A 57671-nucleotide genomic window follows, 5' to 3' on the forward strand; every position below is an offset into this window, starting at 1 on the left:
GCACACCGCGGAGCCAGAGCGCGACTGAGGGACTGTCCGGTCACGACAGTACGGGGTCGTGGCCGGTCAGGCGCTTGAAGTTGCCGGCGGCGAGCCCGATGCGCTCGTCATCGGTGAGCGGGAGCGTCTTGAGCACCTCGACCGACTTCCAGACCTGAGTGAAGCGAGGATCCACGTGGTCGGGCGCGGCCACGTGGCCGGGCCTTGGGTTGAGGACGTCGCTGAACACGTAGTTGCTGCCGAACATCGCCCGCTCGATGCCGAGTTGGCGCAGATGCTTGACCACGTCCTCCGGGCTGACGCTGCCGTCGTACACCTCGCTGAGCCGCAGCGAGGTGTCCGTGTGGACGTTGTCGTATTGCCGCGCCAGTTCCAGTACCTCCTGGTCCAGTGGCCCGCCGAGCACACGGTCGTGCCCGAAGTGAGCGAAGACGAGCGTGAGTTCGGGGAAGGCGGCCAGTGCTTTGTCGAAGCCGGCCGGACGGCAGGCCGGGTGGTGGCCGCCGGTCTCGGTGAGAACCGGGTAGTCATGGGCGACGCAGAACTCGTAGAGCGGGTAGTACGCCGGATCGGAGCCGGGGACGCCGATATCGCCCGGTGACAGCTTCACTCCGAGCGCCCCCTTGGCGTGCTGCCGCTCAGCCTCCGCGGCGGCTGCCTCGGCTCCCATCACGACCGGGTTGACGCCGGCGAAGTAGGTCACATCGGGGTGCTCGGCGCTCACCGCGGCCGCCCAGTCGTTGTTGTCCGTGATGCGCCGGGAGATCCGCTTCCGCAACTCCTGTTCACCGCGTGTCCGTTCGCTCTCGTCGTCCGGGAGCGTGTACTGGCCGTGGCGGTGGTAGCGACCGCTCCAGGTCAGCATCAGCGCGTTCATGGAGCTGATGCCGCAGGCGGCCATGAGTTCATGGAACTCCTCCAGCGTGCCCAGGTTCGTCGCGCCGGGCTTCACCAGGTGCGGTCCCAGGAAGTAGTCACGCATCTCCCGGCCGTGGGCCTCGTCGCGCTGCAGGTGGCAGTGCATGTCGATGATCTCGAGCTCAGTCATCGCCTTCCTCCGTGTGCGGGGTGCGTACGGTGCCGACGTAGTCCCTGATGGCCTCGGGTGCGGTGCCGCCGCCGAAGGCCGGCCGGGCGGTCGTGTGGAGGATGCCGCCGTCCGAGATCACGGAGTTCCCAGTCATGTAGGAGGACAGGTCCGAGGCGAGGAACAGGGCGACACCCGCGGTCTGCCCAGGCTCGCCGAGGTCGCCCAGCGGCGTGGCCGCCGCCGATTTCGTGAAGAACTCGCGGACGGAGGCGGGCGCCTCGGGGTTGTTCATGTGCGCCCGGGTGCCGACGGTCCAGTGAGTGCCGGGGATCAGGCAGTTGACGCGAATGCCGTACGGGGCGAGCTCCAGGGCTGCGGTCTTGGTGAAGTGGATGACACCGGCGTTCGCGGCGCCGTACGCCGCAAGATTCGGCGCTCCGGTGACGCCGCTGGTGGAACCGACGTTGACGATCGTGCCGCGCAGGCCCGCCCGCACCATCGCGATCGCCTCGGCCTGTACGGACAGGAACGTCGAGTCGAGATTCAGCGCCAGCGGCCGGTGGAAGTCGTCGAGTGTGAGGTCCAGGAAGGGCTTGTTCACCCCGGCCGTGCCGCCGACGACGTTGACCGCGACAGAGATCGGGCCGAGTGCCGCGGTCGCCTGCTCCACCATGGCCACAGGGGTCGTCGGCTCCGTGATGTCGGCGGGGATCGCAACGGCCTTGCGGCCCTTGGCGGTCACCTCCGTCACGGTGCGCGCGGCCGCGGCGGGGTCGCGATCGACCACCGCGACATCGCAGCCCGCGTCCGCGAGCAGGAGTGCGGTGGCGCGGGCGATGCCGTTGCCGGCGCCGGTGACCAGGGCGGTCCGGTCCGCGAGCCCCAGCAGGTCCGAGAGCGTGGCGGTCACGGAATCACCGTCCGTTCGTCGGGGCCCGGAGGGGGGCTCACCGTCCGCACCAGGGAGGCGGGTTGGGTCACGCGCGTGTCTCCTTCAGCGAATCCGGGACCGGCGGGGCCGGGTTGAACACCAGGTGGTCCGGCAGGATGCCTGCCGGGTCGATGTCGTCGGGCTGCCAGCCCGGTACGAGCGCGGATCCGTCGAGCGTGCGCACCGGCCGGCCGAACTCCTTGAGCAGGCCGAGGCTGAAGGCGACCCGCCCGGTGACCTTGGCAGGGTCGGCGGTGCACAGCAGCAACGCGGCCTCGGCCATGGCCTCTTCGGGCTCCGAGGGCCAGCCGGGCACGGCCTTGCCGGCGTGGCCGGTCGCCACCCCGCGGTTCGGCGCGAGCGTGTTGACGGCGATCCGGTCGTCGTGCAGCTCCATCGCCGCGCCGGTGGTGATCCGGTCGATCGCCGCCTTGGTCGCGCCGTACAGCACGGCTCCACCCAGCGGATGCCAGTCGTACGGTGGGCCGACGCGCGGGCCCGCGAGCCGCGAGGAGAGATTGACGATCCAGCCCGCGCCCGCCCCTCGCATCCCGGGGATCACGGCCTTCATCAGATCCCACGTGTTCCAGACGTTGGTCTCCACCGAGTCGTAGAAGAATGCGCGCGGCATCTCGGCGAACGGTGTCTCGTAGCGGCGGGCGGCGGCCGCGTTGTTGACGAGGACGTCGACTCGCGCACCGAACGCGTCTTCGATGTCGGCGACCAGCGCCGCGCGGTCGATGTCCGGTCGGCCGAGGTCGGCGACGAAGGCCTTCGCGGTGCCGCCCTGGTCGTTGATGAGTGCGACGGTCTCCTCGAGTGACCCGGCGAGCGTGCCGTCGCCGGGCCTGAGGGTGCGCGATACGGCGGCCACGGCCATGCCGTCGGAAGCCAGTCGGCGGGCGATGGCGCGGCCGATGCCGCGGCTGGCCCCGGTGACGAGGGCGAGATGACTCATGCGGGTGCTCCGATCGCGGGGGCGCGGTCCAGCAGGTCGCCCAGCTCGGCTTCGACCGCACCGGCGCTGCCGAGCGAGAAGGCGATCTGACGGCCCCACAGGAAATAGCGGTGAATGGGGTAGTCGACGTCCGCACCGATGCCGCCGTGCAGGTGCTGGGTGGCGTGGACCGCGCGCAGACCGCCCGTGGCAGCCCACCACTTGGCGACGAGCGAGGCCGCGCGGGCCGCGTCCTCCTCGTCGCGGTCGGCGTGCCAGGCGGCCCTGCAGGTGGTCAGCCGGATCCGCTCGGTGTCGAGGTGGGCGTCGGCCGCGCGCAGGGCGACGGCCTGGTTGGTCGACAGGGGACGGCCGAACTGGGTGCGCTGCGAGGTGTACGCGGCGGTGATCGTCACAGCTTCCTCGCACACTCCGGTCGCGAGTGCGGCGAGCGCGATCCGCGCACGGGTCCGGACCCGGTCGACGACTGTGCCGCCGTCGGCGGGCATCAAGTCGGCTGGGTCGAGACGGACGCCGTCGAATGCCACGCTCGCGTTGCTCTCCCAGTTGGTCGCGGCGTACGGGCGGACGGTGATTCCCGCCCGGTCTGCCGGCACCACGGCGACCCGTGTGCCGTCGGGTGTGGTGAGCGGCACGACATAGGCGACCGCGATCGGTGCGGCCGGGACCGAGGCGAGTACGCCCGACACGACCAGGCGGTCGCCGTCGCGCATCGCGCTGAGTGTGGGGCGGTGTTCCAGGTCGAGGTCGAACGAGCCGGTGACCACTGCAGCCCCGGCGAGCAGGTCCGGCAGCCACCGCGCCTTCTGCTCGGTGCTGCCCGACTCCGCGAGGGGGAGTGCGGCCTGTGTCACCGCGCTCCACAGAGGCACGGGCGCCACCCGTCGGCCCTGCTGTTCGAGCACTGCGACCAGGCCGAGCAGCCCGAGTCCGGCCCCGCCGGCGCTCTCCGGCAGCGTGAGCCCGATCAGGTCGGCCTCACCGAGGGTGCGCCACAAGGCGTCGTCGAACCCGCCCTGGCTTTCCACCTCGCGAAGCCGGTGCGGCTGCGCGAGGTCGGTGAAGATCCGGGCGGACAGCGCGGAGACTTCCTGGAGCTCGGGCCCGAGAGTGAAGTCCATGTCAGCCCTGACCCTTTCGTGGCTCCGCCTTGCGCCGGGAGGCGAGGGTCATGCCGAGGCTCTGCGTCGCGACGAGCTCGCGCATCACCTCGTTGGTGCCGCCGCCGAACGTGTTGTTCTGGGAACGACGCGCCAGTGCCTCCACACGGCCCGCGATCGCTGCGGCCGGGGAGCCGGGACGGACCAGGCCAGCGGCGCCGAGCACTTCCTGGAGCAGGCCGTACGCCGCCACCACCGACTCGGTGCCGACCACCTTCGCAGCGCTGGAGTCGCCCCCCGTCAGCGTGTTGGCGGCGATGTCGGCGACGAGCCGCAGATTGACCAGATCCGACGCGCTGAGGAGCGCGTACACCTGCGCGAGCCGCGACTTGACCCAGGGGACGTCGTACACCGTCCCACCCCCGAGCCGGGTGGACCTTGCCCAGGCGAGAGTCTCGTCGAAGAGCTCGTTGGCGATGCCCCCGCGTGCGGCCAGCGCCACGCGCTCGTGGTTGAGCTGATCGGTGATCAGGCGCCAGCCGCCGTTGAGTTCGCCCACCAGGTTGCTCGTCGGCACCCGTACGCCTTCGTAGTACGTCGCTGTCGTGCTGTGCCCGCCGACGGTGGTGATGGGCGTGACCGAGAAGCCGGGCGTCCGGGTGGGCATGGTGATGATCGAAATGCCACGATGACGCGGAGCGTCCGGGTCGGTGCGGCAGGCGAGCCAGATCCAGTCGGCGAACATCGCGCCACTGGTGAAGACTTTGCTCCCGTCGATCACGAACTCGTCCCCGTCCACACGGGCCTGGGTACGCAGTGACGCGAGGTCGGTGCCGGCGTCCGGTTCGGTGTAGCCGATCGCGAAGTTCAGCTCTCCGGCGAGGATCTTCGGCAGGAAGTACGCCTTCTGCTCCTCGGTGCCGTGCTTCATCAGCGTCGGCGCCACCGTGTTGAGCGTGACCAGCGACAGCGGAGCATCCGCGCGGACGGCCTCGTCGTAGAAGACGAACAGAGCCTCCGGGTCGGCGCCTCGCCCGCCGTACTCCTCGGGCCAGCCGAGCCCCAGCCAGCCGTCCTTGCCCATCCGGCGCAGGATGCGGTCGAAGACGGGGCCGCCCTCGTCCTGACGGTGCAGTTCCTCGCGGTCCTCGGGGCTGATGATCTCGGCGAAGTAGGCACGCAGCCGCGACCGCAGGGCTTTCGACTCGGGGGACAGGTCCGGGTACACATCAGTCCCTTCGTACGGCGCTGAGGCCCGCGAGCCGTCCGAAGAGCGAGCCGTCGCCGAGTGAGAGTCCGCTGCAGTAGCCGGAGGCGGCGACGCCCGAGGAGGTGCGTCCGGCCGCGTACAGGCCGGGCACAGGTTCGGCGGCGGCGTCGAGCACTTCGCCGGTGGGCAGGGTGTCCAGGCCGCCGAGCGTGAAGACGGCGTTGGGGAAGCGCCGAGGCCGCAGGTCGAACGCGGCGAGCGGGCCGGTGAGGGGGGTCAGCCACTGTGGGCGCTTGTGGAACAGCGGGTCGTCGCCGCGGGCGGCGTGCTCGTTGTAGTAGGCCAGCGTGGCGGACAGCGAACCGGGCGGCAGGCCGATCTCGGAGGCCAGCTCATCGGCGGTCTCGGCCACCGCGGTCGCCGGCACGCGGAAGGCGTCCGGGTCGTAGTGTTCCTCGTCGACCACGAGGAACACCGCCTCCTCGTTTCGAGCGGCCTGTCCGACCCGGCCCATGTACGTGTCCTCGTTGATGAAGCGGCGGCCGAGGGAGTTGACGAGGATGCCGGAGAGATTGCCCCGGGCCATGTTGAAGGGCAGCGCCCATTCCAGGCTGTCCATGCGCTTCACTCTCGCCCCGACGGCCTGTGCCATGCGGATGCCGTGCCCGTCGTCGCCGTCGGTGCCCAGCCGGGTCCGTGTCCGCAGGGCCGCGGGGGCGTGGGCGCGGAGCAGGTCGTCGTCGAAGGCGAAGCCGCCCGCGGTCAGTACCACGCCTCCGCGCGCACGGAACGCCAGCTGTTCGCCGTAGCGGCGGGCGACAACGCCGCACACCCGGCCGTCCTCGACGATCAGCCGTTCCGCGCGGACGTCGTACATCGGCTTCGCTCCGGCTTCGACGACTGCGTCGCTCAGGGCCGCCATCAGGGCGGAACCGCCGGGGCGTGCACCCTGGGTGACGTGGGCACGCTGGGCGGGCGCGGCGATGTCGTCGAACGGCCAGGCGTTCTCCCCGCCGGTGAACATCAGGCCCTCGCCGTCGGCCGCCGAAGGCCCGGCGCTGTTCGGGTTGACCTTGCCGAGGAACCGGACACCACGGGCGAGCAGCCAGTCGTGGTGCTCCACGCTGCGCTCGACGTACAGGTCGATCTTGGCCGCGTCGGGCGCCGGCCCACACGCAGCGAGGAGGAACGTCCGCATCGCCTCAGGTGTGTCGATGACTCCAGCTGCGAGCTGCGTCGATGTGCCGCCGCCGAGGTAGACCATCCCGTCCGACAGCGCGGACGCGCCCCCCGGACCTCCCGACCGTTCCAGCACCAGCACAGAAGCCCCGGCCGCTGCCGCCTCGTAGGCGGCGCAGGCACCCGCGACCCCGAAGCCGACCACCACGACGTCGGCCTCCGCAGCCCATTCGGTCACCGCCCGGGTTTCGACCGGGCGCACGCCGGCGCTCACCGGTCCACGCTCAGGACGAGGCCGCTGTGCGGCACGGGTGAGCCTCCGGTGACGAGCACGTTGTTGATCTCCTTCGACGGCTGGTTGACCGAGGTGCCGCGGATGAGGCGGACGCCTTCGGCGATGCCGTTGACGCCGTGGATGTAGGCCTCTCCGAGCTGGCCGCCGTGGGTGTTGACCGGCAGTTGGCCGTCGCGTTCGAGGCTGCCCGCCGCGATGAAGTCCTTCGCCTCGCCGCGCTTGCAGAATCCGTACTCTTCCAACTGCAGCAACAGCATCGGGGTGAACGCGTCGTAGAGGATCGCGGCATCGATCCCGTCCGGGCCGAGCCCGGCCTGCCGCCACAACTGCGCCGCCACCAGCTCCACTTCGGGCATCTCGTCGATGTCCTCGCGGTAGTAGCTGCTCATCGAGATCTGCTGCGGGCCCACGCCTTGCGCGGCGCCGGTGATGACGGCGGGCGGATTCGGCAGGTCGCGGGCGCGCTCGGCGCTGACGATCACCAGCGCCTGGCCGCCGTCGGACTCCTGGCAGCAGTCCAGCAGGCGGAGAGGATCGGCGATCATCCGGGACTCCTGGTGGTCATCGAGGGTGATCGGCCGGCCGTAGTACCAGGCGCGCGGGTTGGTCGCCGCGTACGCGCGCGACAGCACCGACACGGCGCCGAAGTCGGCACTCGTCGCGCCGTAGCGGTGCATGTAGCGGCGCGCCAGGAGCGCCTCCTGGGCGGCCGGGGTCAGCAGGCCGTACGGGGTGATCCAGTTGCGGTATTCCTGGTCGGTGTTGTGCGCGTACGCGAAGGGAGGCGGGCCCGAGCCGAAGCGGTGACCGGAGCGCTCGTTGAAGGCCCGGTAGACCACGACCACGTCCGCCACGCCGGAGGCGACGGCCAGCGCCGCCTGCTGCAGCGGTGCGCACGCGCCGCCCCCGCCGTGCGGGATGCGGCTGAAGAACCGCAGCTCGGGGATGCCGAGCGCACGGGCCACGGCGATCTCCGGGTTGGTCTCCATGGTGAACAGCGCGAAGCCGTCGACCTCCTCGACGTCGATCAGCGCATCGTCCAGCGCGGCGAGCACGCACTCGCACGCGAGCTGCCACTCGCTGCGGCCGGAGTCCTTGGAGAACTCCGTCGCGCCGATTCCGGCGATCGCCGCCCTGCCCGAGAGCCCGTTCATGCGCCCACCTCCGAGACCGTGACGCGGGCGGTGACATGCACGCCGCGGGCGTTGCTTCCGGTCACCGCGATGGTCGTCTCCCGCTCGGTGCGCTCGACGACCTCACCGGCCAACTGCATCGTGTCTCCGGGGAAGTTGGGGATGCCCAGGCGCAGCTTGACGGAGGTGATGCGCCCGGTCGGGCCGGTCCAGTCGGTGATGTAGCGGTCGATGTGGCCGTTGGTGGTGTTGATGCTCATGAAGATGTCCGGTGTGCCGCGCTCCTGGGCCTTGCCCGGGTCGTGGTGCACGTCCTCGAAGTCCTGGGATGCGAGTGCTCCGGCGACGATGGCGGTCCGGTCGAGGGCGATGGCCAGTTCAGGGAGGCGGGTGCCGACGGTGTGGAGGGGCAGGCTCATGCGGGCTCCTGTCGGGGGCGCAGCCGCGGCAGGACCGCCCCGTGCGCATGTTCGGCGAAGACGACCTCCATCGGCATGCCGATACGCAGGTTGGCCAGGTCCGTGTCGGAGATGTCGGCCACCAGCCGGGTGCCTTCCTCCAGGTCGGCCAGGCCGACAGCCAGGGGATAGGTGAAGGCGGCGTCCTGCGGACGGTGGACGACGGTGTAACTGTGCAGCGTCGCGCGGCGCGTGGATTCGACGGTGTCCCAGTCGAACGACCGGCAGGCCGGACAGGCGGGGCCCGGGGGGTGCCGGAGTGTGCCGCAGTCGGCGCAGCGCTGGATCAGCAGGCGGCCCTGCCGCGCTCCCTCGAACCAGAACGCGTTGTCCTGGGTGACGATCAGAGGCGGGACCGAAGTCCGGGGCGGTGGCTCGGACTTGGACGCGCTCATGAGGGAACCTCCGATGCGGCGGCCTGCTGGTCCACCTGCTTGTCCCGCTCCTCGGCGTCGGCGCCCCCTCGCCGATCCCGCGCCTTGGTCATCGGGCGGAAGCGCAGGAGCCGGAACTCCTCCTCCGCCACCGTCTCGTCGTGCTCATCGGTGTACCTCTTGTGGAGCGTCACGAAGTGACCCTCGCCGAGCGCGGTCCGCTTGAGCGGAGACACCGCCGCGATCGTGTAGTAACAGGTCACGCGATCGCCTGGGTGCAGCTCGCAGAGGTAGCGCTGGTCGATGTCGGTTGCGACGACGGACGTGAAGCCGGCCTGGTCGAGGAGGTTCATCAGCCGCGAGTACGCGAAGTCCTCCTCCTTGCCCGCCGCCCGCGTCGCCTGCACTTCCCGCCAGCGCCGGTAGCCGTTCATCACCCAGGTCGAGAGCATGGCGGGCGGGCAGATGATGTCGGGCCTCCCGGCGGCCCGCGCCGCCTCCCGGTCGACGTAGACGGGATTGGCGTCCTCGAGCGCCTCCACCCAGTTGCGGATCATCGCCTCGTTGACGGCATAGCGCGCCACACGTGGCGGTTCGGCCTCGACGCCGACGAACGCGTCGAGCGCGGGCTGCTGCGCCTGCACGGTGGTGGATCTCCTTCGTCTTCGAAGAGCCGGATGCAGTTCGGGCGACTGCAGTCTGATCCGGACGGAGCGACGGACAAGCCGCGTTCCCACTGAGTGGAAGAGCCGCCATGCCAGCCGTCAGGTAGGGCATCCGGCCGTCATCGTGAGCCTGACCGGATTCGCGGGCGCGGCCGCGAGTGCCTCCCTCAGGGGCACATGGAGCAGGCACAGGTCCGCACGCGTCCCCGGGCAGACCCGTCGAACGGCCCCGCCGGGGTCCTCGGCCGAGGAGAGATACCCGGCCAGCACCCTGGCGCGGCCGACCCGCTCGGCCGGGCCGAGTACGCTGCCACCGACCGTGATCCGGTCGGCGGCAGCGATGGTGCGCCAGGGGTCACAGGACGCGTGCGGGCCGTCGCTCGACGGAGCTACGCGCAGCCCGCTGTCGAGCAGCGAACGGTACGGGTAGAGGTACGGCAGCTCCCCGGGCTCCACCGTCGCCAGATAGTCGTCGCCACGCTCGTACACGAAACCCGGCTGGGTGACGACCGCGACGCCGAGCCGGGCCATGTCGGCCGCGACGCCCGGGAGTACGACGGACGCGTGCTCGATCCGGTCGCCCGGCAGCGGGCCGACGGCCCGCAGTGCGGCGACGGTGAGCAGCAGGGACTCGGCGGTGACGCAGTGGACTGCAACTGCACGGCCACCGCGGTGGTTCGCGGCTATCAGCTCGGTCAGTTCGCCGAGCGGAGGCAAGTCGTGGTCCCGCAGGTGCAGCTTGTATGGGCCGGAGCGCACACCGGGCGGCAGCGGCAGGCCATCTGGGACGCCGAGCAGCAGGAGGTGCTGCGGCAGCGGGGCGGCGGCGATGAGTGCGCCTGCCTCCGCATCGAGGTCCGGGGTGGCGTCGGTGATGCCCGTGATGCCGTACGAGAGCAGGGTGCGGCCGACGGGCGCGAGATCGGGTGTGCTGTGGGGCAGCGCGGGCCGCAGTCTGGTGTCGTAGCGCCACAGTCGGCCCGTGGGGCGGCCGCCGGCATCGCGCTCAACATCGGGGGAGTGGTCCAGGACGTGGTCGACGAGAGCCAGCGCAGGGGAGTTCAGCATCCACAGGGCCCCGCTGCGGTGCTGGACACGAACTGGCCTGTCGGGCACCCACGCGTCGAGTACCTCCCGGTCGAGGCGGCCCGTCGTGCGCTCGTGGTAGCCGACGGCGCGCACCCAGGTGCCGGGGGCCGAGCGCAGCGCGGCGGCCAGCCCGCCGGGGTCGCCCGCATGGACACCGCAGTCGACGGAGGACGCGGCGGCCGCCATCGCGAGGAGATGCAGATGGTGATCGTGCAGCCCGGGCAGCAGGGCGCCGCCGTGCCCCTCGACCACCTCTGCGCCGGGGGCGGGCGTGACATCACCGACCGCCACGACGGTCGCATCACGTACATGGACGTCGACCATCTGGCCGTCGACCTCCACGTCACGGAACACCGTGTCGGGCACGGGCGTTCCTCCATCCTCCACCTGAACGGTCCCCTTAGGGGTCCTTTCACTATGCCCGTCCGGGTTGCGTGGTCTGGCACCGCACCTCGCCGCGTTGCCGAAAAGCCCTAGTAGCTCCTCCCCCACTCTCGACTCCGCTCGAGCGGGGGCACCCCCATCGAGGGCTCTCCGGCGCCTTGCGATGCACGGCACCAGACCACGCGACCTGATCGGACGCTCATAGTGAAAGGACCCCTTACTCAGCACGCGCGTCCACCAGCCCCCAGTCCAGCGCCGTCGCCGCATCGATGGCGCGCCCGGTCAACGCGAGATACGCCGTCCGCCACCGCCCGATCCTGCGCGTGACGCCAACCGTGCCCCCGGCTCCCGGGATCAGGCCCATCTTCAATTCGGGCAGCCGGAAGTACGCATCGTCCGCCGCCGTCACGCGGGGTGCGAAGGACGGTACTTCGACGCCCGCCCCGATGCAGGCGCCGTGCACCTCGAAGCGGATTCGGTCGCCGAGAGCGGCGACATGACGTGCGGCGGACCGGTGCAGCCTGAGGTAGTGGGCGGTCGCGATGTCCGGCGCCGTGCCGAACTCGTCCAGGTCGCCACCGCTGCAGAACGACGGACCTGCGCCGCTCACCACAACGTGCTCCACAGTTGGGTCGAGGAGCGCCAACTCCAGCCCTTCGAGCAGCCCGTCGCGCACGGCGTGGCCGAACGCGTTGTGCCGCTCGGGCCTGTTGAGAGTAATCCGTAGCGTGCCGTCGCCCCGGTCGAGGAGCACCGGTTCCGTACAGGGCGCCACGAGGCGCGGCTTCGAGCGCGAGCGCCAGGCCGCGAACTCCGGGGCGCCGAGCAGCATCGAGTAGGAGAGGGACTCGATGAGCAGTCCTTCGGCGACCGATGACTTGGCCGTCGCTCGGAGTGTGCCATCCAGTGTGAGCGCGGCGTACGGAGCGCCGGCGACCGTGGCGCGGACGGCGTCGAGATCCGTAGCCGTCCCCGCGCAGTAGGGGGCGAGTCCTCCGCCGAGGGTGACCGTGAGCTGCTCGACGACCGGCACCGCGTCGGGTGGGAGCGGCGCAGTGGCAACGCCCACGAGCAGCGGAGCAGGAACCGCGCGAGGCGGGAGCAAGGGATCGTCCCAGTCCATGCCGTCGAGCGGAACGACATGAAGCGGCGCCACCGGGGCGCCGGCTTCGGTGATTTCCAGGCGGCCGCTCATCAGGAATTTGCTTGTCATCAAGCCATTAGTTCTCCCATATCTGCGCTGCCGATAGGTCTCCTGCGAGCTCGGAAGCGGCTCTCTGTCCCACACAGTAAGACCTGATCCCCTGAGGGGAAAGTGCTCCGCAATGCTTGAGTAATCGCACGTAATGCTGGTTGCCTGGAAGCGCGCCAACGGCGTCCGGGGAAGCTGCTCAGAGGAGAGCACATGCACTTGGCGGAGACAGCGGCGCAGTTGGAGATGAGGGCGCGGTTGCGCGCCTACTTCGCCGAGTTGATGACACCCGAGGTGCGCGAGGAACTGCGCGACGGTCACTATGCGCCGAGTGCCACGGCCGTGTACCGGCGGGTGATCCGCAGGCTGGGGGAGGACGGCTGGCTGGGTGTCGGCTGGCCGAAGGAGCTGGGCGGCCAGGGCTTCACCATGGTCGAGCAGGCGATCTTCAACGACGAGGCGGCCAGGGCGAACGTGCCGGTCCCGCTGCTCACCATCAACAGCATCGGTCCCGCCATCGCGGCCCATGGCACACCCGAGCAGCGCGAGACGCTGGTCCGGGGCATTCTGCGCGGCGAAGTCCACTTCGCCGTCGGCTACTCGGAACCGGAGGCCGGCACCGATCTGGCGTCGCTGCGCACGCGCGCCGTGCGAGACGGCGACGAGTACGTGATCAACGGCCAGAAGCTCTGGACCGGAGTGATGGAGGCCGCGGACTACCTGTGGCTCGCCGTGCGCACCGACCCCGAAGCGCCCAAGCACCGCGGCATCTCCATCCTGGTTGTGCCACGGCATGCCCCGGGTGTCTCCTCGACCCGGCTGCGGACCCTCGGCGACCACTCCGTCGCGGCGGTCGGTCTCGACAACGTCCGGGTGCCGGTGGAGAACTGCATCGGCGGGGAGAACAACGGCTGGGCAATGATCACCGGTCAGCTCAACACCGAACGCGTCGCCGTGGTGGCCACGGCGCCCTTCGAGCAGATTCTCGCGAGTGTGCGGGAGTGGGCCGCCGAGACCAAGGCGCCTGATGGCTCGTATGTCCTGGACGACCCTTCGGTGCGCCAGGCACTCGCCCGGCTCCACGCCCGCATCGAGTTCCAGCGGCTGCTCAACGCCAAGCTCGCCACCGCCGCGGACACCGGCCGACTGGATCCCGCCGAGGTGTCGGCCGCCAAGGTGTTCGGCTCCGAACTGGCGGGCCACGCGCGTCATCTGTTGCACGAGGTGGTCGGTCTCGATTCCGGACTAGACGCCGACTCTCCCGGTGCGGTCGGGGACGGCCGCTTCGCCAAGATCGCGGGGTCCTCCAACGTCATGACGTTCATCGGTGGTGCGAACGAGATCCAGCGCGACTTGATCGCCCAGCTCGGCCTCGGCCTGCCGCGCGCAAAGCGCTGATCCTCGCCCGGAATCGCCGAACCGCCACCCGGACACCCAGGAGTCGACACAGTGGATTACAGCTACGACGAGCAGGAACAGGACGTGGCCGGCCTCGCCGCGGCGATCATCGGCGGCCTCGCCACCCCGCAGCGGCTCACCGAGGTGGAGGCTCAGGACGAGCCGTTCGACCGACAGCTGTGGGCCGAGCTCGCGAAGGCGGGTCTGCTCGGCATCGCGATCCCCGAAGCACAGGGCGGCAGCGACGCCGGGTTCGTCGAGCAGTGCCTCGTGATCAAGGCCGCGGCACAGTCGGCGGCGCCCCTCTTCCTGGTTGAGTCCGCGGTCGCCGCAGCCCTTCCTGTCAGCCGGTTCGGCACCGACGAACAGCACAAGCGGCTCCTCGCGCCCTATGCGGCGGGGGACTCGGTGCTCACCTCGGCACCGCCCACGGCATCGTTCTCGTCGCCCGGCTTCCATGCCCGTCTCGACGGCCGCACCTGGCGGGTCGACGGCGCGATGTCGCACATCCCGCTCGCCTCGGCCGCCAACCGCATACTCGTCCAGGCCGCCGATGACCAGGGGCGCATCGGCCTTCTGCTGGTCGACCCGAACGGGCCGGGCGCCACGCTCACCTCCCACTCGTCCATCGATCGCCGACGGCGCAGCAGGCTGGACCTGGACGGCTACGGCGTCCCTCAGCGGGACGTCGTGGTGGCTCCTGGAGACCTGGCGACCGAGGACGCAGCCCTGATCGACGCCTCGGTGACCGTCGCCCGGTGCATGGCCCAATTAGGCGCGGCAGAGGAGGCGTTGCGGATGACCGCGTCTTACGTCTGCGAGCGCGAGCAGTTCGGCCGTGCCATCGGAACCTTCCAGGCGGTGTCGCACAAGGTCGCCGACGCCTACATCGACGTGGAAGGAGTCCGTCTCACGGCCTGGCGCGCGGCGTGGCTGCTCGCGCGGGGAACCCTCGACAGGGATGCGGTGGCGGTCGCCGCCTGGTGGGCGGCCACCGCCCCCGACCGCGTCACAGAGACCGCGATGCAGCTGCACGGGGGCCTCGGCATCGACCTGGACTACCCGCTGCACCGCTACTACCTGGCCGCGCGCCAGGGCGGACTCGCGCTCGGCGGTCCGGCCCGCACCTTGTCCGGCCTCGGTGACCTCGTGGCGGTGGTGTGACGTGAGTGAATCGCACACCGCGGCTCCGCTGAACGGGCTCCGGGCAGTCGAGTGGTCCACCTCGATCGCCGGCGGCTACGCCGGCCGGCTCCTGCATGACGCGGGCGCCCGTGTCACCAGGGTCGGCGGAGCCGACACCGTGGGGCGCGGCCCCGAATTCGACGCTTACCTGCACTACGGCAAAGAGGCGGCCGTCGGCTCGCTGCAGGACCTGCCCGCGGCCGGTGAGCCCGACATCGTGATCCTTGAACTTCCCGACGCACCCGCCGACGGCCTGCTCGACCGGTTCGGCGACGCGGCCGTCGTCGTCATCACTCCGTGGGGTCTCGACGGCCCGTGGGCCGGACGGGGGCGTCCGTGGAGCGAGTTCACCCTCCAGGTGGAAGCCGGCTCGCTCTGCCTGCGTGGTTCGATGGCCTCGTGCCCGATCATGACCGGCAGTTCGGAGAGTCTGTGGATCGCCGGCACCATGGCGGCCGGCGCCGCGATCACCGCCATCCAGGGAGGGGCGCAGGGGCAGGCGATCGACGTGTCGCTGCTCGAGGTGACGGCGTACGCCACCAACCTGTTCCAGAACATCGCCGCCGCCGTGACCGAACCGCCGACGCGCGACCCCATCCCCCGAGTCCGCCTGACACCGAGCGTCGAGCCGGCCGCCGACGGCTGGATCGGTCTCAACCTCGCCTCGGCGAGCAATCATGAGGACTTCCTGGTCCTCATCGAGCGCCCCGACTGGCTCGACGACGAGCAGATGCGGAGCTTCTACGGACGCTACGCGCGGATGGCCGAGTGGACCGAGGCGGTAAGAGCCTGGACCAGCCGGCACACGGTGCAGGAGTGCGTGGATGCCGCCGCCGCGTTCCGAATCCCTGCGGCGCCGGTCCACAACGGCCGGACGGTCCTCACCGACGAGCAGGTCAAGGCACGCGAGTTCTACGAGCAGCATCCCGAAGGCGACTTCATGGCTCCGAAGCCGCCGTTCCTCTTCAACGGAGTGCGTGCCCGGCGTGCCAAACGCGTCGACGAACCGGCCCGCTCCGCCGGCCGGGCAACGTCGGACGGCCTGCCGTTCGAGGGCCTGCGGGTCCTCGACCTCGGTACCTGGTGGGTCGGCGCCTACGTCGGCTCGGTGCTCGGCGCGTTCGGCGCGGACGTGGTCAAAGTGGAGAGCTGCCGCCGTATCGACGGTTCGCGGACCATGGGCGGCGTGCCCGTGAGCCGCGACCACTGGTGGGAATGCGGGAACTTCCATCTGGGCGCGAACTTCAACAAGCGCAACGTCACCCTGGACTTCACCCGCGCCGAAGGGCGCGAGCTGCTGATGCGGATGATCGAGAACTCCGACGTCCTGCTGGAGAACTTCGCTCCGCGAGTGCTCGAGACCGCCGGACTCGACTGGGACGGTGTACACCGCGTCAACCCCCGGCTGGCGATGCTGCGCATGCCTGCCTTCGGGCTGACCGGCCCGCGCCGCGAGATGGTCGGATACGCCCAGACCGTCGAGCAGTTCTCCGGGCTGTACTGGCGCACCGGTTACGCAGGCGGCGACCCCACCAATCCCCAGGGCCCGGCCGATCCGATGGGCGGCGCGAACGCCTTCTTCGCTCTGTCGGCCGCGCTGCTGCAGCGCCGCGTCACCGGCGAGGGAATGCTGGTCGAGGCCGCACTCGCCGAGGCGGCCCTGACCATCGCGTCCGAGCAGGTGATCCGCTGGACCGCCGACGGTGAGCTCCTCCACCGCACCGGCAATAGGGCAACAGAAGCGCACGTTCAAGGAATGTTCCGGGCGAAAGGCCCGGAGCGTTGGGTGGGCCTTTCCGTCCTGGACGACCGGCAGTGGCACGCACTGGCCGACGTCCTCGGCTGCGACGACTGGCGCACCGATCCGGCCCTTTCCGACCGTGCCGGTCGGCAGGCGGCGGCGGACGAGGTCGAGGCCCGGATCGGCGCCTGGGTCGCGGACCGCGAGGCGGAGGATGTCGTCGGCCTGCTCCTCGCGGCCGGTGTCCCCGCCGCCGTGTCCATCGACAGTCGGTGGGTGCACGAGCACCCCCACCTCGCGGGACGCGGCGCGTACGAGACGGCCGAACTGCCCTATGCCGGCACCGTCCCGTTGCCCACACTCCCGTTCCGCCGCCAGGACCGGCCCGCCTGGCTCACTCGACGCCCGCCGACCCTGGGCGAACACAACCGCGAGGTACTGATCGGTGAACTGGGACTGACCGAGGAGGCGTACGCCGGTCTGGTGGAGCAGGGCGTCGTCGGCACCGCTCCCGAGGGGTTCTGATGGCGGCCGGAAGCGGACCGCTGGCGGGTGTGCGCGTGGTGGAACTCGCCGCACAGGGCCCGGTTCCCTTCGCCTGCATGCTGCTTGGCGACCTCGGCGCAGAGGTTGTGAGCGTCGAGCGGCCCGATGCACCCCGCTATCCCGCAGACGCTCACGCGCGCGGTCGCCACTCAATCGCCGTCAACCTCAAGGAGCCCGACGGTCGCGCACTCGTCCTGGCCCTGACCGAACGGGCCGACGTGCTGATCGAGGGCTTCCGGCCGGGCGTCGCCGAACGCCTCGGTCTCGCCCCCGAGATCTGCCTCGCCCGCAACCCGCGACTCGTCTACGGCCGGATGACCGGCTGGGGGCAGGACGGCCCGCTGCACTCCAGCGCCGGGCACGACATCAACTACCTGGCGTTGTCCGGCGCGCTCGCCGCCATCGGTGAACAGGCGGGTCCTCCGGTCCCACCGCTCAACCTCGTCGCCGACTACGGCGCGGGCGGCATGCTGCTCGCGCTCGGTGTCGCCGCCGCACTGCTTGAGCGGAAGACGTCAGGCGAGGGCCAGGTGGTCGATGCGGCGATGATCGACGGGCTCGCCCTGATGCTGGCGCCGTTCCATGCCATGGCGGCACGCGGCCTCTGGCGGGAGCGAGGCACCAACCTCCTCGACGGAGGCGCCCCGTTCTACCGCACCTACCGCACCTCGGACGGGGGTTGGATCGCGGTCGGGGCGATCGAGCCTCAGTTCTACGCCGAGTTCCTGCGCGTGCTCGGCCTCGACCTGTCCGAGCTCGGAACGCAGCAGGACAAGGCGGCCTGGCCCGCCGCCGCACAGCGGATCGCCGAGATCGTCGCCACCCGGACCCGCGAGGAGTGGACCCGGCTCTTCGACGGCGTCGACGCCTGCGTCCAGCCGGTGCTCGAACTGACCGAAGCAGTGCACCATCCGCACCTGGTCGCACGAGGAATGTCCACCGACGCCACCGACACACCGCAGCCACCGCCGGCGCCCCGGTTCAGCCGCACACCCCTGCCGACGCCCGGCCCCGCACAGAAGCGAGGAGCCGCAACCGACGAACTCCTCCAGGAGCTCGGGCTGACGGACGAGGAGATCACCAAGCTGCGCGTGACGGGAGTGGTCGCATGAACCGGATCACCACCCTGGACGACTTCGAGAAGGCCTTCCGGGAAGGCCTGAACGTCCCCTTGCCGCCGCGGCCCTGGCGTGAGGTCACCGACGAGTGGCTGCGCCGCCACAGCGAGGGGGCCGGCGACTACAACCCTCTCTACCGGGATGCCGAGTACGCCGACAGGGCACGGTTTCACAGCCTCACCGGCTCGCCATCGTTCCTGTTCTCGATCAACTTCGGGGCCAACGCGTCCATCTGGGGTCACATCCCGCACGACGCGGTGGCGATGAGAGACCTGAGCATCCTCTACCTGGGTGCGGACATCGAATGGATACGGCCCGTCTGGCGGGGCGATCGGGTCCGCTCGATCGAGATCCCTGTCGACATCAAGCACCGGGAGATGCCGCAACTGGGCGACGCGCTGGTCTGCTCGGGACGCACCGAGTACTACAACCACCGCGCAGAGCTCGTCGGCCGGATCACCAACCACATGCTGCGCTTCGCCAACCCCGGAGGCGGTGTCGCCTCCTCGACCCCGCGCAGGGACGGCCAGATCGCCCCCGACCCGCTCGTCTGGCAGCGCACCCGCCGCGGCGCGGCCCCTCTCCACTGGGAGGACGTCCGCGAGGGACACCAGCTCCCCGCGCTCCCCAAAGGCACCTACACCTCCACGGAGTTGTACCTCTTCAGCTACGGCACTCTGACCATCGGCCGCTCGGCCAGGGTCGACGAGGGCACCATCGACATGGGGGCAGGCGGCCGCGCCGATCCCGCGTACGCCCGCAAGAACCGGGCACAGGCCACGACCTTCGACTACGGGCCGCAGCGCATCGCCTGGCTGTGTCAGCTGGTGGCCGACTGGATGGGGGACTGGGGCGACCTGCTGACGCTCAGCGCCCAACTCCGTCGGCCCAACCTCATCGGCGACACCAACACGCTGGTCGGCTCCGTCGAGCGGGTCTATCTGCAGCACGGCGAAGGCCGCGTCGACGTGCGCGCCCGCGTGGTCAACCAGGACGGCATCGAGACCGCCATCGCCACCGCCACCGTCCGGCTGCCCCGCCGTGAGCTGGGTGAGCCTCGCGACTCCGGACCGCTCTGGGCTCCGGACACCCCCACCGAACCCACGATCTACGGCTGAGCCGCACCGACGCCGTCACGGACAAGGAGCAAGCGCGCCCATGGACATCACTCCCGGTTTGAAGCTGAAATCCGCGGCCAGCACCGCCGAGTTCATCGTGATCCGCGCCCCCGGCCGCGACGTCCAGCTGACCTGCGCCGGCGCCGCGCTCGGCCCCCACGTTCCGGACAGCACGGACGCCCCATCGGGGGCCGACGAGCTGCTGATCGGCAAGCGGTACCGGGACGAGGAGAGCACCGTGGAGTTGTTGTGCACGCGAAGCGGTCCCGGTCCTCTGCTGCTCGACGGACGTCCCCTCGCAGCCGCGGCCGCCAAGGCCCTGCCCTCATCGGACTGAGGCCGCTGCGATGAATATCGTCACCCTCCTCGACATCGTCGCCGGTGTCGCACCCGACCGCGTCGCCCTGGGCGACGCGCGCACGGGCCTGACCCTCGGCGAACTGCACGGGTTGGCAGCGAAGGCGGCGACCGTCCTGGCGGAACCGCCGGGCCGGCCGCTGCTGTTCGCCGGTGCGGCGACGCAGGCGTTTCCGATCGCGCTGTTCGGCGCGGCCGCCGCCGGCAGGCCGTTCGCCCCGGTGAGCTACCGGCTCGCACGTGGTCCTTTCACTTCTGTGGTGACCGACCAATTGCCCACCACACTGATCGCCGGCGAGCGCACGGCCCGCGTAGTGCCTGGACAGGACGGTCTGCGCGTCAGCACCCCCGAGGCGTTCGTGACGTCCGTACGTGCCGCGGAAGCCACCGGCGAAACACCGCATCAGGACCCCGACCGGCCGGCGGTCCTGCTGCACACCAGCGGCACCACCGGCAAACCCAAGGTCGCCGTGCTGCGGCACCGGCACCTGACGTCGTACGTCCTGAACGCGACGGAACTGCTCGCCGCCGACGAGGATGAGGCCGCATTGGTCAGTGTGCCGCCGTACCACATCGCCGGCGTGGCCGGGCTGCTCACCGGCATCTACGGCGGGCGGCGCATCGTGCAGCTGCCCGACTTCGAGGCGCATGCCTGGGTGCGGACCGCGGCCGAGCAGCGCATCACACACGCCATGGTCGTGCCGACCATGCTCGCCCGCATCGTCGAGGTGCTGACGCGGACAGGCACGGCGCTGCCGGATCTGCGTCATCTCGCGTACGGCGGTGGACGCATGCCACGGCCGGTGATCGAAAAGGCCCTGGAACTGCTTCCGCATGTGGACTTCGTCAATGCCTACGGCCTGACCGAGACTGCCTCATCGATCGCGGTGCTCGGTCCGGAGGACCACCGGAAGGCCCTGGTGGCCGGTGATCCCGAACAGCGTGCCCGCCTGGAGTCGGTGGGCAGGCCGCTGCCGAGCGTCGAGATCGTCGTACGGGACGCGTACGGCCGGAACGTGGACGCAGGTGAGCGCGGCGAGTTGTGGGTGCGCGGACCGCAGGTCTCCGGTGAGTACACCTCGGCTTCGCGAGCCGACGACGCGGGGTGGTTCCGCACCCGGGACGCCGGCCGTATCGACCGCGACGGATACGTCTTCGTCGAAGGCCGCCTCGACGACGTGATCGTGCGCGGGGGAGAGAACCTTTCGCCCGGCGAGATCGAGAACGTCCTGCTCGACCACCCGAAGGTCGCCGACGCTGCTGTCTTCGGGGCCCCGGACGAGGAGTGGGGCGAGATCGTCGTCGCCGCCGTCGTCCTGAGCCCGGGCGCGACGGCACAGGAGAAGGAGCTCAAGGACTGGGTCGCGACGCACCTGCGCTCCAGCCGCGTACCCGCCCAAGTGCGCTTCCTGCCCGAGCTGCCGCGCAACGACCTCGGCAAGGTCCTGCGCCGGGTCCTGCGCCGGCAGACCGCACGCGAAGACGCACCCGCGACGGGCTGAACGAAGGGCTCAGGGCACCACGCCCAGCACGCCAACCGCCACTCGAATGAGGACCCATGGAACTCGCAAACCTCGTCGCCCAAGCACAGCCCGTGACCGCCCGCTGCATCGCGACCGGCTACTCATGGCCGGAGATTCCCCGCTGGCACCAGGGGACCTTCTACTTCAGCGACATGTACAACCACCGCATCCTTCGGCTCGCGGACGACGGCACGCACGAGGTGTACATCGACGCCTCCACGCGCAAGCCCATCGCGCCCGAGCCCGGCAGCCAGGAACCGGGCGACACCGAGGTTGTGCTGGGAGGGCTCGGCTGGCTGCCCGACGGCCGCGCACTCGTCGTCTCCATGCACGAGCGGCTCGTCCTCGTATGGGACGGCGCCGGGCTCGAGATGTACGCCGACCTGCGGCCGCTCGCGATCTCGTCGTGCAACGACATGGTGGTGGACGCCGACGGCCGGGCCTACGTCACACAGCTGGGATACGACCTGTTCAAGGGTGAGGAGCCGCGCGACTCCTTCCTGATCGTCGTGGAGCCGGACGGCACGGCGCGCAACGTCGAGGAGATCGGCGGTCTGTCCTGTGGAAACGGCGTCACCCTCACCGGTGACGGCACACAGCTGATCGTCGCCGAGGTCGGCGCGAACAAGATCACCGCCGTGGACCGGGCGGGCGACGGAACGCTGACGAACCGTCGCACCTTCGCCGAGACCCCCTGGCTGCCGGACGGCATCTGCCTGGACGACCAGGGCGGTGTCTGGGTCGGTATGCCCGGCTGCGGCTACGTCGGCCGGTTCACCGAGGACGGACGGATGACCCACGCGGTGTCGATCCCCGTGGCGGAAGGCATGGGCGTCGCCTGTGTCCTGGGCGGCCCCGACCGCTCGACCCTCTACATCTGCGCCGGCCTCGAAGTCTTCGACTGGGCCAAGTCGCGCGAGGAAGGTCTCGGCACGCTCTGGACGGCCGAGACCGAATTCACCGGTGGCACGAACCGACCCTGAACCCCCTCACCACCACAGAAGAAGGTGCTCATGCAAGAGCTCGCATTCAACGGCCGCACGGTCGTGGTCACCGGCGCCGGACGCGGTATCGGCCGCGCCTACGCGCTGCTCCTCGCGTCGCGCGGAGCGCAGGTGGCCGTCGTCGACCTCGGGGCGAAGACCGACGGCTCCGGGCTCGAGAGCGGCGATCCCGCCGCCGAGGTGGTGAAGGAGATCGTGGACGCGGGCGGCACCGCGATCGCCCTGCGCGCCGACGTCGCCACCGAAGACGGCGCGCGGTCCATCGTCGAGGAGACCGTCGACGCCTTCGGCGGGCTCGACGCCCTGATCAACAACGCCGGCATCGTACGCACCGCACCGTTCGCCGAGGTGTCCCGCGAGGAGTACCAACGCCACCTCGACGTCCATTACTTCGGCTCGCTGTGGATGTGCAAGGCCGCCTGGCCCCACCTCGGGCGCTCGGCGGCCGGCCGCATCGTCAACACCGTCTCCGGGGCGATGCTGGGCAATCCCCTCATGACCCACTACGGAAGCTCCAAGGGAGCCGTGTTCGGCCTGACCCGCAATCTCGCCCTCGACGGTCTCGAATCCGGGATCAGGGTCAACGCGATCGCCCCGGGCGCCGGCACCCGTATGGCGCAGGCCTCGGCCGACTCGCTGTCGCCGGAGATCATGGAGTTCATGCGCACGGCGCTGCTGCCCGAACTCGTCGCTCCAGTAGGTGCCTTCCTCGCCCACCCGTCGTGCACGGTCACCGGCGAGGTGTTCAACGCCGCCGGCGGCATGGTCAACCGGATGGCCGTGGTGAACACCGCCGGGCTGCACGACCCGGAGCTGACGATCGAGAAGGTCGCGGCGGGCTGGGACCAGGTCATGGCCGTCGACGAACGTGCCCAGCCGCAGGTGGTCGCCCTTCCCGAGATCCCGGCGTCGTGACCCGCAGCGTCATGACCGACACAACTGGAGCAGGCCGATGACTGAGAGCGCCTCCCGCAGCTTCCCGCCCGGCACCGAGTACCCGTTCGGACCGATGACGGCGCACGAAGCCACCGAGCAATACCACCGCATCGCGGCCGACCGTCCCATCACCCGTATGACCATGCCGTACGGCGGGGACGCCTGGGTGATCCACCGCAATGCCGCGGCGCGGCAGATGCTGTCCGACCGGCGGTTCGTCCGCGAGCCGTTCCGCACCGGCGAGCGTGTGGTGCCGTTCGTCGTGGAGTTCCCCGAATTCCTGCGCTCCACCCTCCAGTTCGAGGACCCGCCGCAGCACACGCGGCTTCGCCGGCTTGTGCAGACCGCGATCTCGCCCAAACGTGTCAAGCTGATGCGCGACTCGGCCACGGCGTACGCCAACCTGCTGATCGACCGGATGCTCGCGGCCGGCGACAGCGCCAACCTGGTGACGGCGTACAACGTGCCGCTGCCCATCCACATGCTGGCGAACCTGTTGGGCGTTCCGCCGGAGGACCACGAGAAGTTCGAGCGCTGGTCACACGCCACCCTCGCGGTGGCGAACATGGACGAAGAGCAGCGCACCCAGAACATGACCGAGCTGTATCTGTACTTGATGGACATCGTGGCCAAGCGTCGCGAGGATCCACGCGAGGACCTGCTCAGCAGCCTGGCCAACGCCCGCGACAAGGACGACACGCTCACCGACGCGGAGATCATGCCGATCGCGATGATCCTCATTGTCGGGGGCTTCGACAACACGGCGAACTTCCTGGGCACCGGAGTGATGGCCCTGCTCAACAACCCCGCCCAGCGCGAACTCTTCCTCACGGACCCGGACGGTCTCGCACCCACCGCCGTGGAAGAGATCCTGCGGCACGGTGCCTTCGCGACCGGACAGCCGGTGGGAGGCGGTGGTGGCCTGGTGCCCTTCGTCGCCACCGAGGATGTCGAGCTGGACGGCCAGCTCGTTTCCAAGGGGGACGCCGTGCTCGTCGATCCGGGCGCCGCCGCCCACGACGGCATCGCGCTGCCCGACGACCACGCGTTCGACATCACCCGCAAGGACAACCCGCACCTGACCCTCAACTATGGGATTCACCACTGCCTGGGCGCTCCGCTCGCCCGGATGGAGGTGCAGGTCGGCCTGAGCGAGCTGTTCAAGCGCCTGCCGGACCTGAAGCTGGCCGGTGACGTGGTCGTCGACAGGGACAACCTCACCCAGCCCATCACACAGATGCCGGTCACCTGGTGACCGGCGGTCAGGTGACGTGATGCCCAAGGTGTTCTACACCCAGCCCGACGGATCCGAGGTCGTCGTCGACGGACAGCCCGGAGACTCGGTGATGCGGACAGCGGTGCGCAACGGAGTCAGGGGGATCGTCGGTCAGTGTGGCGGGGCACTGTCCTGCGCCACCTGCCACGTCTTCGTCGCCGAGGACGAGTACGACCGTTACGCTCCGGTCTCGTCGGACGAGGACGAGATGCTCGACTGCGCCGCGACCGACCGGGAGCCCACATCCCGGCTCTCGTGCCAACTGCGGCTCACAGCAGGTACCGACGTGCATGTCACGGTGCCCCCGGAGCAGCTGTGAGCGGGCATGTTCTCGTCGTCGGTGCGGGACAGGCGGGCGTGCAGCTGGCCTGCTCCCTCCGCGATCGGGGATATCCCGGCCGGATCACATTGGTGGGGGACGAGCCGCACCCGCCCTACCAGCGGCCGCCGCTGTCGAAGGCGTATCTGAAGGGCGCTGTCACCAGGGACGCTCTCGCGTTGCGCGCTGCCGGGTACTACGCCGCCCGACACGTCGAACTCGTGCTCGGGGACGGGGTGGTGGCGGTGAGGCGCCACACCGACGGCTCGGGTGAGGCGGTCTGTGCTTCCGGACGCACCATCGCGTTCTCCACGCTCGTCCTGGCGACGGGTGCCCGGCCTCGCGCACTGGACATCGAGGGCGCCGACGCGGCCGGAGTGCACACCCTGCGTGACATCGACGACGCCGAAGCGCTCAGCGTCGCACTGGAGTCGGCGAGTGAGGTCGTCGTCATCGGTGGCGGGTTCGTCGGCCTGGAGGTGGCGGCCACCGCGCGGGCGGGCGGAAAACGGGTCACCGTCCTGGAGGCTGCTTCGCAGCTGCTCGGCAGGGCGGTGGGCCCGGAAACCGCCCGGCACGTGGCCGAACTCCACCGCTCGGCGGGCATTGACGTGCGGCTCGGTGAGGCTCCGGCGCGGATCGTCACTGACGGAGCACGCGTGAGCGCTGTCGAACTCGCCGACGGCGCCCGGGTGAGGGCGCAGCTGGTTGTCGTCGGTATCGGTGCGGTGCCGCACACGCGGCTGGCCGAGAGTCTGGGACTGGTGTGCGACCAGGGCATCGTGGTCGACGCGTTCTCGCGTGCCTCGGACGGTACGGCGCTCGCCGTCGGCGACTGTGCGCGCGTTCCGGACCCAACGCCGGCAGCACGCGCCGGGACCCGAGTGCGGATGGAGAGCGTCGACCACGCGGTGCAGCAGGCCGACGCCGCCACCGCCACGATCCTCGGCGAGCGTCGTCCGTACACGTGCGTGCCGTGGTTCTGGTCGGATCAGGGCGACCTGCGCATCCGGATCGCCGGACTGCGCGCGAGCGACGACACCCCTGTCACCCGCCACCTCGGCGATCGCGCCCGATGCCTCGTCGGCTACTACCGGGACGGGCGGCTCGCGGCAGTCGAGGCGGTCAACGCGACGGCCGACTTCATGGCCGTGAAGAGGGCGCTGGCCGCCGGCGTGGAGATCACGGCGTCAGATCTCATGGACCCGGGCGTATCGCTCAAGACCCTCCTCAAGGCGGTGTCCGCGGATGCGGTCAGCTCCGGCTGAACAGGTCTCCTCCAAAGGCGCCGGTCGCTCTCCGCGGGTCGAGCAGCGTGGTGACGTACGACTCGACCAAGGGCGTCCAGCGCTGCCGGTCCTCGGGACTGAGGTCATCGATCAGCTTCTGGAAGACCGTCAGCTGCACTTCGAGCACGCGCGTGAGCAGCGCCGCCCCCTTGCGCGAGATGCGGACCAGTGTGCTGCGGCGGTCGAATCCGTCCACCGCGCGGTCCACCAGCCGGAGTTGGGTGAGCTGGCGCAGGCGCTTGCTCGCCTGCGACGGGTCGATCGCGAGCCGGGCCGCGACCTCTGCGACGGGGAGCGGGCCGCTGCGCTGGATCACCTGGAGGGTGAACAGCCCGGTCTGCCGTACGGGTGCGTCGATGAGTTCCAGCAGATCGTTGAAGCCGCCGGACTGGCCGACCCAGGTGACGATTCCGACGACCGGGCGGATGAAGGCGCGGGTTCCGGCGTCGTAGTCGTCACCCGCGAGCTCCGTCCAACGGTCGGCGGCCGCGGACCGGGGCTTGTCGGGCAATGCCGTCACCAGCCGGTCGTACACCAGCGTGAACCATTCGGCGAGCGCCGCGATGTCGTCAGCGGACCACTGGGGTTCCGTCACCAGGTAGTCGCGGCTCCAAGCGAGCAGCCACTGGTCGAGCATCGCCGCGGCCGGCTTCGACAGTTCCAACAGGGTCCGGCGGCGATCCGCGGCATCCGTGCTGCGTACGAGGTGTCCGGCAGCCTCGAGTTGGGCCGCCTGTCGGCTCGTCTGGCCGAGATCGATGCCGAGCTCGCGTGCCACCGTGCTGGTCGGCACCGCGCCGCGGTTGCCGAGGAGTTCGATGAACCGCAGCTCGGAGGGCGACAGTTCGGTTCCGGTCACCGCTCGCAGCCTGCGGCTGTGTGCCCGCGTACCGGACATGAAGGCGACCGTGTTGATGAGCCTGAGCGTCGCCCTCTCGAGCGCGAGCTCCTCGGGCACCTGGTCCACGCGGACTCCCCTTCCCCCACGACTCCCTGAACGTCAGCCCGTATGTCGAGATACGGGACATCTATCAAGCATTGCACATCCACGCGGTGGCAGAGAGGCGGCAGCGGTGCCCAGCACTGACGGGACCACATGGGACCACGAGGTCGACGTACTGATCGGCGGCAGCGGGGCCGGCGGAATGGTCGGCGCGATCGCGGCCCACACCTTCGGGCTCACGTCGCTCGTGGTCGAGAAGGCGGCCGGGATCGGCGGTTCGACCGCGATGTCCGGCGGAGGGATCTGGATCCCCAACAACCCCACCCTGCGCAAGGCGGGGCAGTCGGACGATCCCGAGGATGTGCGGCGTTATCTGCGGGCCGTCGTCGGCGACCGCGTCGCGGCCGACCGGATCGACGCCTACGTCGATCGCGGCCCCGAGGTGCTCGAGATGCTGCACCGCGTCAGCCGGCACATGGAGTTCTCCTGGTGCCCCGGCTACTCCGACTACCACCCCGAGCTGCCCGGCGGCAGGGCGGCGGGCCGGACCATCGAGCCGCGCCCGATCGATGTGCGCCAACTGGGCGACGAGGAGCGTAAATTGCTCGCTCTGGACGTCCCCATGCCGCTCGGTCTGTGGTTCACGGGCTACGAAGCGCGCAACCTCATGATGATCCGCCGCGAGTGGAAGGCCCGGCGGATGCTCGTCCTTGCGGCCTGGCGGGTCGTCTCCAACTTCTTCCGCCGCCGCCACATGAAGGCCCTCGGAGCCGGCCTCGTCGCCCGCTTGCGACTGACCATGCGCGATCTCGACCTCCCGCTGTGGACCAAGGCGCCCATCACCGAACTGATCACGCAGGACGGGCGGGTCCTCGGCGCGGTCGTCGAGAGTGACGGCAAGCCGCTGCGGATACGGGCCCGGATCGGCGTGCTCCTGGCGACCGGAGGTTTCGAGCACGACCCGGCGCTGCGCAAGCAGCACCTGCCAGAACTGGGACGGCCCGACCACAGCGCCGGCGCGCCCAGCAATACGGGGGACGGTCACCGGCTCGCCGAGCGACTCGGCGCAGCCTTCGACCTGATGGACGACGCGTGGTGGATGCCGTCGATCGCGCTGCCCCGCGGCGGCGTCTTTCCTCTGGTGTCCGAGCGCTGCATCCCCGGCATGGTGATCGTCAACAGCGCCGGGGAGCGGTTCGTCAACGAGGCCTGCCCGTACGTGAACTTCGTGCACGCCCAGTTCGAGGGCGGTCATGTCCCGGTGTACGAGATCTTCGACGCGAAGGCGCGCAGCCGCTACCAGTTCGCGGGCGTCCTCCCGGGCAAGGACTTCCCCGGCTCGTTCCACCGCAGCGGCCTGGTGACGAAGGCGGACACCCTGCGCGCACTCGCCGAGAAGATCGGGGTGCCGCCGGACGCCCTGGAAGCGACGGTGGCGCGCTTCAACGGGTTCGCGGTCAGGGGCAGGGACGAGGACTTCGGGCGCGGCGACAGCCCGTACGACAACTACTACGGCGACCACTCACTGCCGAACCCCAACCTCGACACGATCGACGGGGGCCCCTACTACGCGATCCGGATCGAGGCGGGGGATCTGGGCACCAAGGGGGGTGTGCTGACGGATGCCCAGGGCCGCGTGCTGCGCCCGGACGGCAGCGTGATCCCTGGTCTGTACGCCACGGGCAATGCGTCGGCCGCGGTGATGGGCAACGAGTACGCCGGTGCGGGCGCCACGATCGGACCTGCCATGGTGTTCAGCTACCTGGCGATGGAGCACGCGGCAGAGGGTGCCGCCGACTGAGTGCTCTCCAGAGTGCTTCTGAGGTGCATGACTTGCTTGCCTGCATACAGTCATCTCGACCACGTGGTCTTCGAGTTGAGGTCGTTTGGGCCGGTTTCTCCGTGCTGTAGGGGAGGAAAGCGGGCGAGAAATTACTTGATAAAAGGCATGCACATCCCTTGGCAGTAACCGTCGCGTCACTAGAATTGAAATCAATTCCAGTGGCCGAAGGGTGCTGACAATGACGCTGGCGCTGTCGTCACGACCGGAGGTCGCGGTGCGACCGCCCTCGATGGTCGAGCGAATGACGTTGATCATGGACTGCTTCGACGGACCGAACACCAGGCTGCTGTTGGAGGAGGTCTCCCGCCAGACCGGACTTCCCAGGTCGACGGCGCACCGCATCCTCGACCAGCTCGTGCGGCTGCAGTGGGTCGAGCACACCCGCTCCGGCTATCACCTCGGCCGGCGGGTGCGGACCTGGGGGGCGCGCGAGAGCGGGCACTCGGACCTCCGCGCGGCCGCGGCGCCGTGGCTGCACGAACTCTCCGTCATGACCGACCTCGTCGTCCATCTGGGCATCCTCGACGAGACGTACGTGGAGTACCTGGACAAGGTCGGCGGGCGCCGGGCAGCCGCGGTCGCGTCCCGCGTCGGAGGCAGGGCACCCGCGCACTGCACGGCGCTCGGCAAGGCGATGCTCGCCTGGTTGCCGCCGGAAGAGATCGACGAGTTGTACGCGGGCGGGGTGCCGGCCGCCACTGGTGCGAGCATCGACGGTCTTCCCGCACTCCACCGTGAACTGGGCCGTATCCGGCGTGAGCGTGGGCTCGCTGTCGAACGGGGTGAGTGCGTGGAAGGGATCGCGTGCGTCGGCGCGGCGATCCGTGGACCCGAGGGGCCGGTCGGCGCCATTTCCCTGGTTGCCGGGCATGCGTCTCCACTGGAGCGCATCGCGCCGCTGGTGTTCGACATGGCGCAGCGGATCACTGTGGACCTGTTCGGCGAGAGCGCAGTGCGCGCGGCACGCGTTCGTACGGCCTGAGCGAGGCCTGTGCCCGCACAACGCCCGGTTTCAGTATGGCCCCCGGCCGCCGGTCCCCCTGCCGGCGACCGGGGAGTTCAGATCCAGCCGTCCTGCCAGCTCGACACGGCGTCCGCGTCGAACTCGTCTGCGTCGATGCCGAAGTGCCCGCGGAAGAACACCATGGGCCGCCCGTCGCGCGGGCGTTCCAGGGCCAGCGCCCGTCCCACGACCACGTCGTGATCGCCGGCCTCGTACACGTGGTGGATGTCCGCATGGATCCGTGCCAGGACCCCGGGCAACGCTGGGGTACCCCACGCGGATGGCTCCCACTCGAGGCCGCGGAACTTCTCTCCGCGGCTCGAGCCGAACCTCCGGCACAGCTCTCCCTGATCCTCGGCAAGCACATTGACGCAGAAGCGGCCGGCTGCCCGGATGCACTGCCAGCTCTTGCCGCGCCGGTCGGCGCAGAACAGCACCAGGGGCGGATCCAGCGACACGGAAGCGAAGGACTGGCAGGCGAACCCCACGGGCCCGCCGCCTTGGAGGGCGGTCACCACCGTGACGCCGCTCGCGAACTCCGCCATGGTGCGACGGAATGCGACCGAATCCGTCGGATCTGTCGCGTCGCCGGTCACAGCAACGGTCACCTTGCTCAACATGTCTGGAGCGTAGAAGCGACCTTCGCCGGCTCGTCGCTGACTCCCGGTGTCCGGGAACAGCCCGGCTCCGTGCGGTCATCGTGCCTACTGTCTCGATCCATGGCGGAGCTGACGTATCACCACACCCTGCGCGAACTCCCGACCGCCGACGGCGTGCTGCGGTACCACGAGGCGGGCGAGGGCCCACCACTGCTCCTGCTGCACGGGTCCGGCCCAGGTGTCACCGGCTGGCGCAACTTCCGGCACAACCTGCCGACGCTCGCGCGGCAATTCCGGTGCCTCGTCCTGGAGTTCCCCGGCTTCGGTGTCAGCGATCCGACCGACAGGCACCCCATGCTGGCCGCGCCACGGGCCGTGCGAGCGCTGCTCGACGGGCTCGGACTGCAGCAGGCCGATGTGGTCGGCAACTCCATGGGCGGCGTAGTCGCACTTCAGCTCGCGATCCGCAAACCGGAGCTCTTCCGGCGGATCGTGACCGTCGGCGGTGTGGGCGCGAACCTGTTCAGCCCCTTCCCGGCCGAAGGGCTCAACCTGCTGACGGACTTCACCGAACAGCCGTCCCGAGAAGCGCTCGTGCGCTGGCTGCGCTCCATGGTCCACGACACTTCCCTGATCACCGAGGAGCTCGTCGAGGAACGCTGGCAACAGGCGACCGACACGGCCACCCTGGCCGCGACGCGCCGGATGTACGGGCGCGACGCCATGCGTGCGCAGATGCAAGCGGCACGGGCGTCCGACCAGCCGCCGTACTGGGCGATGCTGCACAAGGTGCGGTCCAGGACCTTGCTGACCTGGGGGCGGGACGATCGGGTCAGCCCGCTGGACATGGCACTGCTTCCGCTGCGCACGATCCCCGGGGCAGAGCTGCACGTCCTGCCGGACTGCGGGCACTGGGCGATGATCGAGCAGAAGCAGGCGTGGGAGAGTGCCGTCCTCGCCTTCCTCACGCGGCCCGACGAGCACCGCGATGGCTGAGCAGGTCCGCCTGCGCGTGCTGCGTACCATCCAGGAGACCGCCGACGCCAGCTCGTTCGTGCTCGAGCCGGTGGACACCGAACTCACCTACCGCCCCGGCCAGTTCCTGACGGTGCGCGTCCCCTCCGAACGCACCGGAAGCGTGGCACGCAGCTACTCGCTCAGCAGCTCGCCCGTGCGGCCCGACCCGTTGACGATCACCGTGAAGCGCACCGCGGGAGGTTACGCCTCCAACTGGTTGTGCGACCACGTGGCCAAGGGCGATGTCCTGGAAGTCCTGCGGCCCGGCGGCGTCTTCACCCCGGGCTCCCTCGACGATGACCTGCTCCTGGTGGCCGCGGGCAGCGGCATCACACCCGTGATGTCGATCCTCAAGTCCTGTCTGTGGGGCGGGCGGGCCCGGGTCACGCTGATCTACGCCAACCGCGACGAGAATGCGGTGATCTATGCCGGTGAACTCCAGGCTCTGCAAAGGGAGTACGCCGAGCGGCTGACCGTCCTGCACTGGCTGGAATCGGTCCAGGGCGTACCGTCGGCGGCCGCCTTGGGCGCGATCGCGTCCCCGTACGCCACTCGCGAGGCTTATGTCTGTGGGCCGGGCCCCTTCATGGACCTGGTCGTCGATGCGCTCACCGAGCTGGGCGCCGCGGCCTCCCGTATCCATGTGGAGCGGTTCGTGTCGCTGACCAGCGACCCCTTCACCCCGTCCGTCGCGGTCGACGACGCCCCCGACGCCGCGGCGGACGACCGGCCGGCCGGCACGGTGGAGATCACCCTTGACGGTCAGACCCGCCGACTTGCCTGGCCCCGCTCGCGCCCACTCCTCGACGTGCTGCTCGACGCGGGCCTGGCCGCGCCGTACTCCTGCCGGGAAGGCAGCTGCGGTGCCTGCGCCTGCGTGGTGCTGGCGGGCGAGGTCAAGATGCGCAGGAACGACGTGCTCGAAGCGCAGGACATCGCCGACGGGATCGTCCTCGGCTGTCAGGCGCTCCCCATGAGTGAGCACGTGCGGGTCAGCTACGACGAGTGAGGTTCCCGGTGATCGGGAGCCCGTCCGAAGGGCCGAGCCGGTGACTGAAGGATGGGCCGCGAGCCGGCGACAGGAGCGATGATGCTGACCGACGAACAGCGGCAGGCGGCGGCCGACCGCCTGTGGGCCGCCCAGATCGAGCGGGTGCCGATCGACCCGCTCACCGAGTCCTGCCAGGGCATCGGTGTCGTCGATGCCTACGAGATCCAACTGCTGAACATCCGCCGTCAGACAGCCGCCGGCGCGGTCGTGTGCGGGCACAAGGTCGGACTGTCGTCCCCGGTGATGCAGCAGATGATGGGCGTCGACGAACCGGACTACGGTCATCTCCTCGACACCATGCGGTACTTCGACGGCGCGCCCGTCGACGCGGCACAGTTCTGCTACCCGCGGATCGAGGTCGAGGTCGCGTATGTCCTCGGGGCGCCACTGCCCGGCGAGGGCTGCACCCGTGCGGACGTCCTCGCGGCGACCGACCACGTGGTGCCGAGCCTTGAGCTGATCGACAGCCGGATCAAGGACTGGCGGATCTCATTGGCCGACACTATCGCCGACAACGCCTCCTCAGCCGGAATGATCCTCGGCACGGACAGGGTGGCACCGAAGGCGCTCGACCTCGCCGACATCGGGGCCGTGCTGTACCGCAACGGTGAGCAGGTGGCGGCGGGGAACACCAGCGCCGTGCTCGGCGATCCGACCGGTGCGGTGGCCTGGCTCGCACGCAAGGTCGCCCAGTTCGGGGTCCGGCTCGAGGCGGGATACGTGATCCTGCCCGGCTCCTGCACGCGAGCCCTCGACGCCCGCCCCGGCGATGTCTTCCACGCCGAGTTCACGGGCCTGGGCGCGGTCGGTGTCTCGTTCTGCTGATGTGCGGCCGCGCCGGCGGAGCGCCGACAGACGCGTCGGCGAAGAGGAAGAGCTGAACGTGGCGAAAGCTCCCGCCCGCCGATCGCCGGCCGCGCCGACCGCGCAGAGCCAGGTGGTCCGCAGGGCCCGCATCCTGACTGCCGCCGCCGAGTTGGGCGCCGTCCACGGATACGACGGGGTCCAGATGCAGGCGGTGGCCAAAGAAGCCGGCGTGGCCCTCGGGACCCTCTACAGGTACTTCCCCTCCAAGACGCAGCTCTTCATGGCGGTGATGTCGGAGGAGGTGTTCGGCGGGAGGGGACGCACCGGGAACCGGGGTGACGCCGAGCTTGCCGGCGACGTCGTGGACCTCTTGGTCGGCTGGACACGGCGTTTCACCCGGCGCCCCGAACTCGCCCTGGTGATGGTGCGGTCGGTGCTCGCGACGTACTCCAGCGAGTCGGCCCAGGCCCACGACATCGACGTCCTGATGGCGCCGCAGATCCTCGGCCGGCTCGGCATCGAGCAGCCCACGGAGGAGGACCTCAACAAGGTCCGCCTGCTCACGTTCGCCTGGTGGGGGATCGTCATGTCCCGGCTGAGCGACCACATGACACAGGCCCAGGCCGAGGACCACATCCGGCTCGGGACCGCCCTCGTCTTCGCACCCACGAGTGGCACAACCTGAGGAGGAAGCAGTGTTCGAGGATGAACGCGGTACGCCGCACCAGCCTGTGAGCTGTGACCGGTGCGCCGTGGAGGTGCTCGTCAGGAAGAACAGCCTCGCTCACACGATGGTGCAGTGGACCAGCGCCACGGATACCTGCACGCAGTTGGTCCCGGGCGATGCCACCTGCCCCTTTCTACGCGACAGCATCAAAAGCGCCGTACGCAGGGGGCGTCTGCTGGTGGGAAACGACCCCGCAGCGATCCCGATCAGCGGGAACCTCCCGGCCTCCGATCCGGGGCCTCAATAGCGTCGAAGAATCCGCAGCGAGCCGGCGCCGCCCTCTGGCGCCGGACCTGCTCCACCACCGTCCGGAGGCCGTAGATGCACGACGTTGTCCGACGAGCCCAGACGATCGCCCCGCAGCTCGCCGCGCTCGCGGAGGAGACCGAGAAGTCCGGCAAGCTCTCGGACCGCAGCGTCAAGCTGGTCCGCGAGGCCGGTGTCATCCGCCTCCTGCAGCCCACCGAGTACGGCGGATTCGCCGCGCACCCCGCGGACTTCGCACAGGCCGTGATGGAGGTCGCCAAGGGCTGCGGCTCCACGGGCTGGGTGTGCGGTGTCGGTGGCGTGCACCCCTGGGAGCTGGCGCTCCTCGACCGCCGCGTCCAGGACGAGGTCTGGGGAGAGGAGCCCGACACCTGGATCGCCTCGCCGTACATGCCGAGCGGCATCGCCACCCCCACCGACGGCGGCTACGTCCTCAGGGGCCGCTGGCAGTTCTCCTCGGGCACGGACCACTGCGACTGGATCTTCCTCGGCGCGCTGGTGGGCGACGACCGCGGGAAGCCCGTCCAACCGGTGCGTGCGCTGCACGTGGTGCTCCCGCGCTCGGACTACACGATCGTGGACGACTCCTGGGACGTCATCGGCCTGTCCGGTACCGGCAGCAAGGACATCGTCGTCGAGGGGGCGTACATCCCGGACTACCGGACCATCGACGCCGCCCTCGTCACCGAGGGCGGCGGTGCCGCGGAGCTGGCCGGGCGGACCGAGACGGTCTACCGCCTGCCCTTCTGGACGCTCTTCCCTCTCGGTATCACCTCGGCGGTCATCGGCATCGCGGAGGGCGCCGTCGCCGCGCATCTCGACTACCAGCGCGACCGGGTCACGTCCGCGGGCGCCAAGGTCCGGGAGGACGCGACCACGCTGTACGCCATCGCCGAGGCGGCCGCCGAGATCTCTGCCTCACGAGCCCAACTCCTCGACGGCATCAGCCGGATCTACGATCTTGCCGACGCGGGCAAGGAGATCACGTTCGCCGATCGCGCCACCACCCGCCGCAACCAGATCCGCGCTGCCTGGCGGGCGGTCGCCGCCGTGGACGAGATCTTCGCGCGGTCCGGCGGCAATGTCGTGCGCCGCAACAACACGCTGCAGCGGTTCTGGCGCGATGCCCACGTCGGGCTGCAGCACGCGATCCATGTGCCCGGCAACGCATACCAGGCAGCCGCGCTCACCCACCTGGGACTCGAACCCGCGGGCGCCCTGCGGGCCATGATCTGACCGCTCCACGCGAACGTACGACGGCAGGAGACGACGAACCCATGTCAGACATCCGCGGACTCAACTACGTACGCGTCAGCGCGAGCGACGTCGCCCCATGGCGGGACTTCGCGTACAACGCGATCGGTTTCGCCGAGGGCATCGGACCCGAGGACCAAGCCCTCCATCTGCGCATGGACGAACGGCACGCCCGGCTCGTCCTCGTGCCCGGCGATGAGGACCGGGTCGAGGCCGTCGGATGGGAGGCCGCCGATCATCTGGCGCTCGCCCGGATCGAGAAGGCCGTCGAGGCCGCCGGGATCGCCGTGAAGCCGATGACAGCGGAGACCCTCCGGATCCGCCGGGTCGAAGCCGGTATCGCGTTCGAGGCGCCTGGTGGCACACCGGTCGAGGTCTTCCACAGCGCCCGCCTCGACCACAGCCCGCTGGCCACGCCGTACGGCAACCGCTTCGTCACCGGCCCCCTCGGCCTCGGTCACGTCGTCGTGCCCGTCGACGAACCCGACAAGGCCTTCGCCTTCTACGCCGAGGTCCTCGGCTTCAAGCCCCGCGGAGCCTTCGCCTTTCCGGGACCGGCGGGCCAGCCCCCGGCACGGATCAGGTTCATGGGCGTCAACGCGCGCCACCACAGCCTCGCGATCATGCCGTCGCCGCGGCTCCAGGCCCCCGCACTGGTCCACATCATGGTCGAGTGCGAAACGCTCGACGAGGTCGGGCGTGCGCTCGACCGCGTCACCGGCGCCGGGTACCACCTCTCGTCCACGCTCGGCCGGCACACCAACGACAAGATGGTCTCCTTCTACGTCCGCACGCCCGGGGGCTGGGACCTCGAAGTCGGCTGCGCGGGGCTGCTCGTCGACGACGCCACGTACACGGCCGAAGAGATCACGGCCGACAGCTACTGGGGCCACCAGTGGGACTTCACCGGACGCCAAGGGAGCCCGTCATGACCTCAGCCCCAGCAGAGCCCATCCGCACCATCGAGGCCGAGGAGACCCCCACGCGCTACGCCCGCGGCTGGCACTGCCTGGGACTCGCCGACATCTTCCGCGACGGCAAGCCGCACGCGATCGAGGCATTCGGCACCAAACTCGTGGTGTTCGCCGACTCGCACGGCGCGCTGCACGTACTTGACGCGTACTGCCGTCACATGGGCGGCGACCTCAGCCGCGGTGAGATCAAGGGCGATCAGGTCGCCTGCCCGTTCCACGACTGGCGTTGGGGCGGCGACGGCCGCTGCAAGCAGATCCCCTACGCCAAACGCGTGCCGCTGCGCGCCCGCACCCGGACCTGGCACACCCTGGAGAAGAACCAACAGCTGTTCGTCTGGCACGACCACGAGGGCAACGCCCCCGATCCCGCCGTAGAGATCCCGGCCATTGCGGGCGCCGGCGACCCGCAGTGGACGTCCTGGACTTGGAACCAGGTCCGGATCGACGGCTCCAACTGCCGGGAGATCGTGGACAACGTCGTCGACATGGCGCACTTCTTCTATGTGCACTTCGCCTTCCCGACGTACTTCAAGAACGTCTTCGAAGGGCACATCGCAGGCCAGTACATGACGAGCAGCAGCCGCCCCGACGTCCGCCTGGGCACCAACGACTCAGGGGAGTCCGAGGGCCGGTCGGAGGCGGCGTACTACGGCCCCTCGTACATGATCGACTACCTGTGGCAGACCACCAAGGGCAAGACGATGGAGATCGTCCTGATCAACTGCCACTACCCCGTGACGCCGACATCCTTCGTGCTCCAGTGGGGCGTGATCGTCAAGAAACCCGAAGGCATGTCCGACGAGGTGGCGGACACGATCGCCGCCAGCTACACCAAGGGCGTCGAGGCAGGCTTCCTGCAGGACATCGAGATCTGGAAGAACAAGACCCGGATCGACAACCCGCTGCTGTGCGAGGAAGACGGTCCCGTCTACCAACTTCGCCGGTGGTACGAGCAGTTCTACGTCGACGCGGACCGGGTGGAGCCCGAGATGACACGGCGCTTCGAGTTCGAGATCGACACCGGGCGCGCCAACGAGTTCTGGCGCAAAGAGGTGGAGGAGAATTTCCGTAAAGCGAAGTCGGTCAGGTCGTAGTCCACAGCACGTCGTGGTTGTGCCGCCCGGCGGCCGGAGCCCTGCCGGACGGCTGCCGCATCGAGGGGCGCGCGACGGCGAAGGCACCGCTGGCGCAGTCGACCCACCACGTACCGCGCCGCCGCACCACCTCGTGCGGTGCGGTGGCGCCCTGGGCGGCGGCTGCGGCGACGGCGTGCATCGAGACGTCCATGAGGACGGTCTCGCGAGCATCGAGGGCTTCAACGGCGCAGGCCGCGGCCGTCACTCCCGTCAGCGGATCGGCGAGTGCGTCTCCGCAGGGAAAGCGCTCGGGGGTGACCAGTCCGGCACCGGCCGCCACGTCGTCACCGAAACCGATCAGATCCTCGTCGCGACCGTACGCGGTGATCGACAGCCAGTTGGTGCCGGCCGCCACGATGTCCTCGGCACTGATTCCCCGTCGGCGCAACGCCCGAGCCCGCGAGCCCTCGATGACCAGGTCGGCCGATGCGAGGAGCACGCGCAGCCGCCGAAGATCTGACGGTGCGTCGAAGGCTACGGTGACCGAGCGATGTCCGGCGTGGAGCAGGTCGTAGAACACGGCGGGTCCACCGCGGGCTCCGTCCAAGCGGTGGCTCCCTTCGACCTTCACCACCTCGGCGCCGCACAAGGACAGCAGATGCGCGCACAGCGGCCCGGCCCACAGTGAGCTGAGATCCACCACCAAGGGACGGTCGTTGAGGGCCCGCGTTCCCAGCGGTGAGACCAGCGCGGCCGGTCGGACGACTGGCGTGGGCCGCGCCGTCACCGGTGCGCAGGCCAGATCGAGCAGGCGCGCGCGTTCGACCGCGTCGGCAGTCGTGGTGCCGACGGCCCAGTGCTCGACCGTTGTCCACGGGTCGCCGGTGACCGGGCCGGCTACCAGAGCCGGCATCATGTCCATGTCCTCGGCGCGGGGGAGTGACAGACCGACGTGGCCGTCGCGGGTGGGCAATACGCGAAACGCCCCACCGCAGGACCACGGAGCGTTGCGGCTCATCCCGGTGGCCGCGGCCCGTTCCCCGAGGATCCGGATGTCGGGCAGTGGTGCCTGGGGGTGTACGGCCTGGATTCTGCGCAGTGCCTCGGCGACAGCGGTTGCCGGGCGCCCCGGCGACGCGGCCGGCGGACCGTCGCGCCTTCCGGTCAGCGCCATCGCTCCGGATGCGGCCCATAGCCGCAGTTCCGTCTGCGCTTCGCTCATCTGCCTTGCCATACCGGCGTCCCCTTCTCAGCGAAGGCGCGCGGGCCCTCCGCCGCGTCCTCCGAGCGCAGGACGAGCGACAGTTCGTGTGCGTTGCTGTGCCAGCCCGCATCCTCGGCGGGCACGCGGTCGCCTTCGATACCGGCCGCGATTCGCTTGGTGGCCTGCACGGCGAGGGGTGCGTTCGCCGCTATGCGGCCGGCGAGGTCGAGCGCTCCGGCGAGCACCTGAACCTGCGGGAGCACAGCGTTCACGAGACCCCAACGGGCAGCGTCCTGTGCGTCGATGGGGTCTCCGGTCAGCAGGATCTCCATGGCCAGGGCCGGTGGCAGGCGGCGTGGGAGACGCAGCGCGCCCCCTCCGCCGGCGACGAGGCCGCGCTTGACCTCAGGGAACGCGAAACGCGCGGTGTCGGCGGCGACCACCATGTCGCAGGCGAGCGCGATCTCCCAACCACCGCCGAACGCGATGCCGTTGACGGCCGCGATGACTGGCTTGCCGATCGGGTGGGTGGCGACGCCGGCGAATCCCCAGGCGTCGTAGCGGGGATGAGGGACAGTGCGGAACTCATGGCGGGCGATGGCCTTGAGATCTGCCCCGGCGCAGAACGCCCGGTCCCCCGCGCCGGTGATCACCACGACACGCACAGCCGGATCGGTCTGGGCCCGGTCCAGGGCGTCGCCGAGTCCGTCCCAGACCGCTTGGTTGACGGCGTTCAGGGCGTCGGGGCGGTTGATCGTGACGAGCAGGATGTGCTCGCTCAGCTCGGTCAGCACAGCCGGGGACATCTCAGAAGCCACGGAGATCGGCCACCTCCTCGAGGTCGGCCCGCTCCGTCCGGAAGGCGTTCGCACGATGGGCGGTGTCCGCGTAGCCGAACGAGATGCCGCACAACACGTGACGCGTCGCCGGGAGCCCGAAGTGCTCCCGTACCGCATCCGCATACCCGGCGATGGCGGCCTGGGCGATCGTCGCGATGCCGAGGCTCGTCGCCGCGAGCAAGAAGGTGGAGATGTAGCCTCCGCAGTCGACATAGCCGTACGGGCCGAGTTCGGCCTCACTGGTCACGATCGCGACGTGCGGCGCGCCGAAGAAGCGGAAGTTCTCCATGGCCTGCTGTCGGCGTCCTTCGGCGTCGCCGTGCGCGATTCCCACGCTGTCGTAGAGGGCGAAACCGGACGCCCGGCGGCGCTCACGGTAGACGCCTTCGTAGCTCCGCGGTGGCGGTACGTCGAAGACGCCGGGTGCCGTCTCGACGCGTTGTGCCAGGAAGGCGCGGAAAGCCTCCGTCTCGCGACCGGAGGTGATCAGCACCTGCCACGGCTGGGAGTTGCACCACGAGGGGGTGCGCTGTGCCATGGTCAGCAGGCTACGGACCGTGGTCTCGGGCACCGGCGTCGGCAGGAACGCACGGCAGCTCCGCCGGCCGGCCAGGAGCGAGCGCAGCGCGGTCTCCTCAGTGGTCATCGATACGCCGGTCGCCGTCATCGCGCGTCACCTTCCTTCCCAGGGTCCGCAGGGATCGTGCCGGACGCGGCCGCCGCCAGAGCGAGCAGTGCGCGGGGCTCATGGCCACCGTCCAGCACGCGGGTGGTACGGCGGACCACCCGCCAGCCCTGCGTCCCGCGGCGCAGCCGCCAATGGTTGGCGGAGGCACGGGCGATGACGAAGCGTGCGTCCTTGCACCGCACCAGCAGGGAGTGGCCTACCGCCACCGCCGTATCGCCGTCCACTGTGATCTGGTGCGGTCCGAGGAAGTGGGCGCTGCCGTCGGCAATGATGGCCTGGTGGTGGTCGCCGCGGACCATCGCGCCGATCGCCGTGTCTGCGGTCATACGCAGCCCGTCGACGTCGTACTCGCCGTGGGGCTCCCAGAGGGCGGCCACTTCGCTCGCGCTGCCGCTGTCGACGAGCGGACCGTACGAGGCGATGAGCCGGGCGATGGCCTGTTCGTCCTCGAGCGCGGCCAGCCGCTGCTCCAGTCGCGCCAGGCGGTCGCCGTCGGTGGGCGGATCAGTCATCCGGTCTGCTCCTGTCAGGTGTCACGCCCGGCGATACGGGCCAGTGTCTCCAGCTGAGCGCAGTAGTGGTCGGCCGTGTCGGCCGCGATGCGAACGTCGACCAGGGTCGCGCCCGCCTGCCGTGCCTGCCGGAGCCGGCATCCGGCCGTCTGCGGGTCACCGCGGGGGTCCAGCGGGTCGGCGATGGTGAGGACGACCTCGAAGCCGTGCGGCAGCTTCGCCGCGCCCAGCATCCCGGCCAGGTCGGTGAAGGAGCGTCCGAACGGCACCCAGCCGCTCCCGTACTCGATGGCTCTGCGCAGAGAGCGCGGGGTGGAGCCGCCGATCCACAGCGGCACTCGCTTCTGCAGCGCGTGCGGCCGGACCACCATGCCGGCGAAGTCATAGTGCGTGCCGTGGTACTCGGGCTCGGCGCAGGACAGTGAGGCGCCCAGCGCGGCCAACGCGTCGTCGGCCCGCGTGCCACGGTCCGCGAACTCCACTCCGAGCAGCTCGAATTCTTCCTCGAGGGTGCCGACCCCGAGGCCGAGAACGAGCCGCCCCCCGCTGACATGGTCCAACGTCCCGTAGCGCTTGGCGATCTCCAGCGGATGGTGATAGCCGAGGACGAGCACGTGCGTCGCCAGGCGGATCCGGTGCGTGCGTGCGGCGAGGTAACCGAAAGTGGACAGCGGGTCCCAGTACACGGTGCCGCGCCCGGCCGCCTGCCCGGAGGGGACGGCCACGTGCTCGCTACAGGTGAGGTGGTCGTAGCCCAGCTCGTCGGCGGCCTGCGCCACGGTGGCCAGCTCGGCGATGCCGGCCTCCGCCTCCCATGGCGAGTGTGCGCCCGGGACTCGAACTACCACCGGGCTGACCAGACCGACCCGTAGCCTCTGGCCGTCCGAGCTCACGAGCGGCTCATCGCGCGCATGCCGGCGCTGACTTCGGTGACCAGCCGAGCGCGGTCGGGACCGCTGTTGCGTTCGGCCTGTGCCGCATTCGCACCCGTGATCCACACCGGCCCGTGATGGAGATGGGTGAGGATCTCCCCGGCGACATCCGCGGAATCGGAGACCTCGATGCCGGGCAGGTCCATGCGCAGACCGAGCCGTTCCATCGCAGGGGTGCGGGTCAGACCCAGGACGGGATGCAGAACGTGCACCCCGTGCGGTCGCAGCTCCGCCCAGAGGCCCTCGGCGAAGATCCGGGTGAACGCCTTGGCGGCGGCGTAGACACCGATCCGCTCGTGGCCGACGTACCCGGAAAGGGAACCGACCAGCACGATGGCCCCCTTGCCCCGCTTCTTGAGGCGGCCGGCGAAGTGCTGGGTGAGTTCCAGCTGCCGGGTGATGTTGAGGTCGATGACCTTCTGGAACGAAGCCAGGGCGCCGTCCGCGAACTCGGCTCCGTAGGTATTGGCGCCCGCGTTGTAGATGAAGGTGCCGACGTCGAGGTCCGCGCAGAGTTCGCGGATGCGCTGAGCCACGGCCGGGTCGAGCAGGTCGCCCGCGAGAGTACGGACCTGCACCCCGTGGCGCTGTGTGGCCTGCCGGGCGGTGTCCAGCAGCGGCTTCGGATTCCGCGCGATCAGCACCATGTGGAGTCCGCGCTGTCCCAACTGGTCGGCGAGCTCGGCACCCACACCCTCCGACCCACCGGCAATGACAGCCCATGGGCCGTGCACTTCGGGATCGACCTCCAGGGGTTCCTTGCGCTCGTCGGTCATGGTGGCGGTCTCCCTCATGTCGTCTGTCCACACAGGCTGCAGGGGCACTGTGACCGTTCAGGCAGCGCGTTCCAACAGTCTTCCCGCCCAATGGGAATGGCCTTCCGGATCCTCGATCGCCTCACCGAGTCGGCGGTCGTGGTCCTTGGCCATGAGCGCGGTGGCAAGACTGTGCTCGGCGTGACCATCACGCACGAGCTCCTGTCGGAGGTTCGGAGCGACGATGTCGAAGGTGCCGTTGAAGGTGTCGAGGAGGCTGAGGAGGGTGTCGATGTCCGTTCGGTCGCCGTCCACCGTGGCGGTGTCCTCGGTGATGATGTCGTCGAGGGCGGATGCTCCGTAGGCGAGGTCGGCCAGTGCGGTGTGCGTGATCCGCAGCGTGGACTTGGACATCTCGCCGACGGGCCGCTGCACGGTTACGAGCTACGCCGCCGCGTCTCGCAGCTGTCCGGCCACACCCGGCCGGTCAGCGAGGGCAGCCTCTATCCCGCCATCAACCGCCTGGTGAAACGTGGATTGCTCGCCCGGCACACTGAACCCGGCGCTGCTGCCGCCCAGCGGTACTGACGCTGACCGAGGCCGGGCGCTCCGCCCTGCTGGAGCGTCTGCGCGAGCCGGCCCAGCAGGAGATCACCGATCACACCCGGTTCTTCACGATCCTGGCGTTCCTGTCCCTGCTGCCCGACATCGGAGAGCAGCACGCCGTGCTGCGGCGCCGGCTGGAGTTCCTGGAGACTCCTGCGAGCTTCTTCTACGAGGGTGATCGTCCGCTGTCCGCGGAAGAGACCGCCGATCCCTACCGCCGCGGCATGCTACTCATGGCCCGCAGCACCAGCCAGGCCGAACGCGCCTGGCTGCACCAGGCGCTCGACGGCGGCGAGGGCGTTTGAACGCCCCGCTGGATGGCGGAACCCTGCTGACGGCCGGACTGCTGCCCCCTCCTGAGGGTTGAGGGGCCACGTGGGGCGCTCCCGGTCACCGGGATTCGCCGACGCCGCACGGTCACGGCGATGAAAGGGTGCCCAGCAGATCAATTTCCGACTGCCGGGGATCACTTCATCTGGAGCCGCTGTGTCCCGCTTTTCCCGCAGACAGTTCTGCGCGACCGCGGCAGCGGTGACGCTGGCCCCCACGGTGGCTTCACAGGCAGCCGCCAGCGTTGCTGCCTCTTCGACGACCGGGCTGGATGCCGGCTTCGTCCGGGGGTTCGCTCACCCGCCTGCGACTGCCCGACCGAAGATCCGCTACTGGTGGCCGTGCGGAGAGATCGCGGCGGCGACCATCGACGCGGAGATCGAGGCGATCGCCGGCCGGGGCTTCGGAGCCGCCGAGATCCAGTGCATCGTCACCGCCGACCCGCGGCAATACGGTTGGGGCAGCGCTGTGCTCACCGAGCGCCTGGAGCAGGCGGTCGCCGTCGGTCACAAGCACGGGGTGCGCATCGACCTCACCGTGGGCCCGGCCTGGCCGCTGGTGGCGCCTGGGCTGTCGCCGGACAGTCCGGAAGCAGCACAGGAGATCGCCTACGGGCGTGCGGTCCTGGCGGGCGGCGAAGCATACGACCGGCCCGTGCCGGCGGCCCCGCAGCCGCACGCGGGCGTCACCGAGCAAACCCTGATAGCGGTCCAGGCGTTCCGCTGCGCGGGCCCAGCCGACGCGAAGCCCGTACTGCTCGAGCGGAATTCCCGGATCGACCTCACGGGACGGGTGAGCGACGGCGCCCTCGCCTGGACCGCCCCAGCGGATGGGCAGTGGCTGCTGTTCGCGTTCTGGCAGCGCGGCACCGGCCAGGCCGCCGTCGTCGGCCAGGCCGCCACGACAGAGGCGGCGTATGTCGTCGACCACTTCAGTGCCGCCGGTACCCGGGCAGTAACCAGCTACTGGGACAAGCGTGTCCTGACGCCCCGCCTGCGCAGTCTGCTGCAGGACAACGGAGGGGATCTCTTCGAAGATTCCCTGGAGTTGGACTCCGCCCAGCACTGGACCCGGGAACTTCCGGCGCGCTTCAAGCAGCTGCGCGGCTACTCCTTGATCGACAACCTGCCGGTCCTGTTCATCGACCGGATCCACCGACAGTACACGAGCGTGACACCCGACGACACCCCGGACTTCGCGTTCACCGACGACAGTGGCGCCCGCGTCCGCGACGACTACTACCGCACGCTCACGGACCTGTACATCAGTGAGCACGTCGAGCCACTGAAGTCCTGGGCGCACGCCTTGGGCCTGAGACTGCGGGCCCAGCCCTACGGCACCACCACGGATGTTCCCACGATCGGCGCGGCCCTCGACATCAACGAGACCGAGTCGCTCGGCGCGGCCCCCGACTACACCGACGAGCCATACCGATGGCTGTCGTCCGGTGCGGTGCACCTGTCCGGACAGCGCGTGTTCTCTCTGGAAGGCTGCGCGATCTACGGCGAGGCGTACGCGCAGACCTGGCCGCAGATGCTCAAGCACTTCAACGCCGCGTTCGCCCACGGTGTCAACCAGGTCGTCTATCACGGCTTCGCCACCGAGGCGGGCCTGGGAACCACCTGGCCCGGCTTCTCACCGTTCACCCTTCAGGGCGGCAACGGTTTCTCCGAGGCATGGGGGCCGCGCCAGCCCACGTGGAACGACACCGGCAAGATCGTCGACTGGACTGCGCGCACGCAGTTCGCCCTGCGCCAGGGCAGGCCTTCGGTGGACTTGGTCGTCTACCGCCACGCCTACGGGACCGGCATGCGCATCCCGGCCGGACTGGACGGCTTCACTTACGACTTCGCCGGCCCGGCACAACTCGACGGAACCCGCGTACGTGACCGGCGCCTTGCCCCGGAAGGCCCCGCCTATCGTGCGCTGATCCTCGACCGCCAGCCCACGTTGCCCATAGCCACCGCCCGACTGCTGCTGTCGCACGCCCGCAGCGGCCTGCCCATAGTGATCGTCGGTGCGCCGCCGACCCGCACGCCTGGCGCCCACCAGGCTGCACGGCAGGATCCGGCACTGGCCGAGTTGATGGACCTGTTGCTCAAGCAGGCCTCGGTACGCCACGTCGCCGAACCGAGCGGGCTGCCCGCCGTCTTGGAGGAGCTCGGCATCCGCCCCGCAGCGGACACGCGCGTCGCTCCCGCCGTGCTCGCCCTGCGTCGCACACTGTCGCGAGGCGCGCTGTATCACCTGCACAACTCCTCGGAAAAAGCCGTGTCCGAGGAGGTCGCCCTGGAGGGCCGAGGCACCCCCTACGAACTGGATGCCTGGACGGGCACGGTCGCCTCAGTCGCCCAGTACCGAACAGAACGCGGGCGGATCACAGTCCCGGTGCGGCTCGCACCCGGCGAATCGACCATCATCGTTCTCGTTTCGGGCAGTGCCCGTCATGTGGTCGCCACCACGGGCGGAGAGGTCGTGACGGCGCCCGGTGGCGGCCTGCTCCTGCGGAGCTCAACGGCTGGTTCGTACACCGTGAAGCTTGACGACGGCTCCGAACGGAGGGTGACCGTTCCCCCCGCCGGGGCAGCCCAGGAGCTGAACGTGTGGGAGCTCTCCGTCGAGGACTGGCACCGAGGCCCGGACGGCAAACTCGAAGTCAGCGAGCACGAGCATCACCTGGTCCGCCTTGCACCCTGGTCCGCCATCCCCGGCCTTGAGGACGTCTCCGGGGTCGGCACCTATCGCACCACGGTACGGCTCGCGCGGTTGGACGGGGCCTACCTCGACCTCGGACAGGTCACCGACACCTTCGAGGTGACGGTCAACGGCACGACGCTGCCACCGTCCGACCAGGTCAGCCGGCGGATCGATCTCAGTGGCTACGTGAAGCAAGGCGACAACAGCATCACGGTCCGGGTGGCGACACCGCTGCGCAATCGCCTTCGGGTCACGGAAGGCTTTCCGGGGCAGGCCGAGAAGCCCCGGCAGCACTACGGCCTCATGGGGCCGGTCCGTATCGCGCCGTACCGCCAGGTACCGATCCGGGAATGAGCGGGCGGAGATTCGCGGCCAGGGCAAGCGCACCGTCGAGATTTGGAGGACCCTCATGGAACGACTCAGCAGCAGACGCGTCTTCGTCACCGGAGCCGCGTCGGGCATAGGTCGCGCGACGACGTTGAGGCTGCTCGAGGAAGGAGCGGCGGTCGTCGCAACGGACATCGAGGAAGAAGGGCTGAGCGGGACCGCCGACCTCGCCGCGAAGGCCGGCACCGGCGAACGGCTCGTCACCGCGGCGCTGGACGTGGCGGAAGCGGACGCCGTCGACGCCGTCGTCGGTGACGCGATTGCCACCCTGGGCGGGCTCGACGCGCTCGTGAACATCGCCGGCATGCTGCGCGGAGCGCACACGCACCAGTGCTCGCTCGAGCTGTGGAACCGCGTCCTTGCCGTGAACCTCACGGGCACGTTCCTGGTCACCCGGGCCGCGTTGCCCGCGCTGCTGGAGACGGGCAACGGTGTCGTGGTCAACTTCAGCTCCACGTCAGCACAGTTCGCCCATCCGTACCTGGCCGCGTACTCCGCGAGCAAGGGCGGGATCCTGTCCCTCACGCACAGCATCGCCCAGGAGTACGCCAAGCAGGGCCTCCGCGCGGTGAACGTCTGCCCTGGCGGCATCGCCAGCGCCATGACCGAGAACTTCGCGTCACTGGTGCCGGAGGACACCGACTGGAGCCTGTTCGCGAAGCTCACTCCGGCACTCCGTGAGCGGTACGGGTCGCCGGAGGTGGTGGCAGCGGTCGTGGCCACTCTCATCTCCGACGACGGCGCCTTCATCTCCGGCACGGAGATACGTATTGACGGCGGCACCCATCAGTAGTCCGGGGCGGCGGTTCCCCTCGGCGCCCCGGGAAAGTACAGCGAGAACCTCAGCACCCCTGACGGGATCCCGCTGGTGGCCATGAAACCGTGCATCGGGGCCGGGTGCTCCGCGATCCTGATGCCGGTGCCGGACAACGTCTCGTCACCGTTGAGGCGCCTTCGCGGACGGAGCCGGCCTGTGCTTGCCACGAGTTCGTCCGCCTGCGGCGCGAGGAACGCGAGCGAGGGAGCGGCCAGCTTCCAGGCGGCGCTGACATGCGGTAGCGGCCCCCACTGGGGAACACCTCTGGCGCGCCGCCGCCGGCGACGGCGATGTTCGCGGACTCCGATCCGTTCGGCACGCTCGAGATCTTCTGGGTGAGCGGTGTCTTCTGGCGAGGGCGGCGGATGGCGGCCGGCCGCGGGCGGCATCCGCCGCCATCGCCGTCCCAGGGGTGCGGCGCGGTGCCGGGTAGTTGTCCAGGCGAAGGCCCGTGGGGAGCGGTGTCAGGTCCGCTCCCCACGGGCTGCTGGCGGGGCGGGCTACGCCGTACCCGTCGGGTCGGCGGACTCGCGTGACGCGTCCTCGTCGTACGGGGCGATCCGTGCGGAGTGGGTCAGGTACACCCTCCGCCGCGTGACGTCCACGGTGTCACCGACGACGTCCAGGCGACTGCGCAGACGAAGGTCACTCGACGATGAGCCGACCGAGATCCACATCGGGCCCGGATCCACGACCCATCTGTCGTCCAGGGACAGGTAGGCCAGCAGGGGGAGTTCCAGAGCGTATCTCACCGTCGCCTGATCCCCTGGCTGTAGTTCGAGGCGATGGAACCCCGCGAGCTGGAGCGCCGGCCTCGACACGCCGGGCGCATCGTCCTCGACGTAGAGCTGCACGAGTTCTACGCCTGGGCGGTCGCCCGTGTTCGTGACGGTAGCGGTGACGTCGACTGTGCCGTCGGGTGCGACCGACGCGCTGCTCAGCTGGAGGTCGGAGTAGACGAATTCGGTGTACGTCAGGCCGTGGCCGAACGGGTAGAGAGGTGCGGCGGACTCGTCCACGTAACCGCCGTGCGGATCGCCTTCCCGACGGCGGTAGCCGCTGCCGAACCGCTGTCCTGCGTGGAGGGGAACCTGTCCGCTGGAGCGGGGGATCGTGTACGGCAGGCGACCCTGCGGCTCGGCCGTGCCGGTGAGGATCTCCGCGACGGCGCGTGTGCCGAACTGCGAGCCGTAGTACCCGAGCAGGATGGCGTCGAGCTCGGGCTCGACGTCGCCGAGGGCGAGCGGGCGGCCCGAGAAGATCACGCCGACGGTCGTTTTGCCGAGCGCGGCGATCTCGTGCACGAGCCGGCGCTGTACATCCGGCAGCGTCACATCGGCGGTGTCCGCACCCTCACCCTCCGTCCGTTCACCGAAGAACCATCGCGCCACGCCGCCCAGTGCCAGGACCACGACATCCGCATCACGTGCGACGTCGACTGCCGCGCCTATTCCCTCGGCCCCGTCGGTGACTCCGCATCCAGTTGCGACGAGGATTTCTGAGTCGGGTACCGCGGCTTGGAGGGCGTCCGCCAGGGACACCGCTTCGTAGCGCGACCTCGCGAACTCGTCCTCGCTCATGGCGAGCAGGTCGCCGATCTCCTCGTGCACGTAGGCGTCGTCGGGACCGAAGGAGTCGAGGGTTTCGACACCGACCATGGAACTCGTCTTGCCGTTCAGCAGGGCTCGGGTCAGCTCGATGAAGGAGGGGAAGGTGTACGGGGCGAAGGCCGTGCCCACCGCCTCGGCATGAGGTCCGACGACCGCGATGCGCGGGGCGCCGCCGAGTGGAAGCACCCCGTCGGCATTCTTGAGCAGAGTGACCGCCTCGCGCGCGAGACGCAGGGAGAGGTCGCGGCCCTCCTGCGCCACCGACATGATCTCCCCTGGGGCGGTCTCCACGTAGGGGTTCTCGAACAGGCCCAGTTCGAACTTGTGCGTCAGCACGCGAAGCACCGACTCGTCGACGGTCGTCTCGGGAATCTCGCCGTCGCGGACGGCCTCGATGAGGCTGTCGCCGTAACCGAACGGCTCGGGCATCTCCACGTCGATACCGGCCCGCATGCCGAGCACGCCCGCTTCGCGTGCATCGCGCGCGGCGCGATGGTGGGTCACGAGGTTCTCGATCGACAGCCAGTCCGACACGACGGTGCCGGTGAACCCGAGTTGGTCGCGCAACATCTTGCGGAACACCCGAGGGTCGGCGGCAGCGGGCACTCCGTCCCAGTCGGCGAGCGAGTTCATGATCGAGCCCAGTCCCGCGAGCTGGATGGCGGCGGCGAAGGGGCGCGCGTACACCTCCCGCAGCTCGCGCGCTCCCATCGGCACGGTCGCCATGTTGAGACCGGCCTCGCTCATTGCGTAGCCGAGGAAGTGCTTGCCGGTGGCGATGACGCCATCCAGCAGCGACTTGCCTTGCAGATTGCGTACGAAGGACACTCCTAGCGCGCTGACCAGGTACGGATCCTCGCCGTACGTCTCGTGAACCCGGCCCCATCGCGCGTCGCGGGCGATGTCGAGCAGCGGCGACAGGGCGTGGTGCAGGCCCACGGATCGCATCTGTCGACGGGTCAGTGCGGCCATCTCGCCCACCCCGGTGGTGTCCCAGGTGGCCGCGAGACCGATCGCGGTGGGGAAGGAGGTGAAGGTGGGGGCGTTCACACCGTTGAGCGCCTCGATGTGCATGATCGCGGGAATGCCCAAGCGGGTGTTCTCGAGCAGGTGGCGCTGTACCGCGTTGTTGAGCCGGGCGAGTTCGGCCGCGTTCGCCGGAAAGCCCCCCATGTGCGGTTCGATGTAGCCGATGCCGTTCGCCAGCTTGGCCGCGGCGACGTCCGGACGGATGCCTTTGGCGTCGAAGAGCATTGTCGGGATGAGCGACGTCAGCTGCGCGACCTTCTCCTGCAGGGTCATGCGACCGAGCAACTCGATGGCGCGGGAACGTGCGTCGGTCATGACGTGATCCTTCTGTGCGAGCGCGGATTCCACGAACGGGACATCAGATCTCCAGCCCCGATCCCAGGGGGAACAGCGGGTCGACGGTGTCCGCCAGCGCGTCCGGCGCGGACTCCCGCACGGCCTGCATCGAACGCGGCAGCTCGACGGGAAGTCGGCCCTCCGGAGCGATGCGGCCGGTGAGGGCGGTGAGCAGAGCGTCATCCGAGACACCGAAGGTGACGGTCAATCCGGCGAGCGCGTCGACGAGCGGAGTGAGGATGGCCGGGCGGTCCAGGGCGACATCCACGATCAGCGGAGCGTGCTGAGCGATCCAGCGTAGCCGGTGCACGAGGCCGGGGGACAGATCGAGAGACCCCTGGTGGAAATACGACTCCAGGAACAGGTCGTCCCGCGGCTCAAAGGGTGCGTCGATGCGCACGACGGCCAGGTCCGCCTCCTGCGGCGTCGTCACGGGGGTGAACTCCCGGCCGAGGACCTCCGGATCGATCCCCTCCGCGTACACGCGCGCGCCCACGGCGAGCGGAAGCACTGGCGTTCCTTCGACCACGGAGTTCTTCAGCACGGTGACGGAACGGGACTGTGTCTCCAGGGCGACCCGCCGGGTCTCGGCGTTGCCCACAACGGCCACGGCAGCATCCACGTCGACGAAAGGGTTGTCGAAGAGGCCGAGCCGGAACTTGATCAGCAGGACGCGGCGCGCCGACTCGTCGATCCTGCTCTCCGGGACGACACCATCCCGCACGAGTTGGAGCAGGAGATCCGTGCACTGCTCACCGCCGAACTGGTCCGCGCCGGCATCGAGGATCTTGACCATGCGCCCGCGGGCGTCCAGCTCCTCGACCCCCCACGCGCGCGCGGGCAGGACCTGGTCTCCGACGTGGTTGTCGTTCACCAACTCCCAGTCCGTGACGATCAGCCCGTCGAAGCCCAGCCGCTCGCGCAGCAGCCCGGTGAGGATCTGCTTGTTGTACCCGAACCCGACCTCCTCGATCGGTTCACCGTCGATCTCAAGACCGACCGGCATGCCGTAGTAGGGCATGACCGCGGCGGTGCCGTGCTCGACGGCGGTCATGAACGGACGGAGGTGCTCCTCGAACGCACCACCCGGGTAGACCTGCTCGCGACCGTACGGGAAGTGCGCATCCTCGCCGTCCAGTTGCGCGCCGCCGCCGGGGAAGTGCTTGGTGACGCAGGCGATGCTCGTCGAGTCGAGCGCCGCGCCCTGGAAGCCTTCGAGGTACGCGCGCGTGTACGCGACGACGAGATCGGTGTCGGCACCGAACGTCTGGAGCTGACGTGCCCAGCGGGGTTCGCTGGCGAGGTCGACCTGAGGATGCAGTGCCATGCGGATGCCCACGGCGCGGTACTCCTCGCGCACCCGGCGCGCGAACTCGCGCACGGTGTCCGGGTCGCGCAGTGCCGCGAGACCCAGGGCATCGGGCCACTGCGAGAACGGGCCTGCGGTGAAGGACGCCCCGACGTTCTCCAGAAATCCGTGGCGAGGGTCGCTGGAGATCGTCACCGGGATGCCGTGCGGTGTCTTCTCGGCCAGACGCTGGATCGCGTTGTGCCACCGCGCGGCCGCCCGAGGGTCTTCGATGCGGTGCGTGTTGAAGTGACTGATCCCCCTGCCCAGGATCACCTCGCTGGTGGGCGACTTGCTGATCGCGCCGGGCTCTTCGAGAACGGTGCCCCCCGGGCCCATCTCGATGACCGTGTGGAAGAGCAGACCGACCTTCTCTTCGAGCGAGAGCCTTGCCAACAGATCTTCGGTGCGTTCCTCGGCGCCGAGCCGCGGGTCCTCGTAGGGCTCCATGCGGCCGTTGCCGTTGAGATCGCGGAAGGTGGTACTGCCCGATGCGGTCGTCGCATGCATGAGTGGTGAGAGTTCCTCTCGATTTCGTCCCCGGGGCCTGGGTGCAGGCCACGTCGGGGCGGTCGATGGCCGGGCACCGTGTCAGTCCACCGGCACATGTCCCGGTCCGGCAGGGCGGTGCGGGTGGGTCACCCCTTGACGGCTCCCTGCATGACGCCTGCGACCAGCTGCCTGCCGAGTAGGGCGAACAGCACGAGAAGCGGCATCACGGACACGAGAACACCGGTCATGATGAGGGGGATGTCCTTGAAGAACCCGGCCTGCAGCAGTTGCAGCGCGACGGGGAGTGTCGGGTTGGTCGTGCCGAGCACGATCGACGGCCAGAAGTACTGGGTCCACGCCCCGATGAAGGTGAACAGGCCCAGCATGGCGGCTGCGGGCCTGGCGGCCGGCAGCACGATGGAGCGGAAGATCCGGAACGTTGATGCCCCGTCGATGCGGGCGGCCTCGATGAGTTCATAGGGCAGCGCCGACTGGAGGTACTGCGTCATCCAGAACACGCCGAAGGCGGAGGCGATGCCGGGGATGATGACCGCCCAGAGGCTCCCCGTCAGGCCCATCTCCCGCATGACGATGAACAACGGCACGACGCCGAGCTGAGTGGGTACCGCCATGGTGCCCACCACGAACGTGAGGAGGCCGGCACGCCCCTTGAACCGGAGCTTCGAGAAGGCGAAGCCCGCCAGCGTGGACAGCAACACGACGGCGAGGGCCGTTGTCACCGAGACGAAGACCGAGTTCCAGGCCGCGCGGGGCAGGTCGATGTCGGACTCGAAGACGCGCGTGAGGTTGTCTGCCAGCTGCCCGCCCGGGATCGGCGAGGGGATCGGGTTCTGCGCGACCTCTGCCGACGTCGAGGACGCGAGCAGCAGCGCGTAGTAGAGCGGGAAGATCGAAATGAGCGCGACCAGAGTGAGGATGACGTAGGTCGTCTTTCCTGGTCGGCGCACAGCGCCGTCGTTCCGTCCGCGCCGGCGGCGCGCCGCACGGGCGGCTCCACGACCGGACGTCTGCTCGATGTACGGGATGGAAGGAGGGGTCACGTGCTGCTCCCGGGCGTGGCACCGGACGGTGCGGAGGAGTCGGGCGTACGAGCTGCTGCGCTGCGTCGGGCGGCACGACGCGTCTTCCGGGAGCCGGCCACGGGGTCGTCTCCGGAAGCGATGCGGCGCGACAGCCAGTTGCTGACCAGAGCGAACGCGATGATCAGCAGGAAGAGCAGCCACGCGACGGCCGCTGCACGGCCCAGCCGCTGCTGGTTCCAGCCTAGTTCGTACAGGTACAGAGTGATCGTCTTCCACTGCCCTGAATTGCCGCCGAGCCCTTGTGTGTCGTACAGACGCGGCTCGTCGAAGATCTGCAGGCCGCCGATCGTGGACGTGATCACGACGAAGATGAGCGTCGGACGCACGGACGGCACCGTGACGGAGAAGAACTGCCGTATCCGTCCCGCGCCGTCGAGGATCGCCGCCTCGTACAGGTCACGGGAGATCGCCTGCATGGCGGCCAGCAGCACGAGGGTGTTGAAGCCGGTCCACCGGAAGTTGACCATGTTGGCGATGACGATGTGCGCCGGCAGGCTGTCCCGGTGCCAGCCGATCGGATCCATGCCCAGCTGCTCGAGAAGCGCGTTCACGAGACCGGACTGGTCCGCGAACATGCGCGAGAAGATCAGCGTCACGGCGACCGGAGCGATCACGTACGGCAGCAGCACCCCCATCCGCCAGAAGGTGCGAGCACGGATGTTCGCGTGCAGGAGGCTGGCAAGTATGAGAGCGATAAGGATCTGGGGGACCGTCGAGAGCAGGAAGATGCTGACGGTGTTGCCCAGCGAGTCCCAGAAGACCGGCTGGTCGAGGATGAAGGTGAAGTTGTCGAGCCCGACGAATTGGCCCTGCCCGCCGATGAGGTCCCAGTCGTGCAGCGAGACGTAGGCGGTGTACAGCAGCGGGAACAGGCCGACGATCCCGAACAGGATGAAGAACGGGGAGATGTAGGCGTAAGGCGACGCCTTCATGTCCCAGCGGCCCAGACGCTGACGCCAGGGCGACGGCGTGCGTGGAGGTGAGGCATCTCCACGGGGTGACGCGCTCGCTGCCGGACGGACCATGCGTTCTTCCTTCGAAGGTGCCTCGGGGGCGCCGTCCGCGGAGGGCGCCCCCGAGTGTGCGGACGAACCGATCACTTCAGCGAGTCCAGTCCCTCGACGAACATGTCCCACGACTCCTTGGCGGAGTGGGTCTTGTCGACCGAGACACGGTTGATCGCGTCGTTGAACGCCGCTGTGATCGCGAAGTAGTTGTCGCCCTTGTACGGGACCACGCTGATGTTCGACGCGCGCTCGGCGAGGACCTTTCCTACGGGCGCGTTGTTGAAGAAGGGTTCGGTCACCTTCTGCATCTCAGGGCTCTTCTGGGCCTCGACCTGGCTGGGGAAGTTGCCCGTCGCCTTGAACGCCTTCATCTGCTGCTCAGGGGCGGTGAGCCACTCGGCCAGCGCCTGCGCCTCCTTGGGATGCTTCGACTGCGTCGGCACGCTGAGGTACGAACCGCCGCTGTTGACGCCGCCGTTGGGGAAGACGTCGGCGATATCCCAGCCCTTGACCCCGGCCGCATTGCCCTTGATGACGCCGAGCATCCACGACGGCGCGAGCATGACGGCGAACTTGTCCTTCTGGAAGGCGCTGACCCAGTCCTCGCTGAACCGCGTGAGGTGGGCCGACAGGTCCTCATGCGACATCACGGTGTCGTAGATGTTCCGGAGGTCCTTGTTCTCACCGGCGATGATGTCGCCGCTCTTCGGGTCTTCCCAGAGCACCTCGTACTGGTCGGCCCAGCCGGTCGCGACCGAGGCCGAGGCGTCGTAGAACGCCGGACCTGTCTTGGCAGACATGAACTTCTCGCCGACTGCGAAGAAGTCGTCCCACGTCGCGTTGTCGCCACCGAAGAGCTTGGCGACCTCTTCGCGATCAGTCGGCAGGCCGGCCTTTTCGAACAGGTCGGCGCGGTAGGCGATGGTTTGCGGTCCCAGGTCCGTCGCGTATCCGAGCAGCTTGCCGTCGTCCGTGGTGGCGATCTTCGTGGTCCAGTCCAGCCAGCGGCCCTCGACCTTCGGGGAGGAGAGATCCACGAAGTTGTCCGGGTGCTTGAGGATCTGCGGCATCCAGCTGTTGTCGACACCGATCACATCGGCGAGACCCGAGCCCGCGCCGAGCGCGGTCTGGAACTGCTCCTTGGCCTCATCACTCGTGGCGAAGCGGTTGTGCTTGATCGTGATGTCGGGGTGGAGCTTCTGGTACTCCTTCAGCAGGCCGCTGTAACCCCACTCGCTGAACGTCGAGACGTTGAGAGTGATCTTGCCGCCGGCGTCGCCCTCGTCGCTGGATCCGCACCCAGCAGAGAGGGCGGTCAATGCGACCGCCGCAAGCACAGCGAGGGACCTTCGAATGGATCGCATCTGTACTCCTTTTTCCAGGCGGTGCGCCGCGATGTTGCGGCGACAAGGAGCCGCCCCCCGGCCACTGCACGCTCCTGAGACGTGCGCGACCCCCGTCACACGAACGTCGTGTATGCCGCTGCGTCCCTGGCTGAGATGTTGTCTCGGAAGTGATGGTGGCCGTCAGTATCACGTAACACAGTTCACCTGACAAGTTTTCGTGGAGTTTTCATCGTCACGCCCACACCCAGGTCAAACGGGCCACCGCGTCGCTGTATGTTGAAGGCATGGCGGAAAGCACCGGGCCTCGGGGGCCCTATCGCAAGGGGCTCCAGCGCCGCCGGGAGATCGTCGCCGCTGCTGCCGAGCTCTTTGCCGAATCCGGATACGCGCACTCGTCGATGCGTGAGCTCGCCAGGCGGATGCGCCTGACGCAGACAGGGCTCCTCCACCACTTCGCCGACAAGGAAGAACTCCTGGTCGAAGTGCTCAACTTGCGCGACTCGTCCGTCGCCGATTACCTGTCGGAGCAGCACGCCACCGATGTGGCGACGCGGTCGCGCGAGGTCGCACGCCACTCCGCGGAACACGAGGGACTGACGTCCCTGTACATCATCCTCTCGGCCGAGGCGATCGATCGCGATCATCCGGCGCACCCGTACTTCGTCGAGCATTACCAGGCTGCCCAGACACTCACGCTCGACCCTGGCCCCGAGACGCCGGAAGGCGCGCCGACGGGGATCAGCCCGGAGATGATCGCCACGCTGGGGACCGCCCTGCAGGACGGGCTCCAGATCCAGCGGCGATACCGGGACGACTTGGATGTCGTCGAGGCCGTTGACGCCTTCTGGCGGCTCGTGGCTGCTGCTCGGGCGCACTGGGTGCAGCAGTCGGCTTCAGACGACTCCGACGTGGGCGACGGCGTCTCCGACTGAACATCGTTCACGTCCGCCGGGTTCATGAAGGTCTCCGGCTTCGCTCGCTCGGGCGCGAAGCCGGAGGCGCAATCGGCCGTCAGGCGGTGGGCTCAGCGGTGCTCATGACTCGCATCCGTTGTCGGACCGTGGATGCTGGGGGCTGCGTCATATGCGTGCCGCGATGAACTCCGCGGCGGGGTCGCTGTGTTGCGGTGGGGAGTAGGCGCCGTGGGCGGTGGAGTCGCCCCGCCGCCGCATGTCGGGTCGCCGGTCGCGCAGTCGTCGAGCGTGCGTGCCTGGCGGCGGCCTGGGTCTTGAGGCGATACACCAGGTCCCAGTCGTCCACGGATGCGGACCAGGGTTCCAGGCTGGCCGGGTAGTTCACGCGGTAGTAGGAGATGGTCGTGTCCGCGGGCCGGCCCGTTGAGTGCCGCCGCGAGGATTTCGTACGTGGAATCGGGAAGGGCGTTCGTCGGGGTGCCGTCGCTGTCGAACACGGTGCCGCCCGTGTAGGTGACGTCGGCGCAGGGCGCGGCGGCCGCCGGGTGGGCGGTGCTGACGGTGAGGGCGCTTGCGGCAAGGGCTGGGGCGATCGCCGCAGCTCACCGGGGCGACCGCGGCGGCCAGCGACAGTTCCGGCTGACGGTCCGGGCCCGCCGTATGGGTCACCAACATCAGTCCCTGCGCGGCCAACCCCCGATCGAGCTCGACGACCAGATCGGCGACGATCGCGCTCGGCGGGAAGTCCGGCAGGTACAGCAACACCGTGCTGCCGCGTCCCCGCGACAAGCGCCTGTGCGGGCCCGTTCGGGGTGTATTGGGAACCTCACGCCGGACGGCGCCAGCCCACGGACCGCGCAGATACGGGTCATGGGGGGCGAGGGCCAGTGAAGTTCAGTCAGCACCGCACCGGTCAGCGTTGGTGAACGCCTCGCCGGCTGCCGTCGTTGCCGTACGCACCCGCAACCGCCGCGTGGACAACACGGCTTGGTCGGAAGGGCGCCGAGCGGCCGACCCCATGCCGCAGCCCGCCCGGCATCGGTCGATCGCCGATTCCCCCTGGTCAGGCTGGATGCTCGGCAGCGAAACTCGTCGCGGATGTGAAGTCGCAGTTCACCGTGACGCGACACTGTGCCGATAACAGTTCAGCTGATAGGTTTTGGCGCCACGTCACCAGAGAGGCTGATCCATGTATCGCGACTCCATCGACCGCGGGCGCTTGGCGTTCCCGCCCGACTTCATCCTCGGCGCCGCGACCGCCGCGTATCAGATCGAGGGTGGCGCGAGGGAGGGCGGACGAGGCCCGTCCATCTGGGACACGTTCAGTCACACCCCGGGGAAGACCGCTGA

At 69.5% G+C, this 57671-nt stretch carries 52 protein-coding genes and 1 pseudogene (2 of these 53 only partly in view); 27 read left to right on the top strand and 26 right to left on the bottom strand.

All coding sequences use genetic code 11. From position 1 onward, the window contains the following. Positions 1-28, top strand: the 3' end of a protein-coding gene (locus ACWD26_RS01400; protein ID WP_319336395.1) for a hypothetical protein. It extends 338 nt beyond the left edge of the window; the window shows 28 of its 366 coding nt (coding positions 339-366); its start codon lies beyond the left edge, outside the window; the stop codon is at positions 26-28. 12 nt (positions 29-40) lie between these two features. Here the strand turns inward: ACWD26_RS01400 and ACWD26_RS01405 are convergent, their stop codons facing one another. The 12 genes from ACWD26_RS01405 to ACWD26_RS01460 all read right to left on the bottom strand — a co-directional run bounded on the left by ACWD26_RS01405 (position 41) and on the right by ACWD26_RS01460 (position 12019). Next, entirely contained in the window at positions 41-1048 is a 1008-nt protein-coding gene (locus ACWD26_RS01405; protein ID WP_451264961.1) for an amidohydrolase family protein, read from the bottom strand. Then, entirely contained in the window at positions 1041-1940 is a 900-nt protein-coding gene (locus ACWD26_RS01410; RefSeq protein WP_451264963.1) for an SDR family NAD(P)-dependent oxidoreductase, read from the bottom strand. Before ACWD26_RS01410 ends, ACWD26_RS01405 begins: the two co-directional genes overlap by 8 nt. Positions 1941-2007: 67 nt before the next feature. Next, on the bottom strand, positions 2008-2919 hold the full coding sequence (locus ACWD26_RS01415) for an SDR family NAD(P)-dependent oxidoreductase (protein WP_451264965.1): 912 nt from the start codon (positions 2917-2919) through the stop codon (positions 2008-2010). Continuing rightward, entirely contained in the window at positions 2916-4040 is a 1125-nt protein-coding gene (locus ACWD26_RS01420) for an acyl-CoA dehydrogenase family protein (RefSeq protein ID WP_451264967.1), read from the bottom strand. The genes ACWD26_RS01415 and ACWD26_RS01420 overlap by 4 nt, the downstream gene beginning before the upstream one ends. A gap of 1 nt (position 4041) precedes the next feature. Then, the gene (locus ACWD26_RS01425) at positions 4042-5247 is read right to left on the bottom strand and encodes an acyl-CoA dehydrogenase family protein (RefSeq protein WP_451264969.1); all 1206 of its coding nucleotides are present in this window, start codon (positions 5245-5247) and stop codon (positions 4042-4044) included. Between the two features lies 1 nt (position 5248). Next, positions 5249-6682 carry an FAD-dependent oxidoreductase gene (locus tag ACWD26_RS01430; RefSeq protein ID WP_451264971.1) on the bottom strand — a complete coding sequence of 478 codons (1434 nt, stop codon included), beginning with the start codon at positions 6680-6682 and terminating at the stop codon, positions 5249-5251. Beyond that, entirely contained in the window at positions 6679-7857 is a 1179-nt protein-coding gene (locus ACWD26_RS01435) for a lipid-transfer protein (protein ID WP_451264973.1), read from the bottom strand. Before ACWD26_RS01435 ends, ACWD26_RS01430 begins: the two co-directional genes overlap by 4 nt. Further along, complete coding sequence (locus ACWD26_RS01440; protein ID WP_319336379.1) at positions 7854-8255, bottom strand: hotdog family protein; 402 nt, start codon at positions 8253-8255, stop codon at positions 7854-7856. Before ACWD26_RS01440 ends, ACWD26_RS01435 begins: the two co-directional genes overlap by 4 nt. Beyond that, positions 8252-8689: a Zn-ribbon domain-containing OB-fold protein gene (locus ACWD26_RS01445; RefSeq protein ID WP_451264975.1), complete on the bottom strand. Its 438-nt coding sequence runs from the start codon at positions 8687-8689 to the stop codon at positions 8252-8254. Before ACWD26_RS01445 ends, ACWD26_RS01440 begins: the two co-directional genes overlap by 4 nt. Then, complete coding sequence (locus ACWD26_RS01450; protein ID WP_451264977.1) at positions 8686-9312, bottom strand: FAS1-like dehydratase domain-containing protein; 627 nt, start codon at positions 9310-9312, stop codon at positions 8686-8688. Before ACWD26_RS01450 ends, ACWD26_RS01445 begins: the two co-directional genes overlap by 4 nt. A 120-nt stretch (positions 9313-9432) precedes the next feature. Then, complete coding sequence (locus ACWD26_RS01455; RefSeq protein WP_451264979.1) at positions 9433-10788, bottom strand: amidohydrolase family protein; 1356 nt, start codon at positions 10786-10788, stop codon at positions 9433-9435. A gap of 235 nt (positions 10789-11023) precedes the next feature. Further along, entirely contained in the window at positions 11024-12019 is a 996-nt protein-coding gene (locus ACWD26_RS01460) for an enoyl-CoA hydratase/isomerase family protein (RefSeq protein WP_451264981.1), read from the bottom strand. A gap of 192 nt (positions 12020-12211) precedes the next feature. Between ACWD26_RS01460 and ACWD26_RS01465 the strand changes: the two genes are divergently transcribed. From ACWD26_RS01465 to ACWD26_RS01520, 12 genes are read left to right on the top strand one after another with little or no spacing between them, the layout of a single operon-like run. Then, the gene (locus ACWD26_RS01465; protein ID WP_451264983.1) at positions 12212-13396 is read left to right on the top strand and encodes an acyl-CoA dehydrogenase family protein; all 1185 of its coding nucleotides are present in this window, start codon (positions 12212-12214) and stop codon (positions 13394-13396) included. A gap of 51 nt (positions 13397-13447) precedes the next feature. Further along, positions 13448-14560, top strand: coding sequence for an acyl-CoA dehydrogenase family protein (locus ACWD26_RS01470; RefSeq protein WP_451264985.1), 1113 nt, complete (start codon positions 13448-13450; stop codon positions 14558-14560). Position 14561: 1 nt separating this feature from the next. Further along, positions 14562-16847, top strand: a complete 2286-nt coding sequence (locus tag ACWD26_RS01475) for a CoA transferase (RefSeq protein WP_451264987.1) — start codon at positions 14562-14564, stop codon at positions 16845-16847. Then, entirely contained in the window at positions 16847-17980 is a 1134-nt protein-coding gene (locus ACWD26_RS01480; protein ID WP_451264989.1) for a CaiB/BaiF CoA transferase family protein, read from the top strand. Before ACWD26_RS01475 ends, ACWD26_RS01480 begins: the two co-directional genes overlap by 1 nt. Further along, the gene (locus tag ACWD26_RS01485; protein ID WP_451264991.1) at positions 17977-19104 is read left to right on the top strand and encodes an FAS1-like dehydratase domain-containing protein; all 1128 of its coding nucleotides are present in this window, start codon (positions 17977-17979) and stop codon (positions 19102-19104) included. The genes ACWD26_RS01480 and ACWD26_RS01485 overlap by 4 nt, the downstream gene beginning before the upstream one ends. A 40-nt stretch (positions 19105-19144) precedes the next feature. Further along, a complete protein-coding gene (locus ACWD26_RS01490) occupies positions 19145-19441 on the top strand; it encodes a hypothetical protein (RefSeq protein WP_319336358.1) in 297 nt (98 codons plus the stop codon). Between the two features lie 10 nt (positions 19442-19451). After that, positions 19452-20963, top strand: a complete 1512-nt coding sequence (locus ACWD26_RS01495) for a class I adenylate-forming enzyme family protein (RefSeq protein ID WP_451264993.1) — start codon at positions 19452-19454, stop codon at positions 20961-20963. A gap of 56 nt (positions 20964-21019) precedes the next feature. Further along, positions 21020-21967, top strand: a complete 948-nt coding sequence (locus ACWD26_RS01500) for an SMP-30/gluconolactonase/LRE family protein (RefSeq protein ID WP_451264995.1) — start codon at positions 21020-21022, stop codon at positions 21965-21967. A gap of 30 nt (positions 21968-21997) precedes the next feature. Further along, positions 21998-22903 (top strand): SDR family NAD(P)-dependent oxidoreductase, encoded by a 906-nt coding sequence (locus tag ACWD26_RS01505; protein ID WP_451264997.1) that lies wholly within the window; start codon positions 21998-22000, stop codon positions 22901-22903. 37 nt (positions 22904-22940) lie between these two features. Continuing rightward, positions 22941-24179, top strand: a complete 1239-nt coding sequence (locus ACWD26_RS01510; protein ID WP_451264999.1) for a cytochrome P450 — start codon at positions 22941-22943, stop codon at positions 24177-24179. A gap of 19 nt (positions 24180-24198) precedes the next feature. Further along, on the top strand, positions 24199-24519 hold the full coding sequence (locus ACWD26_RS01515; RefSeq protein WP_451265001.1) for a 2Fe-2S iron-sulfur cluster-binding protein: 321 nt from the start codon (positions 24199-24201) through the stop codon (positions 24517-24519). Then, positions 24516-25787: an NAD(P)/FAD-dependent oxidoreductase gene (locus ACWD26_RS01520; RefSeq protein ID WP_451265003.1), complete on the top strand. Its 1272-nt coding sequence runs from the start codon at positions 24516-24518 to the stop codon at positions 25785-25787. Before ACWD26_RS01515 ends, ACWD26_RS01520 begins: the two co-directional genes overlap by 4 nt. Here ACWD26_RS01520 and ACWD26_RS01525 read toward each other — a convergent pair. Continuing rightward, positions 25774-26775 (bottom strand): MarR family winged helix-turn-helix transcriptional regulator, encoded by a 1002-nt coding sequence (locus ACWD26_RS01525; protein WP_451265005.1) that lies wholly within the window; start codon positions 26773-26775, stop codon positions 25774-25776. The two genes, ACWD26_RS01520 and ACWD26_RS01525, sit on opposite strands and share 14 nt — an antisense overlap. Before the next feature lie 106 nt (positions 26776-26881). Here ACWD26_RS01525 and ACWD26_RS01530 point away from each other — a divergent pair, with 106 nt between their 5' ends. Continuing rightward, positions 26882-28552, top strand: coding sequence for an FAD-binding protein (locus ACWD26_RS01530; protein WP_451265007.1), 1671 nt, complete (start codon positions 26882-26884; stop codon positions 28550-28552). Between the two features lie 220 nt (positions 28553-28772). Then, positions 28773-29576 (top strand): IclR family transcriptional regulator, encoded by an 804-nt coding sequence (locus ACWD26_RS01535; protein ID WP_451265009.1) that lies wholly within the window; start codon positions 28773-28775, stop codon positions 29574-29576. A 77-nt stretch (positions 29577-29653) separates the two neighbouring features. Here the strand turns inward: ACWD26_RS01535 and ACWD26_RS01540 are convergent, their stop codons facing one another. Beyond that, positions 29654-30217, bottom strand: coding sequence for a flavin reductase family protein (locus ACWD26_RS01540; RefSeq protein WP_451265011.1), 564 nt, complete (start codon positions 30215-30217; stop codon positions 29654-29656). Between the two features lie 99 nt (positions 30218-30316). Between ACWD26_RS01540 and ACWD26_RS01545 the strand changes: the two genes are divergently transcribed. From ACWD26_RS01545 to ACWD26_RS01575, 7 genes are all read left to right on the top strand, one after another. After that, positions 30317-31192 carry an alpha/beta fold hydrolase gene (locus ACWD26_RS01545; RefSeq protein ID WP_451265013.1) on the top strand — a complete coding sequence of 292 codons (876 nt, stop codon included), beginning with the start codon at positions 30317-30319 and terminating at the stop codon, positions 31190-31192. Continuing rightward, on the top strand, positions 31185-32222 hold the full coding sequence (locus ACWD26_RS01550) for a 2Fe-2S iron-sulfur cluster-binding protein (RefSeq protein WP_451265015.1): 1038 nt from the start codon (positions 31185-31187) through the stop codon (positions 32220-32222). The genes ACWD26_RS01545 and ACWD26_RS01550 overlap by 8 nt, the downstream gene beginning before the upstream one ends. Positions 32223-32303: 81 nt before the next feature. After that, entirely contained in the window at positions 32304-33089 is a 786-nt protein-coding gene (locus ACWD26_RS01555) for a 2-keto-4-pentenoate hydratase (RefSeq protein WP_451265269.1), read from the top strand. Between the two features lie 58 nt (positions 33090-33147). After that, on the top strand, positions 33148-33756 hold the full coding sequence (locus tag ACWD26_RS01560) for a TetR/AcrR family transcriptional regulator (RefSeq protein WP_451265017.1): 609 nt from the start codon (positions 33148-33150) through the stop codon (positions 33754-33756). 363 nt (positions 33757-34119) lie between these two features. After that, a complete protein-coding gene (locus tag ACWD26_RS01565) occupies positions 34120-35301 on the top strand; it encodes an acyl-CoA dehydrogenase family protein (protein ID WP_451265019.1) in 1182 nt (393 codons plus the stop codon). Between the two features lie 41 nt (positions 35302-35342). Then, positions 35343-36251 carry a VOC family protein gene (locus ACWD26_RS01570; protein WP_451265021.1) on the top strand — a complete coding sequence of 303 codons (909 nt, stop codon included), beginning with the start codon at positions 35343-35345 and terminating at the stop codon, positions 36249-36251. Next, entirely contained in the window at positions 36248-37387 is a 1140-nt protein-coding gene (locus tag ACWD26_RS01575) for a Rieske 2Fe-2S domain-containing protein (protein WP_451265023.1), read from the top strand. The genes ACWD26_RS01570 and ACWD26_RS01575 overlap by 4 nt, the downstream gene beginning before the upstream one ends. Here the strand turns inward: ACWD26_RS01575 and ACWD26_RS01580 are convergent. From ACWD26_RS01580 to ACWD26_RS01610, 7 genes are read right to left on the bottom strand one after another with little or no spacing between them, the layout of a single operon-like run. Further along, positions 37377-38591: a CoA transferase gene (locus ACWD26_RS01580; protein ID WP_451265025.1), complete on the bottom strand. Its 1215-nt coding sequence runs from the start codon at positions 38589-38591 to the stop codon at positions 37377-37379. The genes ACWD26_RS01575 and ACWD26_RS01580 overlap by 11 nt on opposite strands. Beyond that, complete coding sequence (locus ACWD26_RS01585) at positions 38588-39391, bottom strand: crotonase/enoyl-CoA hydratase family protein (RefSeq protein ID WP_451265027.1); 804 nt, start codon at positions 39389-39391, stop codon at positions 38588-38590. The genes ACWD26_RS01580 and ACWD26_RS01585 overlap by 4 nt, the downstream gene beginning before the upstream one ends. Further along, on the bottom strand, positions 39381-40079 hold the full coding sequence (locus tag ACWD26_RS01590; RefSeq protein ID WP_451265029.1) for a nitroreductase: 699 nt from the start codon (positions 40077-40079) through the stop codon (positions 39381-39383). The genes ACWD26_RS01585 and ACWD26_RS01590 overlap by 11 nt, the downstream gene beginning before the upstream one ends. Then, on the bottom strand, positions 40076-40612 hold the full coding sequence (locus tag ACWD26_RS01595) for a nuclear transport factor 2 family protein (RefSeq protein WP_451265031.1): 537 nt from the start codon (positions 40610-40612) through the stop codon (positions 40076-40078). The genes ACWD26_RS01590 and ACWD26_RS01595 overlap by 4 nt, the downstream gene beginning before the upstream one ends. 14 nt (positions 40613-40626) lie before the next feature. Continuing rightward, positions 40627-41505 (bottom strand): TIGR03619 family F420-dependent LLM class oxidoreductase, encoded by an 879-nt coding sequence (locus ACWD26_RS01600; RefSeq protein WP_451265033.1) that lies wholly within the window; start codon positions 41503-41505, stop codon positions 40627-40629. Next, a complete protein-coding gene (locus ACWD26_RS01605) occupies positions 41502-42338 on the bottom strand; it encodes an SDR family NAD(P)-dependent oxidoreductase (protein WP_451265035.1) in 837 nt (278 codons plus the stop codon). Before ACWD26_RS01605 ends, ACWD26_RS01600 begins: the two co-directional genes overlap by 4 nt. A gap of 39 nt (positions 42339-42377) precedes the next feature. Then, complete coding sequence (locus ACWD26_RS01610; protein WP_451265037.1) at positions 42378-42734, bottom strand: alkyl sulfatase C-terminal domain-containing protein; 357 nt, start codon at positions 42732-42734, stop codon at positions 42378-42380. On the opposite strand from ACWD26_RS01610, the pseudogene ACWD26_RS01615 reads away from it, so the two are divergent. The 3 genes and pseudogenes from ACWD26_RS01615 to ACWD26_RS01625 all read left to right on the top strand — a co-directional run bounded on the left by ACWD26_RS01615 (position 42684) and on the right by ACWD26_RS01625 (position 47112). Beyond that, positions 42684-43210 (top strand): annotated as a pseudogene (locus tag ACWD26_RS01615) (PadR family transcriptional regulator). The gene ACWD26_RS01610 and the pseudogene ACWD26_RS01615 overlap by 51 nt on opposite strands. Before the next feature lie 181 nt (positions 43211-43391). Next, positions 43392-46286, top strand: a complete 2895-nt coding sequence (locus tag ACWD26_RS01620; protein ID WP_451265039.1) for a glycosyl hydrolase — start codon at positions 43392-43394, stop codon at positions 46284-46286. A gap of 55 nt (positions 46287-46341) precedes the next feature. Then, positions 46342-47112: an SDR family NAD(P)-dependent oxidoreductase gene (locus tag ACWD26_RS01625; protein ID WP_451265041.1), complete on the top strand. Its 771-nt coding sequence runs from the start codon at positions 46342-46344 to the stop codon at positions 47110-47112. 524 nt (positions 47113-47636) lie between these two features. Here ACWD26_RS01625 and ACWD26_RS01630 read toward each other — a convergent pair. The 5 genes from ACWD26_RS01630 to ACWD26_RS01650 form a co-directional block, all read right to left on the bottom strand. Further along, entirely contained in the window at positions 47637-50090 is a 2454-nt protein-coding gene (locus ACWD26_RS01630; protein WP_451265043.1) for a glycoside hydrolase family 3 N-terminal domain-containing protein, read from the bottom strand. A 43-nt stretch (positions 50091-50133) separates the two neighbouring features. Further along, the gene (locus ACWD26_RS01635; protein ID WP_451265045.1) at positions 50134-51969 is read right to left on the bottom strand and encodes a glycoside hydrolase family 3 protein; all 1836 of its coding nucleotides are present in this window, start codon (positions 51967-51969) and stop codon (positions 50134-50136) included. A 128-nt stretch (positions 51970-52097) separates the two neighbouring features. Next, the gene (locus ACWD26_RS01640) at positions 52098-53012 is read right to left on the bottom strand and encodes a carbohydrate ABC transporter permease (RefSeq protein ID WP_451265047.1); all 915 of its coding nucleotides are present in this window, start codon (positions 53010-53012) and stop codon (positions 52098-52100) included. Continuing rightward, positions 53009-53986: a carbohydrate ABC transporter permease gene (locus ACWD26_RS01645; RefSeq protein WP_451265049.1), complete on the bottom strand. Its 978-nt coding sequence runs from the start codon at positions 53984-53986 to the stop codon at positions 53009-53011. Before ACWD26_RS01645 ends, ACWD26_RS01640 begins: the two co-directional genes overlap by 4 nt. Before the next feature lie 164 nt (positions 53987-54150). After that, the gene (locus ACWD26_RS01650; protein WP_451265051.1) at positions 54151-55425 is read right to left on the bottom strand and encodes an ABC transporter substrate-binding protein; all 1275 of its coding nucleotides are present in this window, start codon (positions 55423-55425) and stop codon (positions 54151-54153) included. Between the two features lie 266 nt (positions 55426-55691). On the opposite strand from ACWD26_RS01650, the gene ACWD26_RS01655 reads away from it, so the two are divergent. Further along, positions 55692-56339 carry a TetR/AcrR family transcriptional regulator gene (locus ACWD26_RS01655; RefSeq protein ID WP_451265053.1) on the top strand — a complete coding sequence of 216 codons (648 nt, stop codon included), beginning with the start codon at positions 55692-55694 and terminating at the stop codon, positions 56337-56339. A gap of 1171 nt (positions 56340-57510) precedes the next feature. After that, positions 57511-57671, top strand: the 5' portion of a protein-coding gene (locus tag ACWD26_RS01660; protein ID WP_451265055.1) for a GH1 family beta-glucosidase. Its footprint extends 1273 nt past the window's final position; only the first 161 of its 1434 coding nucleotides appear in the window; its start codon is at positions 57511-57513; its stop codon lies beyond the right edge, outside the window.

The organism is Streptomyces sp. NPDC002787 (genome assembly GCF_053592095.1).

Excerpts from the sequence above, each read along its gene's own strand:
- ACWD26_RS01650 (WP_451265051.1), bottom strand. The coding sequence starts at position 55,425 with ATGCGATCCATTCGAAGGTCCCTCGCTGTGCTTGCGGCGGTCGCATTG.
- ACWD26_RS01605 (WP_451265035.1), bottom strand. The coding sequence starts at position 42,338 with ATGAGGGAGACCGCCACCATGACCGACGAGCGCAAGGAACCCCTGGAG.
- ACWD26_RS01510 (WP_451264999.1), top strand. The coding sequence starts at position 22,941 with ATGACTGAGAGCGCCTCCCGCAGCTTCCCGCCCGGCACCGAGTACCCG.
- ACWD26_RS01445 (WP_451264975.1), bottom strand. The coding sequence starts at position 8,689 with ATGAGCGCGTCCAAGTCCGAGCCACCGCCCCGGACTTCGGTCCCGCCT.
- ACWD26_RS01490 (WP_319336358.1), top strand. The coding sequence starts at position 19,145 with ATGGACATCACTCCCGGTTTGAAGCTGAAATCCGCGGCCAGCACCGCC.
- ACWD26_RS01500 (WP_451264995.1), top strand. The coding sequence starts at position 21,020 with ATGGAACTCGCAAACCTCGTCGCCCAAGCACAGCCCGTGACCGCCCGC.
- ACWD26_RS01630 (WP_451265043.1), bottom strand. The coding sequence starts at position 50,090 with ATGACCGACGCACGTTCCCGCGCCATCGAGTTGCTCGGTCGCATGACC.
- ACWD26_RS01565 (WP_451265019.1), top strand. The coding sequence starts at position 34,120 with ATGCACGACGTTGTCCGACGAGCCCAGACGATCGCCCCGCAGCTCGCC.
- ACWD26_RS01625 (WP_451265041.1), top strand. The coding sequence starts at position 46,342 with ATGGAACGACTCAGCAGCAGACGCGTCTTCGTCACCGGAGCCGCGTCG.
- ACWD26_RS01590 (WP_451265029.1), bottom strand. The coding sequence starts at position 40,079 with ATGACGGCGACCGGCGTATCGATGACCACTGAGGAGACCGCGCTGCGC.
- ACWD26_RS01515 (WP_451265001.1), top strand. The coding sequence starts at position 24,199 with ATGCCCAAGGTGTTCTACACCCAGCCCGACGGATCCGAGGTCGTCGTC.
- ACWD26_RS01480 (WP_451264989.1), top strand. The coding sequence starts at position 16,847 with ATGGCGGCCGGAAGCGGACCGCTGGCGGGTGTGCGCGTGGTGGAACTC.
- ACWD26_RS01495 (WP_451264993.1), top strand. The coding sequence starts at position 19,452 with ATGAATATCGTCACCCTCCTCGACATCGTCGCCGGTGTCGCACCCGAC.
- ACWD26_RS01595 (WP_451265031.1), bottom strand. The coding sequence starts at position 40,612 with ATGACTGATCCGCCCACCGACGGCGACCGCCTGGCGCGACTGGAGCAG.
- ACWD26_RS01540 (WP_451265011.1), bottom strand. The coding sequence starts at position 30,217 with ATGTTGAGCAAGGTGACCGTTGCTGTGACCGGCGACGCGACAGATCCG.
- ACWD26_RS01465 (WP_451264983.1), top strand. The coding sequence starts at position 12,212 with ATGCACTTGGCGGAGACAGCGGCGCAGTTGGAGATGAGGGCGCGGTTG.
- ACWD26_RS01645 (WP_451265049.1), bottom strand. The coding sequence starts at position 53,986 with ATGAAGGCGTCGCCTTACGCCTACATCTCCCCGTTCTTCATCCTGTTC.
- ACWD26_RS01405 (WP_451264961.1), bottom strand. The coding sequence starts at position 1,048 with ATGACTGAGCTCGAGATCATCGACATGCACTGCCACCTGCAGCGCGAC.
- ACWD26_RS01415 (WP_451264965.1), bottom strand. The coding sequence starts at position 2,919 with ATGAGTCATCTCGCCCTCGTCACCGGGGCCAGCCGCGGCATCGGCCGC.
- ACWD26_RS01545 (WP_451265013.1), top strand. The coding sequence starts at position 30,317 with ATGGCGGAGCTGACGTATCACCACACCCTGCGCGAACTCCCGACCGCC.
- ACWD26_RS01580 (WP_451265025.1), bottom strand. The coding sequence starts at position 38,591 with ATGAGCGAAGCGCAGACGGAACTGCGGCTATGGGCCGCATCCGGAGCG.
- ACWD26_RS01535 (WP_451265009.1), top strand. The coding sequence starts at position 28,773 with ATGACGCTGGCGCTGTCGTCACGACCGGAGGTCGCGGTGCGACCGCCC.
- ACWD26_RS01635 (WP_451265045.1), bottom strand. The coding sequence starts at position 51,969 with ATGCATGCGACGACCGCATCGGGCAGTACCACCTTCCGCGATCTCAAC.
- ACWD26_RS01575 (WP_451265023.1), top strand. The coding sequence starts at position 36,248 with ATGACCTCAGCCCCAGCAGAGCCCATCCGCACCATCGAGGCCGAGGAG.
- ACWD26_RS01420 (WP_451264967.1), bottom strand. The coding sequence starts at position 4,040 with ATGGACTTCACTCTCGGGCCCGAGCTCCAGGAAGTCTCCGCGCTGTCC.
- ACWD26_RS01655 (WP_451265053.1), top strand. The coding sequence starts at position 55,692 with ATGGCGGAAAGCACCGGGCCTCGGGGGCCCTATCGCAAGGGGCTCCAG.
- ACWD26_RS01440 (WP_319336379.1), bottom strand. The coding sequence starts at position 8,255 with ATGAGCCTGCCCCTCCACACCGTCGGCACCCGCCTCCCTGAACTGGCC.
- ACWD26_RS01570 (WP_451265021.1), top strand. The coding sequence starts at position 35,343 with ATGTCAGACATCCGCGGACTCAACTACGTACGCGTCAGCGCGAGCGAC.
- ACWD26_RS01485 (WP_451264991.1), top strand. The coding sequence starts at position 17,977 with ATGAACCGGATCACCACCCTGGACGACTTCGAGAAGGCCTTCCGGGAA.
- ACWD26_RS01555 (WP_451265269.1), top strand. The coding sequence starts at position 32,304 with ATGCTGACCGACGAACAGCGGCAGGCGGCGGCCGACCGCCTGTGGGCC.
- ACWD26_RS01460 (WP_451264981.1), bottom strand. The coding sequence starts at position 12,019 with ATGACAAGCAAATTCCTGATGAGCGGCCGCCTGGAAATCACCGAAGCC.
- ACWD26_RS01550 (WP_451265015.1), top strand. The coding sequence starts at position 31,185 with ATGGCTGAGCAGGTCCGCCTGCGCGTGCTGCGTACCATCCAGGAGACC.
- ACWD26_RS01435 (WP_451264973.1), bottom strand. The coding sequence starts at position 7,857 with ATGAACGGGCTCTCGGGCAGGGCGGCGATCGCCGGAATCGGCGCGACG.
- ACWD26_RS01505 (WP_451264997.1), top strand. The coding sequence starts at position 21,998 with ATGCAAGAGCTCGCATTCAACGGCCGCACGGTCGTGGTCACCGGCGCC.